The organism is Providencia sp. PROV200, from assembly GCF_049901995.1.
GTDB lineage: Bacteria > Pseudomonadota > Gammaproteobacteria > Enterobacterales > Enterobacteriaceae > Providencia > Providencia rettgeri_E.
Genome location: NZ_CP096307.1, coordinates 865071 through 922741 on the forward strand (window position 1 = coordinate 865071; position 57671 = coordinate 922741).

The window sequence follows — 57671 nt, forward strand, 5'->3', positions numbered from 1 at the left end:
TACCTGCTAGAGAGATTAAGGCGGTAATGTAAATGATTTTTTTCATAGATAGATTATCTTCGCTTAATAATTAATGAGGTTTAGCAGTTTGCTAGTTGTTAACACTTTAATTAACCTATTTGTAACTTGTGATATATTAGGCTTGAAAATTGCAATTAAGAAATATTTTACACGAACAAAGTGATCTTAATCACGATTTTTTGATGATTTTAGTTTGTTTTGTTATTTGGAACTGATTTGTAGTAAAGATCAAATTCCCTAAATAAATAAACTTTACTTAGGGAATTTCGAGGTGAATAAGTTAATGTGTTAATGTATAGAAAGGGTTATTGTTGTACTGTTTTACGGACGGCGAGGAAATCCAAACTACCACCAATAACTAAACTGATAGCACCAATGCTAATACCTGTATTAAAGATGAGGTTTTGGTAATGAGGCAAGCTCAGCCAAAATTCAATTTGTGTCGTAAATAAATAAATTCTCATATCACTAAATGAAAATACAAGTAATGAGAGTAGCCAAATAGCAAGGCAGCTTACGGCAGTAATAAGTGCATATACGGCAATACGATAGCCTCTAGTGTACAATTGACGTCGTTGAAATAGCCCTGTTGTTTGTGTGTAAATTAAGGATGTTCGGCAAGCTAATAAAAGCAAAACGCCAGGAACAGCAACCGCGATCGAAATAAGGTAGAAAAGTGGCCAGCCATAGTTACTGACAAAAATACTCGCGACTGGGCCAATGTAAACACGGCCAACAGCAGAAAGAGCTGAAAGAAGTGCAAACTGTGTTGCAGATAACGACTTGTTACATAATGTCATTAAGAGGGCGACAAACGCAGCAGTTCCCATTCCAGAGAAGATATTTTCTAGAAATATAATCGACCCCATGGTTAAGATATTAGGTGGGGTTATCGCTAAGAACCAATATCCGATATTAGAGCCGCCTTGTAGAAGCCCAAAAATAAATAGAGCTTTAAATAAGCTCATATTTTTCATTAGGTAACCACCAAGTAATGCCCCAACTATAGTTGCTGCCATACCCACAGTTTTATTGACGGTGCCTACTTCACTTAAACTAAAGCCAAGCGCATTTAATAGAAAGTTGGTGTTGAGCGCCATGACAAAGGCGTCACCGAGTTTGTAAAAAACTAATAGAAGTAAGATTAGCCATGCATTGTTCCGGCTAAAAAATTCAGCAAGTGGCTCGTAAATCGCTTTTTTTAGCGAGGTTGGCGCAGCACCGCTCTCTTCAGGTTCTTTTGCGAGCAATGTTGCGATAACACCGATAATCATCAACCCTGCCATAACTAAATAAAGTTGTTTCCACGTTAAAAACTTATCCGCTAGCCAAAGTGCAAGCCCACCAGAAACGAGCATGCTGATCCGGTACCCCATAACGGAGGTTGCCGCACCAATTCCGCGTTCTTCAGCACTGAGTAAATCAGTTTTATAAGCATCAAAAACAATATCTTGTGAGGCTGAACAAAATGCAACAGTAACGGCTAGCGCAGCCAGATACCACAAATGTTCTGAGGGGTTCATAAAGCCCATCGCGGCAATACTGATAATCAATAGAATTTGTGTAGTTAATAGCCATCCTCTTCGGCGGCCAAGAAAGGGTGGGGTGTAGCGATCCATCATTGGGGACCAAAGAAATTTCAATACATAAGCCTGCCCAACCAATGAAAAGAAACCAATGGTTTTAATATCGACATTTTCAACGGTTAGCCAAGCTTGTAATGTACCTGCAGTTAAAGCTAAAGGTAGACCGGAAACAAAGCCTAAAAGGATTAAAGTGATGTTATTTGGTAGAGTAAAACGAGGCATTATTCCCTCTAAGCCAGTGTTATATTGCGCAATACATTGCGCTGCAGAAGTATTAGCTGCGCTATGCTACCCAAGCCCTCTTAATGAGAGCTTAAGTAGCTTAATACTTAATGATAATGATTGCTCAGTTAATAGCGTGAATTTTGTCTGATAAAATCGGTGATTTCTTGGTCTGCTGCCATATCTGCAATTAAATCAGTTAATGCGCTGTTGATCGCTGTTTCTATCTTGGCATTATTAGCAGCCAATAATTCTTGTGTATTGAAATTACGGGTAAATGAACGTGTTTTTGTCGAACCATTTGGCGCCGTTGCAATAATACTCACACTGGAGTTTACAGTGATATTATGGCGTAGGCTGCCTTCATTTACTTTGGTATCGAGTTTATTCAATTGAACGACGAGATTTACATTTGCCGGTGATGTCACCATAAACCCACGAGCCGCCATTTGTTTTTCGACAGCTTCTTGCATGAGATAGCGAGGATCACGAGAAGGATTTAGTACCACTAAACTACCATTACGATTGACCTCTGCTAAGGATTTATTTGTACGATTATCTACACTGCTCACACTAATTGATGTCGCATTCAACGTCGGGTTTTTTGCCGGTAAAGTTATCTTAGGCTCTAGTGATAATGTATTGCTGCTGGTTGCACAACCAGCAAGAAGAAATAACCCTAAAAGTGGAAAACACAGTTTTCTTAACATAATTTTTTCCAGTTCATCTTTCCTAATTGAAAATGTTTCGTTATGGTGCGGGTAGCCGTCGTTCAATATAAAGCTTAGCGGCTTATTTATCCTAAACTGTTAGACAACAATTTTTGAAAAAATTCGCATCAACGTGCCGCTATCATAACATTGGCAAGTTATTATCGGATATAGAAGATAGCAATAATCAATGCGTACAATATTGCCTCTGAGCATAATTTTTAATTAAGGAGCATTTTATGGGCGCTAATGCAGCTCAAAGTATGCAATCTCTTGTGATTCAAAAATTACAAGCTGCTTTTGAACCGACACATTTGGAGGTGATTAATGAAAGTCATCAACATAATGTGTTACCCGGGTCTGAAAGCCATTTCAAAGTTATTTTAGTGAGTGATAAATTTGAAAATAAACGAATGCTTGCCCGTCATCGTGAAATTTATGCTATTTTAGCGGACGAATTATCAGGGGGGATCCATGCCCTTGCTTTGCATACATATACACAACAAGAATGGAATGAGCTTGCTGATACAGCATTAAAATCGCCGGCTTGTCGTGGTGTAGGTGGTATTAATCGATAATTCGTTGTTTCAGGTAATGCACTGAGACGATTCTTTACATAATCAGCCATGCTTAATAATGGGTTTGGTGAATGTTTTTTCTTCAATTTAGGCGAAAAAACAAAAAATTTAGTCAGAAAAGTCACAAATAAAGAGGAAAAAACGCTTCTTTTCTCAGCTTTTCTCGACTCAGGGCGCATGCATCGGTATAATGCTGCGTCTAATTTTCAGTAAGGTTTCGGGACGCTTCTGATATCAGGGATTGACCGTTACGAAAGTAACGCCCCCGGTTCTGGAAGGGAGACAGCCGTTATGATTTAATGGCATAACTCTGGAGTAGACCGATCACTAAGATTTATTTTGAGGTAAGAAGATGCAAGTTTCTGTTGAAACGACTCAAGGCCTTGGGCGTCGTGTAACAATCACCGTTCCTGCCACTGATATTGAAAAAGCAGTTAATAGCGAATTAGTTAGTGTTGCTAAAAAAGTACGTGTTGATGGTTTCCGTAAAGGAAAAGTACCAATGAACATCGTTAAACAGCGTTACGGTGCGTCTGTTATGCAAGACGTTCTGGGCGATGTAATGCAACGTAACTTCATCAACGCAATTATTGAGCAAAAAATCAATCCAGCGGGTGCACCTAGCTACAAGCCAGAGCAACTCGAAGATGGTAAAGATTTTGTTTATTCAGTTGAATTCGAAGTTTACCCAGAAATCGAATTAGCAGGTTTAGAAACTATCGAAGTTGAAAAACCAGCCGTTTCTGTAAAAGACGAAGATCTGGAAAACATGTTAGAAACTCTGCGTAAGCAACAAGCGCAGTGGAAAGAAGTTGAAGCGCCAGCAGAGTCTGACTCTCGCATCACTATCAACTTTACCGGTTCTATCGATGGTGAAGAATTCGAAGGCGGCAAAGCAGAAGATTTCGCACTCGTTATGGGCGAAGGTCGTATGATCCCAGGTTTCGAAGAAGGTGTTGTGGGTCATAAAGCGGGTGAAGAATTCGATATCGAAGTTAACTTCCCAGAAGACTACCATGCTGAAAACCTGAAAGGTAAAGCGGCGAAATTTGCTATCGTTCTGAAGAAAGTAGAACAGCGTGAACTGCCTGAGTTCACTGAAGAATTCATCAAGCGTTTTGGTATCGCTGATGGTTCTTTAGATGGCCTGCGTGCTGAAGTACGTAAAAACATGGAGCGTGAGCTGAAAAATGCAGTGCGTAACCGTGTTAAAGCCCAAGTTCTGGATGGCTTAATCAAAGCTAACGACATCGAAGTACCAGCAGCAGTTGTTGATGGCGAAATTGATGTTCTGCGTCGTCAAGCGGCACAACGCTTTGGCGGTGACGAAAAACAAGCGATGGAATTACCTCGTGAACTGTTTGAAGAACAAGCAAAACGTCGCGTAGTGATCGGTCTACTGTTAGGTGAAGTGATCAACAAAAACGAACTGAAAGCTGACGAAGATCGTGTTAAAGCGCTGATCGAAGAAATGGCTTCTGCGTATGAAGATCCATCTGAAGTTATCGAATACTACAGCAAAAACGAAGAGCTGATGAACAGTGTTCGTAACTTAGCTTTAGAAGAACAAGCGGTTGAAACAGTATTAGCTGTTGCTAAAGTGACAGAAAAAGAAACTAACTTCACTGAACTGATGAACCAAGTTCAAGCAGGTTAATTTTTTCTTGCTGTGCAAAATAATAAAACCCGTGGTGTGCTACTACGGGTTTTTTGTCAATTAAAGCCTTTAAATTATCATTTTAGCGAATTTAATTCGGGTACCCTTGAAAAGCACATTTAAACCCTAATTATATTATCTATACTTCGAGTAGTCTAAGTGGGGCTTTAATAGCGATTTAAACTATTTTGCATAGCTTAATATTGTCGAAAACGATGATATTGAGCAATTGAGTTATTTCATCATCTTTGAAAATCAAGTATGGTTTTCTAATGGTATAATTCCGTGTAACCCAATAGACTTGTGTTAAACTCTTTTAAAGAGCGTCTTGTTTACTGCAGCATACATAGCTGCATTTTCTTCTTATTTCGTCAGTAATTTGGTTAAATATTAGCTAAACTAGAAGAGTAAGAGGGTTGAAAGAGCCTGCAGACATAGGAATTTTTTAAAACCGTTGTTTGTGGCATGATCTCTGCTGAAAATAGCAGGTAGACAGCAAATTAGGCGCAAGCACCAGAACGTTTTTAATAGGAGATTTCGATGTCACATTTTGGCAGTCAGGAACAATTAGCATCTCAAATGGCCCTTGTGCCTATGGTCATAGAGCAGACTTCTCGTGGTGAGCGCTCGTATGATATTTACTCACGTCTATTAAAAGAACGTATTATCTTCCTGACAGGTCAAGTGGAAGACCATATGGCGAATTTAATCGTCGCTCAGATGCTATTTCTTGAAGCAGAAAACCCTGAAAAAGATATTCATTTGTATATTAATTCACCGGGTGGTGTAATTACCGCAGGTATGTCAATTTACGATACGATGCAGTTTATCAAGCCTGATGTAAGTACTATTTGTATGGGGCAAGCTTGTTCCATGGGGGCTTTTTTATTGACGGCGGGTACCAAAGGTAAACGTTTCTGCTTACCAAATTCACGCGTGATGATCCACCAACCGTTAGGGGGTTATCAAGGCCAAGCGTCAGATATCGAAATCCACGCCCAAGAAATTCTTAAAGTGAAATCTCGAATGAACGAGTTAATGGCTCTGCATACAGGTAAATCCATTGAAGAAATTACTCGAGACACAGAGCGTGACCGTTTCTTATCTGCAAATGAAGCAAAAGAATATGGTTTAGTCGACCAAATTTATAGTAGCCGTTAATGGGTTAACTTTTGGTATAATTAGTTCATACCATAAACTATTTTAAAGAAAATCGTTGTTTTGTTTTTAAATTAACGAAAACAAAACAATATGGATAAAAGTGAGGTCAACTGATGACAGATAAACGCAAAGAGGGGACAGGAAAACTGCTTTACTGCTCTTTCTGCGGAAAAAGTCAGCATGAAGTGCGCAAGCTGATTGCCGGTCCGTCAGTCTATATTTGTGATGAATGTGTAGATTTATGTCTCGATATCATCCGTGAAGAAATAAAAGAACTTACGCCGCATCGTGAGCGTAGTGAACTACCGACACCACATGAAATTCGACAGCATCTTGACGACTATGTTATCGGTCAGGAAAAAGCGAAGAAAGTTTTAGCTGTTGCGGTATATAACCACTATAAACGCTTACGTAATGGTGATAAAACCAGTGATGGCGTTGAATTAGGTAAAAGTAATATTTTGCTCATTGGCCCAACAGGTAGTGGTAAAACGCTTTTAGCTGAAACGTTAGCGCGTTATTTGGATGTGCCATTTACAATGGCTGATGCAACGACATTAACTGAAGCAGGTTATGTCGGTGAAGACGTTGAAAATATCATTCAAAAATTACTACAAAAATGCGATTACGATGTTGAAAAAGCTCAACGTGGTATCGTGTACATCGATGAAATTGATAAAATTTCACGTAAATCAGATAACCCATCAATTACCCGTGACGTTTCTGGGGAAGGTGTGCAACAAGCACTTCTGAAACTAATCGAGGGAACGGTTGCAGCAGTGCCGCCACAAGGGGGACGTAAACACCCTCAGCAAGAGTTCTTGCAGGTTGATACCTCAAAGATCCTCTTTATCTGTGGTGGGGCATTTGCAGGGCTCGACAAAGTGATCGGCCAGCGTTTAAATACTCGCTCGGGTATTGGTTTTGCTGCAGAAGTGAAAGGTGAGTCAGATAAAGCAACAGAAGGCGAATTGTTAACTCAGGCCGAGCCAGAAGATTTAATTAAGTTCGGTTTGATTCCTGAATTTATTGGTCGTTTACCTGTTGTAGCTACATTAACTGAATTAAGTGAAGAAGCTCTGATTCAGATTCTGCAAGAACCTAAAAATGCATTAACGAAACAATATCAAGCCTTATTTAGTCTTGAAAACACTGAGCTTGAATTCCGTGAGGAAGCGTTAAAAGCCATCGCGAAGAAAGCAATGGCACGTAAAACTGGAGCTCGTGGTTTACGTTCTATCGTTGAAGCTGCATTGTTGAATACGATGTATGATCTTCCTTCAATGAGTGATGTTGAAAAAGTCGTCGTTGATGAAAACGTCATTAATGAACAATCAGAGCCGCTTTTGATCTATAGCAAACCTGATGCTCAAGCTTCTGGCGATAACTAATCCCATATAAAACGTTCAATAGTTAATCAAACGAAATGAGGGGTTTCCCTCATTTTGTTTTTTATGTTCAACTAACCATTGAATGCTAAAATCTTGTCCCCATATAGTTTATATTCTGAGGTGTGGTTTCCTTGTTTTAGACAGCAATTTTAGAACAAGAGAGAGAAACCCTTAAACTAGCGTGAGCTAAACGAAGAGAGAGCTTTATGAATCCTGAGCGTTCCGAACGCATTGAAATACCAGTATTGCCTCTGCGTGATGTAGTGGTATACCCACATATGGTGATCCCACTGTTTGTTGGACGTGAAAAATCCATTCACAGTCTGGAAGCAGCGATGGATCATGACAAGCAGGTAATGCTGGTTGCGCAAAAAGAAGCCTCGACTGATGAGCCGGGGGTGAATGATTTATTTGCTGTCGGTACAGTCGCATCTGTTATTCAGATGTTAAAACTGCCTGATGGCACCGTTAAAGTCCTTGTTGAAGGTCTACGACGCGCACGTATTACAAGTTTGACTGATAATGGCGAATATTTTTTAGCGCAAGCGGAATATTTGGCAACAGAACAAAATAATGAGTCTGAACACGCTGCGTATGATGAAACGACAGCGGGTTCTCAATCATCAGACGCACTTGATGAAAAAGAAAACGAAGTATTGTATCGCACTATTGTTAGCCAGTTTGAAAGCTATATAAAACTGAATAAAAAGATCCCACCTGAAGTATTAACCGCATTACATGCAATAGAGCAAGATCAGCTAGATAAACTGGCGGATACCATTGCTTCTCATATGCCACTAAAATTAGCGGATAAACAACGTGTTTTAGAAATGGCGAATATCGCTGAGCGTGTTGAGTTTTTGATGGCCATGATGGAGTCAGAAACTGAGTTGCTGCAAGTCGAAAAACGCATCCGTAATCGTGTCAAAAAACAGATGGAAAAAAGCCAGCGCGAGTATTATCTGAATGAGCAAATGAAAGCCATTCAGAAAGAGCTAGGCGAAATGGATGATGCACCAGATGAATATGAATCGCTAAAACGTAAAATCGAAGAAGCGAAAATGCCAAAAGAGGCACAAGAAAAAGCAGAAGCAGAATTGCAGAAGCTGAAAATGATGTCTCCAATGTCAGCGGAAGCTACCGTAGTCCGTAGTTATATCGATTGGATGGTGCAGGTTCCATGGCATAAGCGTAGCAAAGTCAAAAAAGACTTAGTGAAAGCCCAAGAAGTGTTAGATACCGATCACTACGGTTTAGAGCGTGTGAAAGACCGTATTTTAGAGTATCTGGCAGTGCAAAGCCGTGTCAGTAAAATTAAAGGGCCAATTCTTTGTTTAGTTGGGCCTCCAGGTGTGGGAAAAACCTCTTTAGGGCAATCTATTGCTAAGGCTACGGGTCGACAATATACCCGTATGGCATTAGGTGGGGTGCGTGATGAAGCTGAAATTCGCGGTCACCGTCGTACCTATATCGGTTCAATGCCAGGTAAGCTGATTCAAAAGATGGCAAAAGTCGGGGTTAAAAACCCACTATTTTTATTGGATGAAATTGACAAAATGTCATCTGATATGCGTGGTGATCCTGCCTCTGCGCTGTTGGAAGTACTTGATCCAGAACAAAATATTGCATTTAACGATCACTACTTGGAAGTGGATTACGATTTGTCTGATGTGATGTTTGTTGCAACATCCAACTCGATGAATATTCCTGCGCCATTGTTAGATCGTATGGAAGTGATCCGTCTTTCTGGTTATACAGAAGATGAAAAACTGAATATTGCGAAAAAACATTTACTGTCTAAGCAAATTGAACGCAATGCCTTGAAAAAGAATGAGTTAACTATCGATGATAGTGCTCTGATGAGCATCATTCGTTATTACACTCGCGAGGCTGGCGTCCGTGGTTTAGAGCGTGAAATCTCTAAATTGTGCCGTAAAGCAGTTAAAGCGCTATTGATGGACAAAAAGCTTAAGCACATTGAAATCAACGCAGATAACCTGAAAGATTATCTGGGTGTTCGCCGTTTTGATTATGGTCAAGCAGACACAGAAAGCCGTGTTGGACAAGTTACAGGCCTTGCTTGGACTGAAGTTGGTGGTGACTTACTTACTATCGAAACTGCATGTGTGCCTGGTAAAGGTAAGCTGACTTATACCGGTTCTTTAGGTGAAGTCATGCAGGAGTCTATCCAAACGGCATTAACGGTTGTTAGAGCTCGAGCGGAAAAACTGGGTATCAATAGCGATTTCTATGAAAAGCGTGATATTCACGTTCACGTACCGGAAGGGGCGACGCCAAAAGATGGCCCAAGTGCGGGTATTGCGATGTCAACGGCTTTAGTTTCTTGCTTAACAGGTAACCCAGTTAGAGCTGACGTAGCAATGACAGGTGAAATTACGTTAAGAGGATTAGTTTTCCCGATAGGCGGTCTGAAAGAGAAATTATTAGCTGCACATCGTGGTGGGATTAAAACAGTATTAATTCCTAAAGAAAACGAACGTGATTTAGAAGAAATTCCTCAAAATGTGATCGCGGATCTTGAAATTCACCCTGTGAAAACGATTGAAGAAGTTCTTTCGTTGGCTTTAGTTAACCCGCCTTTTGGCGCTGAAGTAGTTAAAAAGAAAGCTAAAAGAGTGAGCTGAATCAAGAAGTTTGTATAAAATTAAGGCTGACAGCTAATTTAGAGCTTGTCAGTCTTTTTTTTCATCGCTAATTTAACGATGATTCTGATAATTGTTTGTATGCAATCTGTTCTCTTGCCATTGGTAATCAGGATTGATATAACGGCTGCATATTAATTAACTATACTAATTACTGCTATAGTTAATTAAGAGATTTATAGTCCAACTAATATGGGGATGATAAGAGTGAATAAAGCTCAACTGATTGATCAAATCGCTTCTGATGCGAATATTTCTAAAGCTGCAGCAGGTCGTGTTGTTGACGCGTTCGTTGCTACTGTAACGGGTTCTTTGAGTAAAGGGGACGATGTTGCTCTAGTTGGCTTTGGGACTTTCTCTGTTCGTGAGCGTGCAGCACGTACAGGCCGTAACCCTCAAACGGGTAAAGAAATTAAAATCGCTGCGGCGAAAGTTCCTGCTTTCCGTCCAGGCAAGGGTCTTAAAGACGCTGTAAATAGCTAATTAGGTATTTAAGTTTGTCTTTCTCGTATTTTTGCGAAAACTCAAACTGACGGAATGTCTTTAATCAGCTAATATATAAGCGCACCATTGAAATGGTGCGCTTTTTTTTCTTTCTGAGTTAAGATTAGCGTATTATCAGGAAATTGAATTCAACAAAGCGGAGTTAAGCCTTTTTATGATGGAAAATTTACGCACAAAGGCGAATAGTCCTTTGCTCAAAATAATACTGGCGCTGATTATCCTTTCATTCGTGTTGGGTGGCGTTATGATGGGTGGTCTCGGTGGTAATAGTGCAAATAATGCCGCTGAAGTTAACGGGCAATCAATAAGCCGAGAGCAGCTACAGCAGGCTTTTCAACAAGAGCGCCAATCATTACAAGAGTATCTGGGAGATAAATTTTCAGAAGTCGCTAGTAATGAAGAAAGTATGAATTTGCTGCGCCGCCAAGCTCTCGATAACTTGATTAACAATGAACTGATTAATCAGTATGCTAATGAACTACAACTTTCAGCAAGCGATCAGCAAATTGAGCAATATATTTTCTCAATGCCTGTTTTCCAAACAGATGGTCGGTTTGATAGCGAAAAATATCGAGAGATCTTAAGCCGCAACAACATTAACGCGGATAGCCTCGCAGCTCAAATTCGCCAAGACCTTACACGAGCTCAGCTAGGAAAAACCTTTACTGGAACGGATTTCGCTTTACCATCAGAAGTTAAAGCATATGCTGAGTTATTTATGCAAGAACGTGAAATTCGTACTGCAATTTTAGATTTAGCAGAGGTTCAAGCAAAACAAACAGCCTCTGAAGAAGAGTTAAAGGCGTATTATGATGCTAATCAAAATAGCTTTATCTCACCTGAGAAAGTACGAGTAAGCTATGTTGAGATGGATGCCGCATCGATGCCTCCAGCCACAGTGTCTGATGAAGAAGTCAAAGCGTATTATGAGCAAAACCTGAAAAATTATACTCAGGCAGAGCAAAAACAGTACAGTATGATTCAGGCGGATTCTGAAAAAGAAGCGAATGATATCCTGAATGAATTAAAACAAGGCGCGGACTTTGCAACATTAGCAACTGAAAAATCAACGGATAAATTCAGTGCAGCGCAAAAGGGCCTGATTGGTTGGATGGAAGCCGCATCAACGCCAATCGAAATTGTAGATGCAAAATTAACAGAGAAAGGGCAACTTTCTGCGCCTGTTAAATCACAAAATAGCTATGTTATCTTTCGTTTAGATGATATTAAACCGGAATCGATTAAACCGTTTGAGCAAGTTGAAGAAAGTATTAAAACTAGCTTACTTCAAGATAAGAATATTAAACAATTCTATGACTTACAGCAAAAAGTCAGTGAAGCTGCTACGAGTGATATGGAATCATTAGTTTCAGTTGAATCTGTATCTGGTTTGAAAGCGGTGACGACGGATTGGTTTGATAGAACAAATCCACCTGCTGCGCTTAATTTCCCTAAAGTGGTGAGTGAAGTATTTAGCGACCGTTTAGTGGATAAAAATGGCTCTAAAGGGATCAACTCTGACGTGATTAATGTGGAAGGTGACCGTGCATTTATTGTGCGCGTAACAGAGTACAAACCAGAAAACGTTGAACCTTTTGAACAGGTTAAGTCAGAAATTGAAACACTGGTTAAACGTCAAAAAGCCGATGCAGAACTGAAAGCGACGGGCGATAAGCTACTCGCAGAGTTAAAAGCAGGTAAAGGCACTGAAGCGCTAAATGCTGCTGGTGTTAAATTTTCTGATGTTCAGACCGTTTCTCGTTTAATGCCACAAACAGCGGTCATCAATGCGACGATGGAGATGCCACAACCTGTAGATGGTAAACCAAGTTATGCACTTGCGCGTGATGAGTCCGATAACTATGTGCTTATTCAACTAGATAAAGTTACGCTAGGCCAACCGACGGATGATGAGTTAAAGCAATTAACGCGTGAATACCAAGGTGCTATGAGCTCTGCGGTTAACGAAGCTCTGATGCTTAACTTGCGTGAAAATGCAAAAATTGAAGTGCTGAATATTGAATAATTGCGAGCAGCTTCGCAAGTAAAATTGCAACTTCATAAACAGGAGGCTACCTTTGGGTGGCCTTTTGTATTTTTAATATTATTGAAAAGTGTTCCGTATTTTTCTATGGCATCGTTGCATCTCAATACACACAGGAGAACAAATATGTTATGGAATTCAGTTAATCAATGCAGATTAGGTACTGTTCTGCTCCTTTCTTTATTATGCTCATTCTCTTTTTTTTCTTTGGCTAAGAAAATTGAGCCAGAAAAAGCCACTGCGGCTGTTATTCAAGAAAAACAAGTAAGTAATAACTCACCATCGACGAGCCATGGCCAGTCTGACAAAGTCAATATCAACTTAGCGGGTGAAGACGAACTTGCAGAAAAACTGACTGGTATCGGTAGGCAAAAAGCGAAAGCAATTGTGGAATATAGGCAAAAATATGGTGCTTTTAATTCCATTGAAAACATTTTAGAGGTTCAGGGGATAGGTCCCGCATTTTTAGAAAAGAATAAAGACAAGCTAACTCTATAGCTAAAATCCCCCATACAAAGTATGGGGGAAATATATAGTGTAGAGGAGATATGCAGTATGAGACTAATATATTAACAGGTTAATAATTAAGCATAAAACTAAGCTTTGTGTAAATAATTTGCGAGCTAAGTCTGATTATTGATATTCATTCAGCACATTTTCCGTACATTTGTTATTTTTATGTTATTAAAAAATAAACTGGTCGGAGTAGTTATGGCAACACATATTAAAGTTCATGGTTATCATATAGATGTTTTTCAGCATGTTAATAATGCGCGCTATTTAGAATTCTACGAAGCAGATCGCTGGGAATGGATGAATAAACGTAATTTCATTAGCTGGGCTATAAAGAATAATTTAACAATGGCTGCAGTGAACATTAATGTAAATTACATCCAAGGCGTATTACTTGGTGATGAACTGACGGTTGTGACTCGGATGGATAAAATAGGAAGTAAAAGTGCCGTGTGTTATCAACAAATTATTCGTAATAAAGCAGGTGTTCAAGAGGTTGTTTCAGATGCCTATGTGACATTTGTTTTCATCGATAATATAGAGAATAAAGCGATTGTGATTGATGAACAATTACGTGAGAAACTAGAGTCATTCAAGGTGGGTTCTGAAGATTTCATCTAAAATTAGCCTACCTAGCTTGAATAGTTGTGAATGAGCGAATGGTAGGCTGTGTATTTGATTAACTTATTAGTGCTTTTGTTTTAATGATTGCATAATGGTTTCTTTATCATTTAGATATTCAGCTAAGCCTCTGCTTCTTAAATGGCAGGCTGCGCACTCGCCGCAACCGTCCCCCTGAATACCATTATAACAAGTCAGTGTTTGTTGCCTGATAGTTTCGAGGTGACCATAACTGTCAGCAAGAGCCCATGTTTGGGCTTTATTTAGCCACATTAACGGTGTTTCAAAGCGAATATTTTTGGCAAGGCCGAGGTCTACAGCATGGTTAAGTGCTTTAACAAACTCATCACGGCAATCTGGATAACCTGAAAAATCGGTTTCACATACACCAGTTATTACCGCTTCTGCTTGGACTTGATAGGCGTATATTGCTGCGAGAGTGAGAAATAAAATATTACGCCCAGGTACGAAAGTGCTAGGCAGGCCGCTCGACTCGCTTTCTGTGAAACCAGGAACTGGGATGTTATCTCGAGTTAAGCTGCTAATTGCTAATTCATTGAGTAATGTAACATCTAAGACTTTATGCGCTGTAGCACCTAGAGATACGCTTAACTTTTGTGCGACTTCGATTTCAAAACGGTGGCGCTGGCCATAATCGAAAGTCACACAATGAACTTCATCATAGTTTTGCAAAGCTTGAATAAGACAGGTTGTTGAGTCTTGGCCTCCGCTGAAAACCACAACTGCGCGTTTCATAGGTACTCCTTGGTGATATATCATTTTCAATATGTAATAAGAAGAAAGTGAAACATGTTATCGATACTAAGATGCAATTAATAGTTCTATTTTATCAAGTTAGTTTGATTGAGGTACTATTTATGTGTCTATTTGGTTATTTGTATAAAAATATTCTATAATCTTGGCATTTGGTAACATTTTTATTGTTTTTAAATTATTCGATTTTGCATAATATGCTTATGCGGCTAATAAAATAACGGCAAAAGTATTTGCACCCAAGTCAAGAGAGCAATCATGCTAGATAAAATAGACAAAAAGCTGCTTTGTTTATTGCAAAATGACAGTAGCCTATCCCTAAACACCCTTGCTGAAGCGGTTAATTTAACATCTACGCCGTGCTGGAAAAGATTAAAAAGGCTTGAAGATGAGGGCTATATTCGAGGGCGAGTGACTTTACTCGACGGTGAGAAGCTAGGTTTAGGTTTAACGGTAATTGTGACAATTAAAACACAGCACCATAATAGTGAGTGGTATGAGCAATTTGTTTCTTTTGTCAGTCAACTCCCTGAAGTTCTGATGTTTTATCGTATGGCTGGGGAGTATGATTACCTTATGCAAGTAGAAGTGCATGACATGAAATCATATGACTTATTCTATAAAAAACTCGTCAATGGTGTTCATGGTTTAATTGATGTGACTTCAAGTTTTGCAATGGAAAAAATCAAGTATACGACAGTCTTGCCTATTCCTGATTAACTCCGTAATAACGTAGATGATTACGGCTTCTCATCCTTAGGCATCATTAAATCAATATATTCAAGGCAGTATTACGTGCGATTATTTTCACAACTAGGTTGGTATTTTTTGAGTGAATGGCGGCGCTATCTCGGTGCTGTTTGCTTTCTCATTATCATTGCTATCTTACAATTAGTCCCTCCACGTATCGTTGGTGTGGTTGTTGATGGAATAAGTAAAGGGGCAATGCCAACAACGCAGTTGATTACTTATGTTTCAGTCATGCTGTTGATTGCGCTGGTTGTGTATGGTTTGCGGTATGTTTGGCGTTTATGGTTATTTGGTGCGTCTTATAAGTTAGCCGTGCAGCTACGACAAAAATTTTATCGGCAATTAAGTCTACAAAACCAAGAGTTTTACCTTAAGTACCGAACAGGGGATTTAATTGCACGCACGACGAATGATGTTGACCGAGTTGTATTTGCAGCAGGCGAAGGCGTTTTAACATTGGTTGACTCATTGGTGATGGGGTGTGCGGTACTCATCATGATGAGTGTTGAAATTAGTTGGCAGCTGACTTTACTTGCTCTTATACCAATGCCAATTATGGCACTCGTTATTAAGCGTTATGGGGACCAGCTTCATCAGCGTTTTAAGCACGCTCAAGGAGCATTTTCGTCTTTAAATAATCATGCGCAAGAAAGTTTAACAAGTATCCGTATGATTAAAGCTTTTGGTCTTGAAGACCATCAATCAAATCAATTTGAACAGGTAGCCACTGAGGCTGGGCGTCGCAATATGCATGTTGCTAGAGTTGATGCGCGTTTTGACCCCACCATTTTTATGGCAATTGGTATGGCCAATTTACTCGCTATTGCAGGTGGCAGCTGGATGGTATTAAACGACACATTGACGTTAGGTGAATTAACGAGCTTTGTGATGTATTTAGGGTTAATGATTTGGCCGATGTTAGCGCTAGCATGGATGTTTAATATCGTTGAACGAGGTAGTGCAGCTTATAGTCGTATTTTAAGTTTACTTAATGAGCCATTAGTTATTCAGGATGGTTCGCATTCATTACAGCCTGAAAAGGGAAACTTGAATGTGAATATCATCAGTTTTAGTTATCCAGAAACGACACGAACAGCATTGCATGATATTCGGTTTGACCTAAAACCTGGGCAGTTTTTGGGAATATGTGGGCCAACAGGGGCTGGGAAATCAACATTGTTGACGTTATTGCAACGCCAATTTGATGTTACTGAAGGGGAGATCCTCTATCAAGGCTTACCGCTACCTGAGATTCGTTTAGATGAATGGCGTGGTCGTTTATCTATTGTGAATCAGTCTCCATTTTTATTTTCAGATACAGTTGCAGGCAATATCGCACTTGGGCGACCTAATGCAACTCAGGAGGAAATTGAACAGGCTGCGCACATTGCTTGTGTACATGATGATATCTTACGTTTACCGGAGGGCTATTCTACTCAGGTTGGTGAGCGTGGTGTTATGTTGTCAGGTGGGCAGAAACAACGAATTTCTATTGCAAGGGCTATCTTGCAAAATGCAGAAATTTTGGTGTTAGATGATGCACTTTCTGCCGTTGATGGGCAGACCGAGTTTACAATTTTACAAAATTTAAGTCATTGGCGACAAGGTAGGACTATGATAATTAGCGCTCATCGTCTATCTGCATTGGTTGAAGCAGATAATATTATTGTGCTATCTCAAGGGGCGGTTATTAGCCGAGGTAGACATGAAGCGCTTATTGGACAGTCGGGCTGGTATAAAGATATGTATCAGTACCAACAGATTGAAGCGGCTTTGGATGGTGAGCTATGAGCCAAAAAAAACCGCTATGGCCAGCACTTAAGCGTTTACTTGCTTACGGAAAAGCGTACCGAGGTACTATGGGTATTGCTATTGCAATGCTATGGTTGGCCGCTATTGCAGAGGTCAGTGGGCCTCTGCTAATCAGTTATTTTATTGATAACATGATTGCGAAAAAACAAATCATCATGCCACTGGCTTTATATATGGCCGTTGGTTTTATATTGCTTCAAGTTATTGCTGCATTATTACATTACTATCAAATTATTTTATTTAATAAAGCTTCTGTGGGCGTCGTGCAAACATTACGAACAGATGTGATGAATGCCGCCCTTAGGCAGCCTCTGAGTGCCTTTGATAAACAACCTGTTGGCCAATTGATTTCACGAGTGACAAATGATACTGAAGTGATTAAAGACCTCTTTGTGATGGTTGTGCCGACGGTGTTTCGCAGTTTAGCCCTAATTTGTGCCATGTTAGTTGCTATGTTTTCATTGGAATGGCGTATGGCATCAATTGCAGTGATGATTTTTCCTGCTGTATTTGTTGTGATGCTTATTTATCAGCGCTTAAGCACACCGATTGTACGTCGTGTGAGATCCTATCTTGCGGATATTAACAACGGTTTTAACGAAGTCATTAGTGGAATGACGGTTATTCAGCAATTTGTCCAACAGGCTAGGTTTGGCGAAAAAATGCAAAGTATTAGCCAAGACCATTATTTTGCAAGAATGAAAGCATTAAAACTTGATGGCTTACTATTAAGGCCATTACTAAGTTTACTTTCAGCTTCAGTATTGTGTGGCTTGCTATTGCTATTTGGATTCGAAGGAACGACTACCATTGGTGTTGGTGTCTTATATGCATTTATTAACTATTTAGGTCGCTTGAATGAACCGCTTATCGAATTAACTTCTCAGCAATCGATGCTTCAGCAAGCGGTTGTTTCAGGTGAGCGTGTTTTTGAACTCATGGATAGCCCGCAACAAGGATATGGAGAAAGCAATGAGCCATTACAAGGTGGCTCAATCTCAATTAACCATTTATCTTTCGCTTACCGTGATAACAAAATGGTACTTAAAGATATTAATTTACACGTACCCGATAATAATTTCGTTGCATTGGTTGGCCATACCGGGAGCGGTAAAAGTACCATCGCAAATTTAATCATGGGGTATTACCCGTGGCGGGAAGGGGATATTTTATTAGATGGTCGTAATTTGAGTTCACTATCTCATCAAGTTTTACGTCAGGGTATTGCAATGGTGCAACAAGACCCTGTTGTTCTTGCGGCTTCTTTTTTTGATAACGTCGCACTAGGACGAGAGGTTAGCCAAGATAAAGTTTGGGAAGTTCTTGAAACTGTTCAGCTTGCTGAGTTGGTTCGTGAGTTACCTGATGGGCTCGATACTGTACTAGGTGAACAAGGAAACACTTTGTCTGTTGGACAAAGGCAATTATTAGCGATGGCTCGAGTGCTTGTGGTCACACCGAAAATTTTAATTTTGGATGAAGCGACAGCAAATATTGACTCAGGGACAGAGCAAGCGATACAAAAAGCATTACGAATGATCCGTCAACATACTACGCTAGTCGTGATAGCTCATCGTTTATCAACAATCGTTGATGCTGACCAAGTTGTTGTGTTACATCGTGGTGCAATTGTTGAGCAAGGTAAGCATTTGCAGCTTTTACAGCAAAAAGGACGTTATTATCAAATGTACCAGTTGCAACAAGTTGGGGAATCATTGAATGCCCGTTGTGATGCTGAAATTGAGAGTATAACTAGTTAATTATTCTGCACTCTTATAATGCAAGACCTAAAGCCACTCATTCGAGTGGTTTTTTATTTTGTTATTTCCTATTGAATTATATGGATAAATATATTTTGGCACACGATTTGCTATAACGTCAGTGCTGTTCAAGATATTGAGCGGCTTATTCACCTGACTTATAGGAGTGAGCATGAAATATATCATTGCAATCATTAAGCCATTTAAATTAGATGAAGTCCGAGAAGCACTATCAGATATTGGTGTTCAAGGGCTTACTATTACTGAAGTTCGAGGGTTTGGACGACAGAAAGGACATGCCGAATTATATAGGGGAGCTGAATATACTGTCGATTTTTTACCTAAAGTACGTATGGAAATAGCAGTTTCTGATGAGTTAGTAGACCAGGTAATTGAAACAATCGAAAAAAAAGCTTATACGGGCCAAGTTGGGGATGGAAAAATATTTATTTTGTCATTAGAGCAAGCTGTACGTATTCGTACAGGTGAAAAACAAGACGAAGCACTGTAGGAGAGCAATTATGCGCAAAGGGTTCCAATACTTATGTCTATTGATATCAATGGGGGGTTTTCCAATAACGGTGCTTGCAGCAGAGGAAACCCTAGATAAAGCGGATAACGCATTTATGATGATAGCGACTGCTTTAGTTATTTTCATGATACTTCCAGGTATCGCATTATTCTATGGTGGGCTACTAAGAAGTAAAAATGTTCTTTCTTTAATGGCTCAAACCGCGGTTATTTTTGCTTTAGTGTCTGTTATTTGGATTGTTTATGGGTACAGCTTAGCTTTTAGTGAGGGAAATGATTTTATCGGTGGTTTTAGTCAGATTATGTTAAAAAATATCACTGTTGAAAGCTTATCTGGACCGATCCCCCAATTTATTCACGTTGTTTTTCAGGGGGCATTTGCATGCTTAACGGTTGCATTGGTGGTTGGTGCATTAGGGGAGCGGATTAAATTTTCTGCAATCTTAATTTTTACGGTTATTTGGACGACATTTGCTTATTTACCAATGGCACACATGATATGGGGCGGCGGTATTTTGTCGCAAGATGGCGCACTAGATTTCGCAGGGGGGACGGTTGTTCATATTAATGCGGCTGTTGCTGGTTTAGTTGGTGCTTACTTACTTGGACATCGTACTGGATTAGGAAAAGAGGCTATTAAACCACATAACTTACCTATGGTGTTTATGGGAACCTCCATACTATTCATTGGTTGGTTTGGTTTCAATGCAGGTTCTGCCGGAAGTGCTAATAGTATCGCTGCATTAGCGTTTGTGAACACTATCGCAGCTGCAGCTGGAGCTATTTTATCATGGACTTTAGCTGAGTGGCTTTTCAGGGAAAAACCTTCATTATTAGGTGCTTGCTCTGGTTGTTTAGCTGGGTTAGTTGGGGTTACACCAGCGGCAGGAACGGTTGGGGTCGGTGGGGCATTAATTATAGGGGTATTGTCTGGGGTGGCTGGTTTATGGGGTGTTGTGATTTTAAAGCGTCGATTAAAAGTTGATGATGTTTGCGATGTTTTTGGCGTTCACGGTGTCTGCGGGATTTTAGGTTGTTTACTTACGGGGGTATTTACTTCAACGACATTAGGTGGAAGTGGCTTTGCAGAAGGTATTACGATGATGAAACAAGTCGGAATTCAAGCCGTTAGCATATTAGTTTGTGTTGTTTGGACTGCAATCGTTGCTTATATCGCATTTAAAGTAGCAGCGAAAACGTCAGGTTTACGCATTAATGTTGAAAAAGAAAGGGAAGGTTTAGATATTACTTCTCATGGTGAAAGTGCTTATAATTAATCATTAGCGTAATGATAATGACAGGATAATACTGTGCTTTGTGTAAATTGATAATGGCAGCTTATTGCTGGCTGCCATTACCTTTTAAAACAGATTAATCTACCTTTCTAAGTAAGTAATCACTTACTCGAAACTCTGCTTTATTTAGGGGGTTGCCTATGACGAATTACACCTTCTTGGACTGCGGTTGCAACAAGATCACCTTGTAAATTATAGATTTGTCCTTTAACAAAACCTCTTCCACCAGATGCTGAAGGGCTTTCTACGGCATACAGTAACCAATCATCAATTTTGAATGGGCGATGGAACCACATGGAATGATCAATCGTTGCGACTTGTAGATCTCGTTCCATAAAGCCTCTACCATGCGGTTGCAATGCAGCGGGAAGGAAGTTGTAGTCAGATGCATAACCTAACAAATAGTGATGTAGCGAAGGGAGATCAGGTAGCTGCCCTTTCGCTTTGAACCAAATATAGCGAAACGGTTCTTGAGGTGCGGAATCGAATGGACTGTAAAACTCAACAGGACGAAATTCAAAGGGAGTTGGCCTAAGAGCATATTTTTTAACTGATTCAGGTAATTTATCAGCTAAACTTTGCACAATATCATCTTGAGAAATTAATGTTGTAGGAGGTGGTACATCTGGCATCAAGTTTTGATGATTATAACCTTCTTCTTGGGATTGAAATGATGCGGTCATAAAGAAGATAGGCTTGCCATTTTGAATGGCGCTCACTCGACGTGCGCTAAAACTTCCGCCATCGCGTAAAATCTCAACGTCATAAACAATAGGGCGAGAGCTATCACCTGGACGTAAAAAATAACTATGAAAAGAATTAATCGCTCGCTCTTCAGGTATGGTTTGTTTCGCTGCATACATGGCTTGCCCAACAACTTGTCCGCCAAAAACTTGAGGCAAACCAAGGTCTTCACTTTGTCCTCGAAAAATACCCTCTTCAATTTTTTCGAGTTTGATTAGGCTAATTAGATTCTGTAATTCTGGGCTCATAGTCATCTTAGTTCTGTTATATGTGAATGAGATACTCGCATTTTCCCATTATTTATCCTGAATAGGTAGGTTAATTGTTATCGAATAAATTCAGGTTACGCATTGTTACATTTGGAAATATAAATGTATTATTCTACCAATATTAGTTATACTTTTTGTTACTTAACAATCAGAAAATGATTTGTCTATTCCGATTATTTAAAAATGTTTTAGTAAACATTGTATTATAGGTAATAACTATGAAGTTTTTTCGCTACATTGTTAGCTTATTAGTACTTTTAATGTTGGTTGGCTGTGAAGGGAATAGCACAAAGCCCAACGAGAAAGCACTTAATGCTAAAAATAGTAATAATAACCAGACGGTAGATTCAGGGAAAATCGAGGGCCGTGTGGTAATTTTACAGAATACGGCTTTACCCGAAGGTGCGGTGGTTACAATCACTCTGGCAGATACAACGGTAGCGGACTTACCAGCGCTAATATTATCTCAAAAATATTATAATTCAGTGAATAATCGCCCAACAATTCCTTTTGAGCTTACTTACCAAAAAAATGAAGTTCGGCAGGAAGGTAGACTCGTTGTTAATGCAACCGTGAATGCAAATGGAAAACTATTATACATCAGTGATGGTGTTGCTGAGGTTATCAATAACGACATCACAACAAATGTTGAATTATTGATGGTGTCTGCAAATTAGCGATTTTTTCGTTGAGTTGCTATTTCTATTGGTTCTTTGTGTAATAAATCGTCACTTAATCATGGGTTTCTTGCTATTTAAACGACTATCAAGCATAATGCCCCTGCTTTGAAAGAAGCAATCAATGGGGGCTCTGTTGGTTCTCCCGCAACGCTAACTTGTTAACTTGGTCAGGTCCGGAAGGAAGCAGCCATAGCAGGGGTCGTGTGTGCCGGGATGTCGCTGGCAGGGCTCCCACCCAATTCTAGGCGCTCTTTTCTGTATATCAATTCATATATTCTAATCTGTTATAAATATAATCTTTAATTGTTTTTCTTTTTCTTTTTCTTTATTTTTATAAATGTAAATTAATTTCATTAACTTAAATAATTTCAAAAGTTAAAAAGGAAAATTTAAGAATACAACATTAGTTGTTGATTATTATCATAAGAAAAAAGTGGTTAAAATGAAAAGCAATAAAAGTTCTATTAGCATAATTATAATGCTAAGAATAAAGTAACAATTACACCACATCCAGCCGATAAGTGTATTTACCGGCTATAACCATTCACTATCTGTGCGTGTTAATGAGGTATTATCTAACAAACTTCCAAACAGAAGCAGGGATTTTATCATAAAGCTTATTCATTGTGAGTTCAGCTAAGCGGTGATCCGCAGCCGAATAGAATAGCTCTAGCTCATCATCAGATAATTCATACTTATTTTTTTCAATGACACGCTCAAGAGTTTCAATTGTGGTGCATTTTCTTAAACGCATCAGATAATCAAATTTGGTCATAATAGCCTTTCTTTTGTGCAATATTACTTATTAACATATGGTTTTAGAGTTTGAACTAAAGATAAATAATATCTTTAGGTTTTGCTGGCTAGACACTTTAGGTCATCATCCAGCACAGTAACAAGGCTCTGATTCATTGCTTCCCAGTCTATAATTTCACTGAGGGTGATGACCGGGCTGCCGAATAAATCATAGGTCTCATCGAGGTACTCTTCGATAAGAGATATAACAAGGTTTTCTTTTGGATATTTGATTTTAAACCGCCATACAAATGCAGCGATATGTTCAATAAGTTCATTCAAGGCCGCGCTTTGAGGGGAGCTTAAATCATTAACCCAGTGTGTATTTGTTTTTTGTAAGCTTAAAATAGCTTCTCTATTGAGACTATTACATAAATATTTTAGTTCTGCGATATCGTGTTTTTTGGGTGAGTATTCATCCATAATCACCTCCGTAGGCGAATCTGACTTTTGCTGTGTGTATTTTTTATCAATAATAATATCATGTTAACTAATTAAAGCACCTATGTTCAATATAAAAGTTCATGTTAATATATTGAAAAATATAAGATTATTGCTAGTTCGTTAAACTTTTCGAAGATTATTAATATAATACATAAGCGATATTCGAATACGGACTGGCAGCTCGGACTAAACTAGCCGCGATATAATAATAGCATTATTATCACACATGTCACCACCAATAAACTACTTTTTTCTAATTTATTAGCGAGCGGTTGAAACTGGAGTTGTGTACGTTCTACTTGAATCAATTTTATGAAGTATTTAAATTATAGTTTAACCATCGGTTATTTTAGTACAGAGAATATGAAGTGTTTACACAAAAGATGTTATAAAAATTATTATCCCATTTAATTCATTCAAATAATTTATTTTTACTAATAACATAATTAAAAATAAAAAAGCTTCTGTCTAAAATAGACAAAAGCTTTTTTTGTTGAAAATAACTTAAAGGTAGAGGTTTAAGGTTACCCCTGGTTTTAGGTCGGCCATTTTAACACCTGAATTCCACGTCATGAGGTCATTGAGCTTTATGCCATGACGTTTTGCAATGCTATAGTAGGAATCGCCTTTTCTTACCTTATAAGTTTTTGTTTTACGATTGCCCACCGTAGACGCTGTATTGGCAACTTTTAATATTTGCCCTGGTTTGATGACACTCGCAGTTTTTAACCCATTTAACTTTTGAATATTTTTCGCGGTAGTGTTGAATTTTTTGGCGATACTTGCAACGGACTCACCTTTGCGCACTTTATATGTGGCTATTTTAGCCCTATTTTGGCGCGCACTAGAAATTGCGGTGGATTGCCCTGTTTTTATTTGCTGGTTTTGTTGCGCGGCTAAACGGATCGTGTTTAAAACATCTTGGTCTGACAGTGATACTTTGAATTGTTCAGCCTTTGCAGTAGGTAACATAATATAATGGGGGCCATTTGGCGATGTTATACCTCGTGTATAACCAGAATTATACGTTTTTACCGATTCAACAGTTAGCCCAGCCAACTCTGCAGCTTGAGATAAGGTGATTTGCTGGCCGACATCAATTTGAGTGAGTGCTCTATTTTTATTACTGGTTGGTAAATTAACTTGGTACTTTTCAGGATTTTTTAATACTTGGCTAAGAGCTAAGATTTTAGGCACATATTGTTTGGTTTCTTTTGGTAAAGAGAGTGACCAAAAATCAGTCGGTAACCCGGCTGCTTCATTTTTCTTAATGGCGTTTTGTACACAACCTTCCCCACAATTATAGGCAGCAAGCGTGAGTTCCCAGTCATGACCGAACATGACATTTAAGTTTTCGAGAAGATCAAAGGCTGCTTTAGTTGAAGAAACTACATCTCTGCGTTCATCAACCCATTGAGTTTGCTTTAGGCCATAAGAACGCGCAGTAATGGGGACGATTTGCCATAGGCCAGCAGCTTGTGCTGGAGAGGTCGCTTTAGGATTAAATGAACTTTCAACAATAGGAATTAATGCTAATTCCATCGGTAAATTTCGCTCATTGATTTCGTCTACGATGAGGTACATGTATGGCTCAGCTCTTAATGCCACATCGTAGACAAAACGTTGTTTATTTAAATAACTGTTTGCGAGCTCCCTAATTTGAGGTTTATCAGGGATATCCATTTTTAGCTCATCGCTAACATAACCCCATAAGTCATAATCGACCTTAGGTAATTGCCGACTGGCAGCTTGGTTATGTGGTGCAACAGTTTCAATTGTATGGTTAGTTGGAGTTTTGTTCTGCTTAATTTTTTTTGGGGCAGTTTGGCATCCGGCCAACAGAACAATGGCGATAAGCGTCGCGATTATCTTCATTCTTTTCTATTGTTCTTCATTCTGATGTTTAAAAGTCGAACAATAATACTTATCCCGCTCCGATATGACAATCATTAAACTTTAATATTGGTCTTTTAATTGACGCAATAGGGTGAAAACAGCCCTTAAAGGTGGATTTTGCACATTAATATTGAGTTTTTTCTGTAATTGAATATTATCGCATTGCAGAAAGATATTGATTTTTCTCTCTGTTTTCAATGAAGTAGGTACTGTTGGTTGATGTTTGTCACGTATTTGCGTTATTTTTTGTAAATATTGAGTGATGGCTTCATTTTCAGGCCATACATGGTGTGAAAATTTGAGATTAGATAAAGTATATTCATGAGCACAGCAAATTAAGGTTTCATCAGGAAGCCCGGCAATTTTTTGGATTGATTCGAACATTTGCTCAGGGGTTCCTTCAAATATTCGTCCGCAACCTGCAGAGAATAGGGTATCACCACAGAATAGATAAGGTGCTTGGTAAAAACCGATATGCTCAGCGGTATGGCCCGATAATGAAATAACCTGTAGATTGAACTCGTTAATGATAACCTTATCACCGTTTTCGACTATTTCTGTTGCCCCTTTAGGTTGGGTTTCTTTTGGGCCAAAAACAGGAAGTGTTGTAAATTTGCTTAAAATCCCTTTTACACCGCCAGTATGGTCATTATGGTGGTGAGTTAACAAGATAGCGACAGGCGTTAGTTGCTTGGCTGTCATTATTTCAAGCACGGGTTCTGCCTCTGCAGGGTCAACGATGATACACTGTTGGTGGCTATCGACTAAAACCCAAATGTAGTTATCGTTTAAAGCGGGTACTCGAATTAACTCCATAATGACCTCGATACTTGCTAATAGTTAATAGGGGAATTTCATGAAGCCTGCACGTATTGATAAAAAAATTCAAATGCCTGTTAGTTGGTCTGATATTCCTTTTGGAGAACAATACCGTCAAGCTATAGAAAATCAACTTAGCCCTTGGTGGCCGAAGATATTCGGCTTTCATCTGCTTAAGTTAGGCCATTTAAGTACTGAAATCCATACCGAAGACTGCCTAATTTCCCATCAGTTTAATGTTGGCACTGGTGATCCCCGTTTTAATCTTATCGCCAAGCCCGAAGCATTACCATTAACCCAGAAATCTATAGATGCCTGCCTAATGACTCATTGTTTAGCCTATAGCCATGACCCTCATTGGCTTTTACGGGAAGTTGACCGGGTACTAATTGATGATGGTTGGTTAATTATTTCAGGTTTTAACCCTTTTAGTCTTGCTGGAATGGCGAAACTCGTACCTATCTTGCGTAAACGGCAGCCTTATTGTAGCCGTTTTTTTCCGTCTGTCAGGGTGTTTGATTGGCTAAGTTTATTAAACTACGAAGTTTTATATCATCGTAACTGCCAAATATTCCCTTGGTTGAGTGCGCATAGGCGAATGAATAAAAGCTGTGGGGGAATTGGGGCTTTAAGTGTTATTGTGGCGCGGAAACGGACGTATCCATTAACTCCGACACCACTAAAATTCAAACAACCAAAGGTTAAGATTGGAACGGCGCTTGGTGCTGCGAAGGAGATCAGTAAATCAATGAAGATAAACGACCCTTCTTAATTTTGAGCGGGTTGGTAACCTGTATCTTCCTTGGTTGGTGCTAAAGCCGCAGCGCGAGCCAGCTCATCACATTTTTCATTTTCAGGGTGACCTGCATGGCCTTTGACCCAGCGCCAATCAATAGTATGTCTTTGAATTGCTTCATCAAGGCGCTTCCATAAATCCACATTGACCACGGGGGATTTATCGGCTTTGCGCCATTGTTTGCGTTTCCAACTGTGGATCCATTGGGTGATCCCTTGGCGTACATATTGGCTATCTGTGGTTAGTATAATATCACAAGGTCGCTTTAGGGATTCAAGAGCGACAATGGCTGCAAGTAGTTCCATACGATTATTTGTGGTCATAAAATAACCATCACTTAAGGTTTTTTCGTGTTGTTGATAACGAAGAACCACCCCGTATCCTCCAGGGCCTGGATTGCCCAAACAGGAACCATCCGTGAAAATTTCTACCTGCTTTGTCATTTCTGGTACACTCTATATTATTCATTCACCTCTAGTTTGACACAAAAAAACATGATGAGCACGGTGATAACCAGACAAATTGTCCTTGATACTGAAACCACGGGTATGAATAAGCTTGGGGTTCATTATGAAGGACACAATATTATTGAGATTGGTGCGGTTGAAGTTATTAACCGCCGTTTAACTGGGCGTAACTTTCACGTCTATATTAAGCCAGACCGTTTAGTTGACCCTGAAGCATTTGAAGTTCATGGGATCAGTGACGAATTTTTACAGGATAAGCCTGTTTTTGCAGAAATTGCGGACGAATTTCTTGAATTTATTCGTGGTGCAGAACTTGTTATTCATAATGCCCCCTTTGATATCGGGTTCATGGATTATGAATTCCGTAAACTCAATAAAGGTATTCCGCCTACGCAAGAGTTTTGTACTATCACTGATAGCTTAGTATTGGCTCGCAAACTTTTTCCTGGTAAACGGAATAACTTGGATGCGCTATGTGACCGTTATTTAATTGATAACGCTAAACGAACATTGCACGGGGCGTTACTCGATGCTGAGATCCTGTCAGATGTCTATTTGGCAATGACGGGCGGGCAAACTTCATTATCATTTTCGATGGATTCAGAATCTGCTAATAATGAGCAAGAGTATGAAATTCAAAGAATTGAGCGACCACAGAGTGGTCTTAGAGTCATTTTTGCTTCTGATGAAGAACTCATTGCTCATGAAGCCCGATTGGATATTGTTGATAAAAAGGGCGGGAAACCTTGTCTTTGGCGGCAACCTTCTGATGAAGTTGAAAATCTACATTAATAATTCAATACATTATTAATGTATGTGTATGAATTTATATGACTGAGCTTCCTTAAGGCTAAAAACTGCTCAACTGCGCGATTTTACAAGAAAAAGTGTTGACGAGTTCTTCAAGTCTTCGTAATATGCATGGCGTTCCCAACAGGGAACATCAGGAGCGGTAGTTCAGTTGGTTAGAATACCTGCCTGTCACGCAGGGGGTCGCGGGTTCGAGTCCCGTCCGTTCCGCCAAATTATAACGCCACGCTAATTTATTAGCGTGGCGTTTTTTTTAGGTTTTCATCCCGTATAAAATGCTTGCGTAACTTATCTTAAATTAGCTGCATTCAGGTGGTTAAGGTTAGTAAATATGCAGTCCTTCAATTAGATATTTCTTCAGTCTATTCGTCACTTGATGTTAACAGAGACACTTTTTTCAATTCATGTTACTTCTATCTATTAATAGTCATTAGAAAGGCTAGGTCTTTTACTCAACTCAAACAAAAATATTCGGGCATATTGCGCTTTTTTTTGTCTAAAACTTTGCCAATTATCACTAATGTGGCAGCTAAATGTGCTAGAAGCATAAATCACCTTGATCCCAGACACTGAACTCAGGTTTAATAAGGTTAGTCACTTGCGCAAAAATATAAGTCTTAAGGGATATTTTGCGCAATGGAATGGATTCAGCTTTGCGGCAGTTCAATTTATTAGCGATCTGCTGCCATGAACATAGCAAATATTGCGGTATGGGTAGAATTGGGTTACTTTCAATCGCTCTATTCGTGAAATGCTCAGTTTGTTGGCGATGTGTTGTGGTTTCTTCGGGAAGGCAACATGTGGCGATACATTGGTAAATTGGCGTTTTCACATGTTACAGCGAAATTAAAGTAGCACTATCTGTATTGCGTTGAAAAAATTGGTTTAAGTACGTTTTTATCCTACCTGGAGTATACTGATGACGACTCGTAAAACCCTTGCTAATGCTATCCGCTTTCTAAGTATGGATGCGGTTCAAAAAGCAAAATCAGGGCATCCTGGCGCGCCAATGGGCATGGCTGATATTGCTGAGGTCCTGTGGCGTGACCATATGAATCATAACCCAGCAAACCCACACTGGGCAGATCGTGACCGTTTTGTTTTATCAAATGGCCATGGTTCTATGTTGATCTATAGCTTGCTGCATCTTGCAGGTTATGACTTACCTATCGAAGAGTTAAAAAACTTCCGCCAATTACACTCTAAAACACCGGGCCACCCAGAATATGGCTATACTCCAGGCGTTGAAACAACAACCGGTCCTTTAGGTCAAGGTATTGCAAACGCAGTGGGCTTTGCGGTTGCAGAACGCACATTAGCAGCGCAGTTCAACCGCCCTGGTCATGATGTTGTAGACCACCACACTTATGTGTTTATGGGTGATGGTTGTATGATGGAAGGTATCTCGCATGAAGCGTGTTCTTTAGCGGGTACACTGAAATTAAATAAACTGATCGCATTTTATGATGACAACGGCATCTCTATTGATGGTGAAGTTGAAGGTTGGTTTACTGACGACACAGCTGCACGCTTTGAGTCTTATGGCTGGCATGTTATCCGTGATATCGACGGACATGATGCATCGCAGATCAACGCAGCAATCAATGAAGCGAAGAAACAAGCTGATAAACCAACACTGATTATATGCAAAACGGTCATTGGTTTTGGTTCACCAAACAAAGCCGGTTCTGAATCTGTTCACGGTGCACCTTTAGGTGATGCTGAAATCGCAGCAACTCGTGAAGCACTTGGTTGGAACTACGGTCCATTCGAAATTCCTAAAGATATTTATGAAGCTTGGGATGCTCGCACAGCAGGTAAAGAAAAAGAAAACGCGTGGGATAAAAAATTCGCCGCGTATGCAGCGCAATTCCCTGAATTAGCTGCAGAGTTCACTCGTCGTATGAATGGTGAATTACCGGCTAACTTTGACGCAGATGCGAAACAATTCGTTGAAAATCTTCAGCAAAACCCAGCGAATATCGCAAGCCGTAAAGCATCACAAAACGCATTAGAAGCATTCGGTAAAGTATTACCTGAGTTTATGGGCGGTTCTGCTGACTTAGCGCCAAGTAACTTAACCATGTGGTCAGGTTCGAAAGCGCTGAATGTTGACCCTGCGGGTAACTATATTCACTACGGTGTTCGCGAATTTGGTATGTCAGCTATCATGAACGGTATTGCGTTACATGGTGGCTTCATTCCTTATGGCGCGACATTCTTGATGTTCGTTGAATACGCACGTAATGCGGTTCGTATGGCAGCACTGATGAAAGTGCGTAGCATCTTTGTTTATACTCACGATTCTATTGGTCTGGGTGAAGATGGCCCGACTCACCAACCAGTTGAGCAACTGGCGAGCCTGCGTGTGACACCAAATCTCAGCACATGGCGCCCTTGTGACCAAGTTGAATCTGCGGTGGCATGGAAATATGCTATTGAACGTAAAGATGGCCCAAGCGCATTAATTTTCTCTCGTCAAAACTTAGAGCAACAACCTCGTACCGCTGAGCAATTAGCCAATATTGAGAAAGGGGCTTATATCCTGAAAGATTGTGCAGGTACGCCTGAATTAATCTTTATTGCGACAGGTTCTGAAGTGGAGCTGGCTGTTAAAGCTGCAGACCAATTAACGTCAGAAGGCCGTAAAGTTCGCGTTGTATCAATGCCTTCAACTGATGCATTTGATAAACAAGATGCGGCATACCGCGAAGCTGTTTTACCTGCTAACGTGACAGCGCGTGTTGCTATCGAAGCGGGTATTGCAGATTACTGGTTCAAGTACACTGGCTTAAACGGTGCCATCATCGGTATGCATACCTTTGGTGAATCTGCTCCAGCGGAAGAGCTGTATAAAGAGTTCGGCATCACTGCAGAAAAAGCGGTTGAAGCAGCGAAATCTCTTCTGAAATAAGTGATTGCCTTTTTGGGGGATTCAAGAGCTGAATATCCCTCGTAATCATATTTTGCTGAACAACGCCGAGTGATAAAGCTAGGCGTTGTTTTTTTGTGCACCAATATATGATTTTCTATTGCGTTCTGTAAATATATCCCTTACTCTAACCTTAGATAAGCTGAACCGTTTCAGTTGCGTGTTACTGAATGAAAATATTTTTTAAAAATGTCGGTTGAAGCACACTTTTGATGTTTTACAGCTAAAATGAGCAGTAGAGTGAGTGCGAGTCAGTTATCCTTAGCAACCGTGTGATTTTGCTTAGATACAAGGTGTAGAATGGCAATCAGGGTAGCAATAAACGGCTTTGGCCGCATTGGTCGAAGTGTTTTAAGAGCGTTGTATGAATCAGGCCGTCGGGCAGAGATTGTCGTGGTAGCGATTAATGAACTGGCTGAACCTGAAGGTATTGCGCATTTGCTTAAGTATGATTCCAGTCATGGGCGTTTTGCTTGGGATGTACGGCTTAATGGCACACTTTTGCAAGTTGGTGATGACAATATTCGCTTATTTCATCAACCGGCTATTCATGAATTACCTTGGAAAGAGTTAGGCATTGATGTTGTGTTGGATTGCAGTGGAGCCTATGGCACAAGGGATGATGGTTTACAACATTTAGCCGCAGGTGCTAAAAAAGTACTATTCTCTCACCCCGGAACCGATGACCTTGATGCAACGATTGTTTATGGGGTTAACCATGAGACTTTAACCGCCCAAGACAAGATTGTTTCCAATGCTTCTTGCACCACCAATTGTATTATTCCAATTATTAAATTACTTGATGAGGCATTTTCGATTGAATCGGGAACGGTGACGACGATCCATGCGTCAATGAATGACCAGCCTGTTATCGATGCCTATCATAAAGATTTACGCAGGACTCGCGCAGCGAGCCAGTCTATCATTCCTGTTGATACCAAGTTAGCGGCAGGAATTACGCGAATTTTTCCGAAATTTAAAGACCATTTTGAAGCCATTTCTGTTCGTGTACCGACGACGAATGTGACAGCGATTGATTTGAGTGTTACCGTACACGACGATGTCTGTGTTGAAAAAGTCAATCAGCTACTGCGAGGCGCTGCACAAGGGCATTTTCGTGGTATAGTGGACTACACAGAATTACCACTGGTCTCGATGGATTTCAATCATGATCCACACAGTGCTATTATTGATGGTACACAAACGCGAGTTAGTGGTAAGCATTTAATTAAAACCCTAGTTTGGTGTGATAACGAATGGGGGTTTGCTAACCGGATGCTAGATACAACATTAGCAATGGCAGCGACAGGTTTAAACTAATTGGCGACTGACAGACAGCAGGGCATGATAATGTTATTGCTTTGCACAGCCGCTAATGGAAACTTTATAGAGAATCAACGAGAGGATTCACCATGTCTGTAATTAAGATGACCGATTTAGACTTAGCGGGTAAACGCGTATTCATCCGTTCTGACTTAAACGTTCCTGTAAAAGATGGCAAAGTTACTTCTGATGCACGTATCCGTGCTTCATTACCAACAATTGAAGCTGCTCTGAAACAAGGCGCTAAAGTCATGGTCACTTCTCACCTTGGTCGTCCGACCGAAGGCGAGTACAACGAAGAGTTTTCACTGCAACCTGTTGTTGACTATCTAGCCGACAAAATAGATTACCCAGTTCGTTTAGTTAAAGACTACCTTGACGGTGTTGAAATCGAAGCAGGCGAGTTAGTTGTGCTGGAAAACGTTCGCTTTAATAAAGGCGAGAAGAAAGACGATGAAACTCTGTCAAAACAATACGCTGCATTGTGTGACGTTTATGTGATGGATGCATTTGGTACGGCTCACCGTGCGCAAGCATCGACTCATGGCGTTGCTAAATTCTCTCCAGTGGCTTGTGCCGGCCCACTACTGAGTGGTGAGTTAGAAGCATTAGGTAAAGCATTAGATAACCCTGCTCGCCCAATGGTTGCGATTGTTGGTGGTTCTAAAGTATCAACTAAACTGACAGTATTAGATTCTCTATCTAAAATTGCAGACCAGCTGATTGTTGGTGGTGGTATTGCAAACACCTTTATCGCAGCAGAAGGCAATAATGTTGGCCGTTCATTATATGAAGCGGACTTAATCCCTGAAGCGAAAAAATTACTGGCTAACTGCCAAATCCCAGTACCAACGGATGTGCGTGTTGCTACCGAGTTCTCTGAAACTGCGCCAGCAACCTTGAAAGCAAGTACTGAAATTAAAGACGACGAACAAATTCTGGATTTAGGTGACGAATCTGCACAGCGCTTGGCTGAGATCCTGAAAAATGCCAAAACTATTCTTTGGAATGGACCTGTTGGCGTATTTGAGTTCCCTAATTTCCGTAAAGGTACAGAGATCGTAGCAAAAGCAATCGCAGATAGCGATGCATTCTCTATTGCGGGTGGTGGTGACACACTAGCGGCTATCGACTTATTCGATATTGCTGACAAAATTTCATATATCTCTACTGGTGGTGGCGCTTTCCTTGAGTTCGTTGAAGGTAAAAAGCTCCCTGCCGTTGTGATGCTAGAAGAACGTGCTAAAGCGTAATTAATTGTTCATACACAACAGGTAGCACAGGCTGCCTGTTTACCACAGGACCTTTTCACATGTCTAAAATTTTTGATTTTGTTAAACCGGGTGTTCTTACGGGTGATGATGTACAGAAAGTTTTCGCAGTTGCTAAAGAAAATAACTTTGCATTGCCAGCGGTGAACTGTGTTGGTACGGATTCAATTAACGCCGTACTTGAAGCGGCTGCTAAAGTGCGTGCTCCAGTTATTGTTCAGTTTTCTAATGGCGGTGCCGCATTTATCGCAGGTAAAGGCCTGAAAGCTGAAGGCCAACAAGCTGCAATTTTAGGTGCCATCTCTGGGGCTTATCATGTACACCAAATGGCTGAGCACTATGGTGTTCCTGTTATTCTGCATACCGACCACTGTGCGAAGAAATTACTGCCATGGATCGACGGTCTGTTAGATGCGGGTGAAAAGCACTACGCGAAAACCGGTAAACCACTGTTCTCTTCTCACATGATTGACCTGTCTGAAGAATCACTGGAAGAAAATATCGAAATCTGTGCTAAATATTTAGCGCGTATGGCTAAAATCGATATGACACTGGAAATCGAATTAGGCTGTACTGGTGGTGAAGAAGACGGTGTTGATAACACGGGTATGGATAGCTCTGAGCTGTACACTCAACCAGAAGACGTTGCATATGCATACGAAAAACTGAGTGCAGTAAGCCCTCGTTTTACTATCGCAGCTTCTTTCGGTAACGTTCACGGTGTTTATAAACCAGGTAACGTCCAGTTAACGCCAAAAATTCTGCGTAATTCACAAGACTACGTTTCAGAAAAATATAACTTGCCACACAACAGCTTAGACTTCGTATTCCACGGTGGTTCTGGCTCAAGTGCTGCTGAAATCAAAGAAGCAGTAAGCTACGGTGTTATTAAAATGAACATCGACACTGATACTCAGTGGGCAACTTGGGATGGTATTTTACAGTACTACAAAAAGAACGAAGGCTACCTGCAAGGTCAGTTAGGTAATCCAGAAGGTGCGGATAAACCTAACAAAAAATACTATGACCCACGCGTATGGCTGCGTAAAGCACAAGAGTCAATGGTTGTTCGTTTAGAACAAGCATTCAAAGAACTGAACTGTGTTGATGTACTGTAATTAACATCAGTTAAGTTTTTATTTTTAAAATCCCCCGGTGAGGTGACTTGCTGGGGGATTTTTCGATCATGCAGATACGGGGCACTTAGTTATGAGAGTAATTTTAAAAAGAGAGTTTCACTTTGTGTTAGTGGTTTACTCGCCTCGGTGATGGCACATATGCGGTTATGAAAAACAGGAGAATCGTTCATTTCTACCAGTGAGTGGCGAAAATTAATATGAGAAGCATAGTTCTCGGGCAGAATTCCAACATAGTGGCCTGAAGCGATAAAGGTAGCAACGGCCTCAAGGCCAGCGGCTTCAGGACCTCGGCTAAATTCACCCGATGCTAAAATACTTTCAGTGAATGGGTGTGGCCGATAAACCAATGCTAGATTATGTTTGTTGTTGGCCGTATTCGCAGAAACATAAAGCTTATGGTTTTCTATAAATAAGAATTGATAATTATAACGGCTGTTTTCGTGATACTGTCCCCGAATACCAATTTGAATGGTTCTGTCGCTGAGCGCTCGGTTTAATTGGTTATGATTGAGTATACTCAGCTCTAATTTAACATTAGGTGCCGCTTGGGTAAATTGAGCGATAGTGGCAGATAGATGGCAGAGTGGATCCGTTAAAATATGCTCAATAACACCAATCACTAATGTACCTGATAAAATCCCATGACGCTCATCGACTTCAGTTTTGATGTTATCTAATGCTTTCAAAGCAGTTTTTGCTTTTTCGATAACAAATAAACCTGATTCAGTGAGTTTAAAACCAGAAGGCCCCCTTTCACACAACTGGACTCCGAGTTTTTCTTCAATGTCACGAATATGGCGACTTATCGACGCTTTTGACATATTTAATTTTTTTTCTGCAATGGAAAAACCACCGACTTCAGCGACGGAAGTAAAAACACGTAATGATTTTAAGTCTTTTTCAGTTAATTTTTTATTATGCATATTTATACCTATTACGTGAAATAAATCACTAAATACTAATCTATCTTACTTTTTATTGAGATACAAACTGCATAAATAATGTTTGTTTATTTTAATTATTAAAATTATTTTTGTTTTTCATAAAAGGTTTCATTTTATGAAACCATAGGATCAAAAATATCACTTTTATTATTATTAGATACGTATATCTTAAAGTTGTAGTTGTTAATAGATTATTACCAAAGTGGCGCCACAAAATAATAATTAATCCAAATATATATAAATACAAAAGGATTCTCATTTATGGTCACAGATGAATTGTTAACAATAAAATTAGATATGATTACATTTACAGCATTAGGGGCTTTATTATTAATGACTAGTAATGTAATTATAAAGAAATTTCCATTTTTTATGAAATATTCAATTCCTAGTCCGGTGATCGGCGGGTTTATATTTTCTATTGCAATGTGGTTAGCTTATCAGTTTAATATTGTTGAACTTAATTTTGATAATACATTATATGACTTATCGATGTATATATTCTTTGTCACAATTGGTTTAATGACAGGTGTTAAACTCTTAGTGAGCGGTGGGAAAATATTACTGATTTATATGGTAATTTGCTGGGGACTGGCATTTATGCAAAATGGTGTCAGTATTGGTTTATCATATGTTTTAGATATTGAGCCATTAGTTGCCATGATGGCAGGCCAAGCCTCGATGCAAGGTGGTCATGGTATGGCGGCATCTTTAGCGCCGCTGATTGAATCTTTTGGCTACGATCAAGCATTGAATGTTGGGTTAGCGGCTTCGACGTTTGGTTTAATTGCAGGATCAATTCTAGGTGGGCCTGTTGGGAACTGGTTAATTCAAAGAAATAAATTAAAAATTGAAACTGATCATGTTGACTTAGAAAATTTAGCAGAAAGTAACAACACTGAAGATAAAGTTACGGCTCAAAAATGCATTATTACTGGGGCGGTCATTTTAAGCATACTTGCTATCGGAATGCCGACAGCAAAATGGATAAGTACAGCGACAGGGTTTACCATTCCTGGACATATTTTTAGTTTATTTATTGGTGTCATATTTCACTCAATTAATGAAAGAAAACCAATAATTAAAATATCTCGTAATACAGTAATATTAATTTCTACTTTATCGCTAGAGATGTTTTTAGTGATGGCAATGATGAAATTAAAACTGTGGGAATTATATGAGTTAGCACTACCACTAACTATCATCTTAATATCTCAAGTCATTACAACAATATTAGTTGCTATATTTATTGTTTATCGTGCTTTAGGTAAAAACTATGACGCTGCTGTTATGTCAGCAGGTTTTATTGGTCATGGTTTAGGTGCGACACCGAACGGCTTAGTGGTGATGGATGCTATTTGTAATAAGTACGGTTTATTCTCACGAAAGGCATTCATTATTATTCCAATCGCTGGAACGGTATTAACAGATATTGTTGGTGTCCCTCTATTTGTATTCTTAGCTAACACATTTGGTGGTTAAGAAATAAAAAACAAAAGAAAGAAAACTAAATCTAAGAAGGAATAGTTTGTATGAAAAAATTAACGACTCCTCCACATGTTGGTCATAAAACATTTTTATATTCAGAGTTAGTGACTGAATTAACCAACATTGAAGCGGATATTGCCATACTAGGGATGCCATTTAGTTCAGCTTATAGTGCTCACGCCTTTACCAATGACCAATCTCGTGCCCCACAATATTTACGTGATATGAGCGATCGAATTGTTAGGCATCCAGATCATTATGACTTTGATATTGATGGGCCACTATTACAAGGTCGTGAAGATATTAAATTCGTGGATTGTGGGGATGTTATTCCTGATTTATCAAAGCCTTTGGGAGAGCATCATCAGCGCGCAGCTGAGGCGATCCGGCAATTATTAAGAGCTAAAGCACTTCCCATTGTTTTGGGGGGCGACCATGGGATCACCACGCCTATTTTGCAAGGGTTTGATGAAGTCGGTCCTGTTACTTTAGTGCATATTGATGCACATTTAGATTGGCGTGAAGAGGTCAATGGGGTGGATACCGGCCTTTCAAGCCCGATCCGCCGCGCTTCTGAAATGAAGCATATAGGTGAAATTTTCCAAATTGGTTTACGTGCACAAGGCAGTGGGCGCCCAGCAGATTACCAAGCGGCTAAAGACCATGGTGCGCATGTTATTCCGGCCTATGAACTACATGAGGTTGGGATGCAAGCCATTTTAGATCGGATCCCTGATAATTCGAACTACTATATTAGTATTGATGCAGATGGTATTGACCCGAGTATTATGCCTGGGGTTGATGGCCCAGCTCCCGGTGGAGTGACTTATTTGCAAGCTCGTAGCCTAATTCACGGTTTAGTGAAAAAGGGCCGCGTTGTTGGTATGGATATCGTTGAAATTACTCCAGCCAAAGATATTCCTTCTAAGCTAACTGGGGTGACCGCAGGGCGCTTTGTTGTGAATTTAATTGGAGCATCCATTCGCGCAGGGTATTTTGATAAGAAATAACGCAGCCAATTAGCCAATTAATGTTGTGCTAACAATAAAGTGGGTGATTTATTTCCACTTTATTGTTAATTTGAGGGTGTCCCTTGATGAAACCTTAATTGCCATTGGTTTGCTGAATTTTTTAGCCAAATAGATGAGCGGTTAGTTAGTTTGGTTTTACCCCCATCTTGTTGTTCAAAACTGATATAAGTCATTAACACCGTATTATCACTTAATTGCGAGCAGTGGAAGTTTTCGGCGTAAATCGTTTTAGCTGTTTCATTAGCCAATGACGCTAAGGTATCGAGTTTATCGGTTGAAAAGCCAGAACGACCAAATTCAAAAAAATCCTCATGTAATATCTCGCGAAGAAAATTGCTATTCTGTCGGTTAGTACTGTTATGTAATTTTTTCTCTAATTCAATTAGTTTATTCATCACTCGCGCTCTCCCAATTGTTGTGCCAGTTTTTCGGCGAGTTGAGTCACCGTATCCGAAGTATTTGCTTGGAAATGCATGGCAATTTCCATTTTTTGTGCGGCAGGGAAACCTTCATCTTCTGTTAAAATACGGTGTTGTGGTAGCTTAGCTCGCAGTGGTAGCAAGCTGATCCCTAAGCCATCCGTAATCGCGCTTTGAATACCCGCAAGACTTGAGCAGGTATAAGTAATGTGCCAAGGGCGGTGCTCGTTATCTAATAACTTAAACATATCATTGCGGTATAACCCATTCTCAGGGAAAACAATGAGCGGAACAGAGTCACTATTGAGTAATTGTCGCTGATTGCTGGTTAGCCAGCACAGTGGCTCAGGCCAACAGTAGTCACTCTTGAATTCCCCCTTTTTCTGCTTCACGATGATTAAATCCAATTCCCCATGTTGATAACGTTGGTGGAGCTGGCGGCTTAAACCGCTCGTAACTTCTAGCCGTACATTGGGGTTCGCTTGCATAAATGCCGCGAGTGTTGGGGTGACTTGCCCAGAAGCGAGGTCTTCAGGGAAGCCGAGGCGAATCGTTTGAATGACGGCATTGCCCGTGATTTTCATAAAGAAGGTATCATTTAGCGCCAAAATATTTTTTGCATAACTTAACAAAATCTCTCCAGTTTCGGTTAAGGTGAGTATGCGGTGTCCTCGGATAAATAAAGACTGGCCGACTAAAGTTTCTAGTCGTTGGATCTGCTGGCTCAATGTTGATTGTGTTGAATTTAAATGCTGTGAAGCCACAGTGAAATTCCCCGTTTCAGCGACGGTGACGAAGGTTTTCAATAAAACCAGATTGAGCAACGGATTCATTTTATAAATACCTATCATTTGGTTATTTAATTTTTAAATAGCATACTTTTTCAGTAGATTAAAGAGTCATAAGGGAGATTAATCATGAAAACATTCTTTTTACGTGCCAAATGGTTGGTTCACTTAGCTAACATTCTTATGATTTCATTGATATTTATGGGGAAAGGCATGGCAAATCCACAAGCTAACTCTTTGGTATCATTGGCCGAACAAGGTAATCTACAAGCAGTTAAATCCTTGGTTGAGCAAGGCGCGAATATTGAACAGCGCGATTTACGTCAACGCACTGCGTTGATGGCGGCAACCCATGAAAACCGTGTGGATGTGGCGCGCTATTTAATTGAGCGCGGTGCAGATGTGAATGCGAAGGATAACATGCAAGATTCACCGTACCTTTATTCCGGGGCGCGTGGGCTGCAAGATATTTTACTACTAACCCTGAAAAATGGGGCTGATTTAAAAAGTACTAACCGCTACGGGGGAACTGCGTTGATCCCTGCGGCAGAACGCGGACATGTAACGACAGTCAAAACCTTGATTGATGCGGGTGTTGATGTGGATCACGTTAATCGGTTGGGTTGGACTGCACTGATTGAGGCAATTATTTTAGGTGATGGTAGCGATAAGTACGCACAAATTGTCACTGAATTAATTAAAGGTGGCGCAGATGTCAATTTAGCGGATGGTTCAGGGATATCACCGTTGACGCTGGCGAAAAGTAAAGGTTACCGTAATTTAATCGAAATTCTTGAGCGTTCAGGAGCGAAATAATGTCGGATACGCAATTTTTACAACAAGCTATCAACTTAGCGATGGACAATGTGCAAGCTGGCGGACGGCCTTTTGGTGCAATAGTTGTCTGTGATGGGCAAGTGGTTGCAAGTGGCGTCAACCAAATGCTTGAGCTTAATGACCCAACCGCCCATGCGGAGCTGATGGCATTGCGTCAAGCAGGGCAAAAATTGAGCCGCGTGAAATTGGATGACTGTGTGGTTTATGCAAGTGGGCAACCTTGCCCGATGTGCTTAGCCGCGATGCGAATGGCGGGTATTTCGCGGGTCGTCTACGCTTATTCAAATGATGATGCCGCACCTTTTGGGCTTTCTACAGATGCCATTGCAAAAGCGCTGAGGGTCGCTCCTGAGCAGCAATCAGGTTTACGGTTTGAGCAATTAAAACCCAAAGATGAAACGCGCAGTATCCTGTACCAACAGTGGTGGGAACGGCAATCTCAATGAGTAAAACAGCATCATCTTCACTGGCGTTGATACTGACCATTGTCCTAGTCGGGTTGAACTTACGCCCCTTTATGACAGGGCCTGGGCCTGTCATTGACAATATCATTCAAACGACAGGGATGAGTTATCAAAGTATTTCGCTTTTAACGTTGTTACCCATGTTATTGATGGGGGTGGGGGCATTGGTTGTACCAATGCTAAACCAGCGTATAGGTGAACGAGCAGGTATCAGTGCCGCTATGCTGTTATTGCTAGTCGGCTCATTTGCTCGTTACTTTGTTGTTGATGGTGCCGCTTTATTATTAACCGCTTTTTTATGTGGTGTGGGGGCGGCTTATATTCAGTCGGTCTTTCCTGAGCTGATCAAAGCAAATTTCCCCAAAAAAATGGCGATGATGACTGGGCTATATTCAGCCACATTAATGGCAGGAGGCGCTATTGGTGCACAGCTTACGCCTTTGGTTGAAGAAATGACAGGTCATTGGCAGAGTGCCTTAGCGTGGCTTGCTTTCCCTGCTTTGTTGGCGCTGTTGGCTATTTGGGCGAATATACATACGGATCGGCGTTCGAAAGCGGATCGGGTCTCAGTGTTGACGTTCTTACGCAAGCCGAGAGCATGGTTGTTGATGGCTGGTTTTGGTCTGATTAATGCAGGGTATGGTACCGTGGTGACGTGGCTGGCACCTTTTTTCCAAGAACAGGGAATGAGTGCTGCACAAAGTGGTTCGTTTGTTGCCATATTAACGGTATTTCAGGCGTTATCTGCACTCATGATCCCCGTATTTGCTTCGCATAATATTGACCGTCGCTTTTGGTTGATTGTCACACTCAGTTGCCAAGCTCTTGGCTTTTCTGGGCTGATGTTATTTGCCAGCGATGCGCCACTTTTATGGGTTGCGTTATTAGGCATGGGGCTAGGCGGCTGCTTTGCATTAAGTATTATTACCGCTTTGGACCATCTACCTCACCCGATTAGTGCAGGGGCATTGACTTCGTTGATGCAGGCAGGGGGATTCATTATTGCCGCTTTTGGGCCACTATGTGCTGCGTGGATACAACAATTGAGCCAGAGCTTTACATGGGTGTGGGCAATGCATGTGGCCTTTGTATTAGTAACATTGATTCTTTATTTGCGTTTGAACCCTAAAAGCTACAGTCAAATCTTCAATTTAAACTGATTAATCTCCCCTTTATTTGTTGCGAATGATAATTATTGTTATCTTGGCGTTTTTTTGTCACTATACTGTTTATTTATTTGTCTAGGTAAGAGCCTTTATGCAGCAGCGTATCGAAGATAAATTCACTCAAGCGCATTCAGCCCGAGAAGAGCACTCTGTTGGGAGGTTTATTCGGATCCGTCGCGGTGAGTTTCTGATTAACCGTGATTTAGGTATTGAAGAAGAGCAAGCCGCTGGGCTAAAAATTGTGGCTATCCATCAAGGGGCTATGGGGTGCCGTAGTAGTGCTGGACAAAATGTTGAAGTGAATTCGCCTTCTTTGATTTTATCGGGTAGCCAGAAAAATTATCTATTGAATAATCAATTTTATGGCCAACAAACCATGAAATACACCATGATAGATATTTCTCCTGAATGGTTGGATGCGCAGCAATTAAGTTTACCAGATACGTGTTATCACCCAAATTCCCCAAAACTATTACAGTTGGTTATTCCTCCCAATATATTAGCAATCACGCATCAATTATTTGCTTGCCCAACTCATTCGTCATTACGTCAGCTCTATTTAAGCGCTAAAGTGTCTGAAATTACGGCATTATGCTTACATCATTCGTTATCTAGTGCGAATTCGGCGGTTATGGGTACACTACGGCAGAGAGATATTGATAGCCTGCATATGGCAAAAACTATATTGATTCAGGAAATAGAATCTCCGCCCAGTTTAGATGAACTGGCTAAGCGGTTAGGGATCAATACCCGTAAACTTACACAAGGTTTCCGTCAATTATTCGGTAACAGCATTTATGGTTGGCTGCAGGAGTACCGCTTAGAAACGGCTTTTCAACTGCTGAGTATGAATGATGCGAATATCTCAACTGTAGCTTACCAAGTCGGTTATACCCCCGCTCATTTCTCTGTTGCATTTCGCAAACGCTTTGGTATCTCCCCGAATCAACTCAAAAAATAATCATCGACGAGCCGGATAACGATAGACAAATTCCGGCAGTCGAAAGTAACCCATTACATTAATTGCTAAATTGATAACAATTATCATTTAACTTTTTAGGGTGGGAAATGCTGTCCGTTTATAACATTAAGTCACGCGGAATATTCCGCTTAACACCTTGCGCCCTTTTGTGTGCAACAGTGAGTTGGTCTGTACAAGCAAACACTGAGTTAGTACAACCGAAACAGGATGTTATACAAGTGACAGCATCCTCAGAGATTGATGATGACTATGTTGCACCCGGTGTAACAACGCTTGGGAAAATTGCTCTTAAGCCGCGAGAAGTAGCACAGTCTGTTAGCGTGATCGATAGAGAGCAAATTGAAAAGCAAAACCTACAAACCCTTGATGATGTCATGCAACGTGCAACAGGGGTCACCAGTGCACCTTATGTGAAATTAACAACCGCTTATTATGTGCGTGGCTTCCAGATTGACTCATTCGAAATTGATGGAGTGCCTGCGTTATTAGGGAATATGGCGAGTTCCCCTCAAGATATGGCGGTATACGAGCGGGTTGAAATTCTGCGGGGCTCGAATGGCTTATTGCATGGTATGGGAAACCCAGCGGCAACTGTCAATATGGTGCGAAAACATGCACCAAAAGAAAATATGGCCAAGTTGAGTTTAAGTGCCGGAAGTTGGGATCGTTATCGCGGAGAAGTGGATGTTGGCGGGCTGCTGAATCAATCTGGTTCGGTGCGTGGGCGGTTTGTCATGGCGTGGGAAGATAAAGATTATTTTTACGATGTGTCTGACCAACAAACCCGTTTGATGTACGGTACGGTCGATATCGATATTACCCCTGACACCTTGCTACGTATGGGCGCACAATTCCAAACCATTGATTCTGTTACCAATATGGCGGGCGTGCCTTTTGGTAAAGATGGCAGTGATTTACATCTGCCACGTAAAACCTATTTAGATGTGGATTGGGATCGTTTCAAGTGGGACACCTCTCGTTCATTTGCGGGTATTGAACATAAAATCAATGATGATTGGCAATATAAGCTTAACGCAGAATATCAACATGTGAATGCCCGATTACTGTATGCAGGTGCATGGGGAAATATCGACCCAGTCACGGGGGATGGGGCGATGCTAATGGGCGGCGCCTATAAATTCCGTAATGAACAAACCAGTGTAGATACCAGTTTAAACGGCAAAGTGGACGCGTGGGGGTTAACTCATGATGTAGTTGTCGGTGCAAGTTACTCACATGCCAGTGAAAAGCAATATAGCGCAGATTTAGACCCCGCCTTAAATGTGCCTGTGAATGTGTATCGTTGGGATCCTCATAGTGTACCAAAGCCGAATATTGGTGCATATAGCTCTGCTGGCGCGACCAAGACAACACAAAAAGGCGTATATGGTATGGGCCGAATTAAAGTCATTGAACCTGTGACTGTGATTGTTGGGGCTCGTGATAGCTGGTGGGATGTGAAAACGCCATCGGCAAAATTCACAGAAAATGGCCGTATTACGCCTTATGGTGGTGTGATTTGGGATTTCTCACCAGAATGGTCTTGGTATAACAGCTACTCTACCGTTTATCAGCCACAAACGGGTAAAACATGGAGTGGCAAAATGCTCAAACCCGTTGAAGGGCAAACGCTGGAAACGGGGATCAAAGGATCACTACTCAATGGTGGGTTAAATCTGTCTGGAGCCGTCTACCAAATCGATATTAAAAATAACCCTCAAATCGACCCAGAACATCCGACCGGCGGCTTTAATAATTACTTTATCAGCGGCGGTAAAGTACGTAGCCAAGGCTTTGAATTGGAAGGGATTGGTTATCTAACACCTTTCTGGGATCTGTCTGTGGGTTATACCTATACCGATACTAAATACCGTGATGACAGCCAGAACAAGGGAGAGTCCTATAACACATTGACGCCTAGACATATGCTGCGTGTTTGGTCGAATTATGATTTACCTTGGGATGAGCGCAAATGGAGCCTTGGTGGTGGCATGCAAGCACAGAGTGCCTATAGTACCAGCAATGGCAAAGTGACCTTACGCCAAGGTGGTTACGCGATTTTCAATGCGCGTTTAGGTTACCAAATCGATGAAACATGGACAGCAGCGGTTAACGTCAATAACTTATTCGACCGTCGTTATTACTCAGGGTTGTTCTCTCCTCAATGGAATAACCGCTATGGTGACCCACGTAATGTGATGTTTACGTTGAAGGCTGATTTCTAATGAAATTAGTGAGTTGCCTAGCCGTTATTGGCACTCTGTTTAGTGGGATCGTGCTATCGATGTTGATAGCACGTTTTTATCCATCAGCAGATCCGCTCGAACGCTTATATGGTGCGATATTTTTAAGTGTTATCACCACGATGGGGTTATTGGTTTATAGCCTCAGTGCATCAGATTGGCGGCAAATATTAGTACGAAGTTATAGCTGGTGGCCATTGCCATTATTTTTAATGATGGGTGGGTGGATATGAAGCATAAGCATCCGCCTTCTCTAGTTCGTCGTTTAGACCAATTACATCGCAGCGCAGGGGCGCTATTTGGCGTTTTTCTGTTTGTGATCTTTTTCACCGGGTGCTGGAGCTTAGGCAGTGACGCACTGAGGCTATGGTGGAACCAAGTGCCACTTTCAGGTGAGTTATTACCACTCGAACAGCTCCTTGCGTTGCAACCAAGTGCAACCATGATCCAATTGCCAGAACAGCACAACCCAGTGATCACTTTCTGCCAAAGTATGGGGAGATGCGAACTTAGCTATAGCGCGATTAACGGTGAATTGGTTGTATTAGACAGCCCGACAATGTGGTTAGTCACATTACATAAAAACGTGTTTATGAGTTTTCCAGGGCGAATTTTTATCAGTTTATTTGGTTTTGCATTAGTTGTCTTATTAATTACAGGGCTAGTGATACAACGCCGTCGAATAGCCACAATGTTGCACTTGCCACGCACCACACACTTGAAAGTGTGGCTCCATGATTTACATAGCTGGCTTGGACTATGGTGTTATCCGTGGTTAGTTTTATTTGCGTTTACCGGAGCATTATCGGGGCTAGGCGCACTCGGAACCGTTTCCCTTGGTGAAAGGGCGGCACCGGATAATTCACACATTATCATGAAAGCCCTGATGGGGGAGTTTGAGCCACTAACAACACCCGTACCCGTGGCTGAAAGCTCAATCATCGCAGCAGTCAGCACACTACAGCAAACAGTCCCTAGTTTTCTACCTCAAACCTTGTTCAAACAAGGTGATACGTGGGTAATTGGCGGTGTGCGTAATGGGCAGTTATCGACCTCTAACTTCGAGCAATATCAATTTGATAGTAAACATCGCCAGTTAGTTGCCGTGCGGGATTCTGCACAGCAAGGGATTTGGACACGTGCCTTTATTGCTATCCAACCTTTGCATTATGGGCAATACCAATGGCTACCTAAAATTAGTAACACATTGAGTTACCTTCATTTTATCGCAGGAATGAGTGGGCTGATATTGGTTTCTGTTGGCCTCGCCATGTGGTGCTGGAAAAGAATGCATAGCCTAGCCGCAAGGTTCATTGTGGGCTGTTGCGGTGGGTTGCTGCTGTCCACATGTGTGCTGTTAGCCGTAATGCCATGGTTCACTGCTTTACTGCCAATACACTTTTTTATGGTTTGGGGGATTGCATGTATCGCGAGCTTACTGTGTAAAAATGCCCAGCTTAGCTTAATGGTATCCCTTTTTCTCTCTGCCATTTTGTTGCTATTCGCATTTATCGCCTCTTATTTGTTTGGCTCGTTACCTTTTTCTCGTATCAATCTCGTTTTGTTATGTGGCGGGTTAGGGCTCCTATTTATTTTATTCGGTTGTCGAAAATTGTCATGCACAGCAAAGCGTGCACGGAGTGAGTATGAAAGATCTATTACAAAATAAACAGTTAGTGGTGACGTTGGGGTTACTTTATCTTGCGCAAGGGATACCGATGGGGATAGCAATGGATGCATTGCCTACCTTTTTACGCCATGACGGAGGAGAACTGAAAGCATTAGCTTTTTTACCATTGGTTGGCTTGCCATGGGTGGTGAAATTTTTATGGGCTTCGTTTGTTGATAACCATTGGGGAAAACGTTTAGGTCGCCGTAAAAGTTGGATTATCCCAATGCAAATTATTGTTACGGTAACGATGTTTGCGTTAAGTACCATCGGGTTGTCAGTTGCAAATGCTTTACCCTGCATAGTCTTGTTGTTTGTCGCTTCACTTGCCAGTGCTACCCAAGATATTGCAACAGATGGCATGGCTGCGGAGCAGGTCAGTGGCACAATGTTATCAAAAATTAATGCGGTCCAGATAGCTGGGGTGATGGCAGGCTTTTTTGTTGGTGGTGCAGGATTGATGATCATGAGTGAAAGTTTGGGTCAGCACCTTGCCTTGGGGGTTTTAGCTTGTGTGCCTTTACTCAGTTTAGTGTTTGTGAGTGTGTGCCCATTGAAAACGCCATCAATAACGCAGGAAATGAACGAGAAAGCGAGCCTATTAAAAACGGTTAAACGCCGCGGTGCTCCTCGTTTACTGTTATTAACCTTACTTTCTGCGGTGACGGCGGTTTCCGGTTTTGGTTTAGCCAAATTATTCCTAAATGATGCGGGTTGGTCATTAGCGCAGATTGGTAAAATGGGTATGGCTGGAGGAATGGTAACGTTGATCCTTGGTTGCGGTGGTGGGGCGTGGTTAATCGGTAAAATCGGTGTGTGGCGTGCTTTCTCATTTGGTCTATTATTTGCTTTGTTATCTTCACTGTTATGGTTGTTGCAATCCGTTAATGGTGTTTCTATTTCTTTAGTTGCACTGTGTATTACATTTGGCTCGTTATCTGCGGGGGTCACCTCAGTCGCGATAATGACAGCGGGGATGCAATTTGCATCGCGCTATCAGCAAGCGGGAACGGACATGACCGCGGTACAAAGCACACGGGACATTGGAGAGTTAGTCAGTTCAATGATGCTTGTTGGTTTAACTGCAGCGGTAGGCTATTCAGGCGGGTTTATATTAGGGGCGTTAATTGCCTTTATTGCGTTGCTAGTGACATTTTCACATTACCGCTATATGCAGCGATTAGAAACAGAGCGAGTTTAATATAAATAGATCCGGTGCTATTTTTTACGTTTCTTATTTTGTTTTTTTATTTCTTTATTCGCTTTCTTTTCAATGGAATTGAAGTAGATATCTAAATAATGTCGGTTGCTTAAAAATACAATTAGGCAACTGGCAACAATGACAACCCAGACAAGTTGCAGCTTAATCGAATTTTCAATACTGAAAAGGAGCAATAGTGGGATCATGACCATCATGCTTATGAAAATGGAGCACAATAACGCGCCAGCAATATAGAGCGAGTACTTTTTTAACCCGACTATATTGAGGATGGTAAGCACAACAAAAGTTAACAGTAGCGTACCAAATGTTGCAAACATAATAATCAGCCCAGCCTCTTGCTCAATGAGCCAATCCGTGAAACCAAACCAAGAAAAAGGGATACTTATCATTGTAAGCGCTCCTGTTTACTAAATAGTAGGGGGATATCTTTAAAACGAAATAATCTGGCAAAAATAAGATTGGGGAAAACATGAATATCCGTATTGTAGAGTGTGACGGTTTGGTTGAAAAACTCACGCCGGTCTGCAATTTGGTCTTCAATATGTTTTACTTGGGTTTGTAATTCCATTAACACCGCTTTACTGATTAGTGTTGGATATTTTTCAGCGACAGCAATCAGTGGCTTTATTTTTGATGGGTACTGGTTTGCGGTATCGACTTTGGTTTCAATCGCGGTGCTCGATAAATAGCGCTGGCGGCTTGCCATTAATTCACTAAATAGCTGCTTTTCATGTGCCATCGCTTTATCTGCAACTTGGGTTAATACAGGAACTAATTCAACTTGCTTCTTTAATAACACATCAATATTCGCAAATGCCTTATGGCAATTATTTTTCAAGAATATAATATTATTATAAATATTAATAAAATAGCGTATAAAAACATAGCCAATAACAGCGATAATGATGAAAAAAATAAGCTTTTCCATGTTAGTCATCACCAAATAATGCAATTTGGTCGAAATGCATATTGAGCTGACCATTTTGGTAATCCATTGGGGTCACTAGAATGACACCAATCAGTAAAAGCGCAATCATGGCAGTAATGGCGATGTTTCGACGTAATGGACCCGTTTTGTTCCAACGAACAACATAGTCTGAGGGGGAGACACCTAATAGCATATGAGGTGCTTTACGTATAATAATCGACTCGCCTTTTTCGTTAGCGTCTGCTGTACCAATTAATAAATAACTGCGATTTGGTTCAAGTAAATACTCTTTGTAACGGCGGTTACCGCTTTCAACATCCATATGAGGCTCTAAGCCCGGGTAAACGAAATAATCAGGGTCACATTCTACTTTAACAGAGCCTGTATCATCCGTTAGAGTAAAGCTGTGCATGTTGCATTGACTATTTTGTAAGGTATAGCTTTTTTTACCATCTTTATCTTTTGATATTGAATATTCAAAATAAAACGAGCCATAGCAGGTTTTATTCCCTAGTTGGCTTTTAATGACAGTGCCTGCCGTGATTTTTCCTTCAACTTCCACAAGCCCCATTGCCATTGAACGTATTTTGGAAGTGGCTAGGTTTTTCTGGAATTTTAAGAAGCGCCTGGTTGGTGTATTTTCAATTGCTTTAAATACGAAGGCTAAGACAAATGCGATAAAAAATACCCGCATGTCGATAAAGAACCCAGCAAATAGGCAAGTGGCGATCAGCATTCCTACAAGGACTTTCAGAAATGCACTAAACTTTGATGAGCCTTCATTTTGTAAGCGTTGATAACGTTGATAACCAACTTTGCTCGCTTTGACAACATTACGGGTAATAAAAAAGGTGATGACGAGTACAATGACGTAATAAATAATTCTGGCATAGTCACCTATAGCAGGAGATAGTGAGTACCACATACCGCAAGCAACACTAATAAACGGGATGATGCCCCAATTTATTTTTTTATTTATCGAAAATTTGTTATCGATAAATAAAATTAAAGCGCCAATGACGGCTCCGAGTAAAAAATACATATTCACGTATTCGTACCTTTACACTGACATCATTTAAATTGGACACCTTGATATTTTTTATCATCTTCAGAAATATCAAGTAATGGCAGAGCTGTAAAACGAAAGGCATTCGCAATCAGGCTATCTGGAAACATTTGTATCGCGGTATTGTACTCTGTTGTTGCATCATTAAAGCTTTCACGTCGTTGAGCAATTTTATTTTCAACTTCACTTAAGGCGATTTGTAGTTGTGTGAATTGCTCTCCAGAGATCAACGTAGGGTAGTTTTCTGCAATGGCAACAAGATTGCTGAGTGCACGGTTCATTTCATTTGATGCCGCAATTTTTTCATTCATATTTTGGGCATTAAAATAGCGTTGGCGTGCATCACTTAATGAGGTAAATAATGCTTTCTCATGTTCCATTGCTTTTTCTGTAATGGTAACGAGTTGTGGGATTTGGTCTGCACGCTGCTTTAAAATAACATCAATATTAGCAAATTGGTTGCTGACTTGATTACGGGCGTTGATTAGGCGGTTATAAATAGAGACCCCCCAGCCTACGGCCAATAATAGCAAAATAAATACAACAATAAGTGTGATGGTCATTTGGGTGCCTTTTAACTCCATGATATGTAGCTTGAATTAAAAATATAAGAGCCTTGTGGCTTATGCAATCAGAAAAGAATGAAAGTTAGGTTAGAATAAAGAAAATCTGATCTTGTTTAATGGCAAGATCAGATCATACTCTTGAATAGTGCTTAAAGATTTATATCTGCAAACGATTGGTTACCATAGACATTTTGTTCGAGAAAATAATCTAGGTCACACTGCAATACATTGGCAAATATACAGAGTCGATGGATCGTAAAATTCTGCGTGCCACGTTCATAACGGGAGATTTGTTGTTGGCTTAACCCTGATTTTTGGCCTAGCGTATGAGCGGTCCATCCCATTTGTAGGCGACGTTTGCGAAGTTGAAAACCAATGTAGCTATTTGAAATTTCAGTTTGATATATTCTCATGATTTTGTCCTGATATATATGCACTAGGTTAGTGCTAATAATTTTTATATGGTTCTATCTTTACTTTTTTAACTAAAATAGTAAGGTTAGATATTTTAGTTATTAAGTTTTGTTAATGTTAGTTTTAATAGAAAGGTTTTTCTCCATTAAATAAAAATAGTCCAATGATGAAAATACCCGCTCCAAAAATAAATGTAATTAGGCTTAAAATAGATGATAGTTGCTTGTTAATATAAAGTATTTTTTGGTTTTCTAATGCAAATGCAGCATCAGAAAAAGATAAGAATAAAATAATAATTCCCCAATGTAATACTGACAGTAAAAAAGGGTATTCAAGATTACTATAAATAATTACTGGTGTTATTGATAATATTAGTGCTAGAGGATAACCATTACCATTTGTTTTATATTTTATAAAAGATTGAAATATGACATAAATCCCCCCTGTTAATAATAAAGACATAAATAATAAGTTGATATATCCGCCACTCATTACCCAGAGTAAAATGTCATTGTGAGGGTGTGGGACAATATACATTTTAGGGCTTAGAAATGGAATTGCTGTCCTTGTATCGTTATCTTCAAATAAAAATGATTGTTCCCATGCGTCATAAGGTTTTTCTAAAAATAGGGTTATAGAAAAACGTAGCATTTGTTTTAAATGAAATTGGTTAATCACATCAATAGCTATATATTGAGGGCATAGTTTTATTAAGTAAATTCCAATAAATACCGCAATGGCTATAATAAAGTAACTGGCACTAGTTCTGAGTTGATTTTTTTTATAAAAAAGACAGATAAAAATAAATGCACATACGGCAAAGCTTAGCCATGCAATGATAGACTGTAATACCACTAAAACCAGTGTAAACAGCAGAATACAGACTCCAAGTAAAACGGCTCTTATTTTCTCATGCTTTTCAGATGATAAAGAAAATTGAGACAAAACCAGTGTCATCAAAGATAACAAACACGCAGTGGCCATATTGACTGATAATATATTGACTTGTTGTGATAGCCCATTTGACCGCATACCAGAGGCAAGATAAAAAATATCTGCTTCAAATATATATTGATACGCAGTCAGAAATACTTGAACTACACTAATTATTATATAGCAGTAGATACAAGATGATTGAATAAACCATTTTTTTCTCACTTGTAATCCTGAGATATATAATAATACCCCGATTGTTATTCCAGACCAGTACCAAAAATCAATGTCACTATTTTTCCCTTTCTGTGTGGTGAGTTCAATTATTAAAATAATCAGTGATAAACAATAACAAATAGCCGGTAATGTAATGAGGATTTTTATTTTATGATAAAAAACGGTAAGTGCAATAATGGATATTATTAAGCTGATAACTAACCAGCTAATAATATTCTGAGGCAGCGATTGTCTCAAACTACCTAAACTATCGATATAAATAAGGCTGGCAAGGAGCCAAATAATAAATATAGCGATAAAAATTGCACGGGAGAGCATTATCATGTTTATATCATTAATTAAACTATAAGTAGTTTGCTATTAACCAAGCACTTCCTATATATTTACCAGGTTCAGCATTGGTACCTGAAAGGTGACTCTCAATTTGAATGTGTTTAATTTTCTCAATTGTTGTTTCAATCTTTTTTCCTCTCTGATTACTTTGTGGGTCATACAGAGAGAGTTCTGAATAAATTGTATTTTTACCTGATTTTAGAGGGACTCTTTTTTGTGGGTCATTATCAGTAACATAATCCAAGCTAAATCTGACTTTTACAGATTGTGTGCGCTCACATTGATATGTGGCAGTACTGGTTACTTTACTATCAAATTCCTGAGAATCTAATTGATGATGATTGATGTTCAAATTATCGATGTTCGCTTTACAGTTTGATGAATAAAAAATTGTTGCAGGGGCGAGATTTAACCTTATGCTCGCTAAATCTGCAGGAACATTTACGTCAGGAACTCCAGGGTCTTGGAACATACGGGTATAGCCAGCGAACATCCCCGATGGAATAACAATTTTGCCATTTAATGGTAGCTCCTTTACATAAATGCGTAACTCAAAAGGAAATTGAGTCGTAAACAATGAAGTTGCATGAGTATCACTACTGTGTTTACCAGAGCATGCAAGAGCTTCAATGTTTTGCCAACCTCGGGTAAGACCTTTTTCGGAGTGGAGAGTAAAAAAGGTGCTATTATTGATACGATATGCAGTTAGACCTTTTATGGTAAACCCAGCTTCTGGTTTATAAGGAAAAATACGATGAAAAGCATACTCAGCAGCAATACCGGAGCTCCACCAACCTTGTAAATAATTCACTCTACACTCTAATGAACCTGATGGTTGAGCGCTGTTTCTATCAACGATAATGCCTTCTTGATTAGGGGGCGCGATTAAATATAGTTTCTCACCCGTACTACTTATTATGGGCTCATCTGCGACTACTGGGTTAGCTGGTATTATATCTATCGTATAGGTACCTCCATATGGAGCATAGCGACTTGGACCTAAGAAGGCGTGTGAGCTTACGCTATAACTTAATAGCGACAGGAACAGTACGATTAGCAACAAGAATAGTACTATTAAAGATCTTTTAGATATTTTTTTCATGTAAATGACCTATTATTAATAATAATCAACCATGATTGATAATGACGCATTAAATGGGCCAGCTTTGAGTGTTTCAATTGCTTGGCTTGTGACTAACTGAGAATGTAATTGTAATAGAGCTATTCTTCCTCGAATGGTTGGGAAAATAGGCTCCCACATTTGTAAATTAATTGCGGCATCATTATTTTCTTGAGTGAAACGTATTCCTAGCCCTCTAGTTGATGTTTCAAGAACGGTCTCGTTATTAACTGTTAAAATGGAGCCTTCTTTAGGGGATAAATAAATCCCTAAGTTCTTTTTTAAATCACAACTATCAATTGCAATTTCAAAAGATTTTTTTCCTTCACTTAAGAGTTCTCTTTCTACATCAAAAAAATTAATGTTTAGAGCATTGCTACCATTTCCAACAGACACGGAACAAGCTGGACGAATTAAATTTGCTTCTAAAGTTAAAAGGACATCTGCTTTTAGGTGGTTTGAAGTGATAAATAATAAAATAATCACCAATTTTAATATTTTCATTGCACTTTCCTTATTGGTAATCTAGGTTGAAAGTTACCAATGATGAAAAACCTCCGGCGATAAGTGGGGAATTAAATGGTTTTTGTGCATATATCCCAAATAACATAGTATTAATTGAGCCTTCACCGGATTCTGTAATTGTGCCTATATCTATAGGTGTATTAAATGTCAGAGGTTGGTGAGTCTTACCATTAATTAAAGCTAATAATACGGTCGATTCACCTGTTGGTTTTAAATATGTGATGCCATTATAAGTTTCTATATTTTTGGCATTTAAAGTGATTCTTACCGTTTTATTCAGGTGCATTTCTGCACAATTTACAATATCAAGTTTAAAAGGATAAACATCGGACTGCCCGTGCTTTTCTAGCTCAGAGAATCGTAGCTGCGATAACAAAATAGTTTTTTTAACATCGTTGCTGGATAAATGGCAACGAAGTGGCAGCAAGTTTCCTTCAAAATAGATTGATAACGAACTTGCTAAGCTATTTGAGTTAACAAACAATACAAAAATGATGCTGAGCATTAGCGTCAATGCATTAGTCATAAATCATCTCCAAACGGTGTGTAGAGCGTCCAGTAGGAAGAGAAAACATCATATTTTTACTTGTATTCAGAGTTGATGCTAAATACCGTTGACCTGCAAACTTCAATGTGAAGGGGGACCAAGTTTGGTTATAAGCTGTAGGTAAGCAATGTATCAAGCTGACATTGAGTTGATAAACAGTTGAATTCACATGACTTACATCACGCTGTATTGTTACTTTTGGCTGGCAAGGTGCTGTCACCAGACGTGCGTGGACATACAGGGTACCCGTCGTTTGTAATGGTAGTTCTGCAGAAAATGCTGGCATTGCTAGTATCCATAACGCTAAGTGATGTAATTTCATATTGATAGTCCTGCTCATTTGGTGTGAATCATTCAGTCACGCTACATTGTGATGCTTGGCACTTGAATGCTAATGATGGTTTTCCACCATAATCATTGATATAAGTTAGATAAGGTGTCGCAAATTTGGCTGATTTGAAGTTATACGTCGATTGTGGTGCAACCATAACGGCTTCAAAATCACTTTGTTCAGCTTGTTTTTGGCTGTTACCTAAACCAATGACAGTAAGATAAAAGCCTGTCGGGTTATGGAGCTGATAACCATTAGATGTTGCTGTTAATGAGATTTTTTTTGTCCATTCTTTCTTACTTTCGGCGACGATACTTTCTGGGCGATAAAATAGCTTTACACGACTCTGTAGCGCAATTTGCAGCACTCCAGCCTCTGTCGACTTTGGTGGGATTTCGCGTAAGTTATAGTAAAATAACGATTCTCTATCTTGAGGTAGCTGACTAATCTCAGGAGAAGTACTTAATCGCACTAGGCTGGTGGATTTTGGCTCCATACGCTGAATTGGTGGCGTAGCAATAATAGGGCCAGTTTCCAATTTTTTTTCAGCATCATTTTCTAACCATGATTGCGCTAAATAAGGCAATTCAGGATTATCATTACGTATTGTGATATTAATGGATTGCTGGGTTCCATCAAAAATAATACGGGTACGATCCAGCGTGACAGCAGCTTGAGCGGATGTGCTAAACCACAAGGCGATAGCTAATACGGTGGTTCGAATATCAAATAGGGTGCTTAATTTCATCTTAGTTCTCTTATTAACGACAAATTAATGTTGGATAGATATCTTGTATATGAATGACATCTGGAATTTGTGTAGTACATCTCTGTTTATTTCCCCAATAAATATTGAGTAACTCTTCAGGCATTACACCAATTATCCAAGCAATGCCTTGTTCTCCAACTATCCCAAGCTCAATGTTATTTTTATTACGCACGCTGGCACCAAAAGGAGGGTAAGAACCATCAGCGAGTTTTAATCGAGCAAATGTTTTTTGTCCTTGGATGACATTCAAGCGGCGATAACCGATTGCACCGCGAGTTAACGTGGCGTCCGTTACCGTTTCCAGAGCTTCAATATTGTTGGGCAATTGGCTGGTATTAATCGATGCGGTTGTTTTCCTGTAGCTACTCACATTCGGTAGAGTAGCTAACCCAAAGCGGTTAGTTTTATATACACCACCAGTTAATGGCACATTACTGACCCCAGGTGTTTCCACAACTAGACGAGTTCCTCCATATGCTGCTTGATGCATGGTGATACCTTCTTTTATTAGGGTAACCCCACCATTAATTGACCCTCCAACACTGTGATATTGGTTTGGTACATAGCTGGCATTGGCAGATAATGAAGCTGATGGAAAATTTTGATTTAGGTAGCCACTAAAGTTCATCTGGTCATTTTGGTATTGTCCAGTTTGGTAACCTATATTTAGATTATAGTTACGTTGTTCACTGTAGTTGCTATAGCCCACATTATGAGTTGCAGAACGATTTCCACTTCTATCTCGAGAATAACCTTCAGAAAAACTTAAACTACTACCAAACGTCAAGGGAACCGAAATATATAAATTAATTGCATCATCTCGATATTCTGCTCGCTGAGATCGTGTTATTGATGCTGTTACGTTTAAGTTTTTGAACCCAATTGATGGTAAGTTTAATGCTGTATTTAAATAAGCACCGTATTGCTCTTCAGCTTGGCTATTCCAATAGGTGTTGTAGTGGTAGTTTCCACCAAGAGAAAAATCATCAAAATATTTATTAATATTGACCTGATAGCTCTCTTTATGGGCTTGAGAGGCTAAGCCGGTGCGACGCTCATCGAGTGTTTGTTGCAAAGTACGGTAAGTTTCATCAGAGAACCGATAGCCAGCAAAGGTAATATCAGTTCTTGCCTCATCAAAAGATTTTGAATAACTTAGGCGATAACTGCGTCCTGTTAGAGTGTTATTTAATAAATTAGCATGGGATTGCGTGACATCAAATGATAGGCTCCCAAAAGTAAATAGGTCACGACCAAAACCTGCAGAGAGTGCTTGGTAGTTTTTGGATAAAATAGAACCACCATAAATAGACCAAATATTATTTAGCCCATATGAAAACTCACCAGAGGCGGTGAGATCTCCCTCAAGTTGGCGGCCATTGTAACGCGGTTTACCTGCTGCAAATTTGTAACGGATTTGCCCTGGGCGTGTTAAGTAAGGCAAAGCCGCAGTGGTTATACTGAATTTCTGTTCTTCACCGGTTTCTTCGCGTACAGTGACATCGAGGACTCCACGAATAGAGCTGTCCAATGTTTGGATTTGGAACGGACCTGCGGGAACCGTAGTTTCTAATACGATACGATCACGGCTTTTGACAATTACGGTTGCATTGGTTTGTGCAATACCAATAATTTCAGGTGCATACCCTGTTAATTTAGGGGGCATCATAT

57 protein-coding genes, 1 tRNA gene and 1 other RNA gene (2 of these 59 cut by a window edge) are annotated in these 57671 nt (G+C 40.1%); 33 read left to right on the forward strand and 26 right to left on the reverse strand.

Features of this window, described 5'->3' with window-relative positions; all coding sequences use genetic code 11:
- The 3 genes from M1E86_RS03690 to M1E86_RS03700 all read right to left on the reverse strand — a co-directional run.
- On the reverse strand, positions 1 to 46 hold the 5' portion of the coding sequence (locus M1E86_RS03690) for an outer membrane protein OmpK (RefSeq protein WP_125891979.1). Its footprint begins 725 nt before the window's first position; only the first 46 of its 771 coding nucleotides appear in the window; the start codon lies at positions 44 to 46; its stop codon lies off the left edge, out of view.
- 280 nt (positions 47 to 326) lie between these two features.
- Positions 327 to 1829, reverse strand: coding sequence for a muropeptide MFS transporter AmpG (ampG, locus tag M1E86_RS03695; RefSeq protein WP_125891980.1), 1503 nt, complete (start codon positions 1827 to 1829; stop codon positions 327 to 329).
- A gap of 128 nt (positions 1830 to 1957) precedes the next feature.
- Positions 1958 to 2539 carry a YajG family lipoprotein gene (locus tag M1E86_RS03700; protein ID WP_125891981.1) on the reverse strand — a complete coding sequence of 194 codons (582 nt, stop codon included), beginning with the start codon at positions 2537 to 2539 and terminating at the stop codon, positions 1958 to 1960.
- Between the two features lie 239 nt (positions 2540 to 2778).
- Here M1E86_RS03700 and bolA point away from each other — a divergent pair, with 239 nt between their 5' ends.
- From bolA to M1E86_RS03745, 9 genes are all read left to right on the forward strand, one after another.
- Positions 2779 to 3117: a transcriptional regulator BolA gene (gene bolA, locus M1E86_RS03705; RefSeq protein WP_125891982.1), complete on the forward strand. Its 339-nt coding sequence runs from the start codon at positions 2779 to 2781 to the stop codon at positions 3115 to 3117.
- Between the two features lie 352 nt (positions 3118 to 3469).
- Positions 3470 to 4774, forward strand: coding sequence for a trigger factor (gene tig, locus M1E86_RS03710; RefSeq protein ID WP_213912935.1), 1305 nt, complete (start codon positions 3470 to 3472; stop codon positions 4772 to 4774).
- Positions 4775 to 5314: 540 nt separating this feature from the next.
- Entirely contained in the window at positions 5315 to 5935 is a 621-nt protein-coding gene (gene clpP / locus M1E86_RS03715; RefSeq protein WP_004905443.1) for an ATP-dependent Clp endopeptidase proteolytic subunit ClpP, read from the forward strand.
- Positions 5936 to 6048: 113 nt separating this feature from the next.
- On the forward strand, positions 6049 to 7326 hold the full coding sequence (clpX, locus tag M1E86_RS03720) for an ATP-dependent protease ATP-binding subunit ClpX (protein WP_094962144.1): 1278 nt from the start codon (positions 6049 to 6051) through the stop codon (positions 7324 to 7326).
- A gap of 206 nt (positions 7327 to 7532) precedes the next feature.
- Entirely contained in the window at positions 7533 to 9971 is a 2439-nt protein-coding gene (lon, locus tag M1E86_RS03725; protein WP_125891984.1) for an endopeptidase La, read from the forward strand.
- Between the two features lie 225 nt (positions 9972 to 10196).
- Positions 10197 to 10472 carry a nucleoid-associated protein HU-beta gene (gene hupB, locus M1E86_RS03730; protein WP_004914513.1) on the forward strand — a complete coding sequence of 92 codons (276 nt, stop codon included), beginning with the start codon at positions 10197 to 10199 and terminating at the stop codon, positions 10470 to 10472.
- 175 nt (positions 10473 to 10647) lie between these two features.
- Positions 10648 to 12519, forward strand: coding sequence for a peptidylprolyl isomerase (gene ppiD, locus M1E86_RS03735; RefSeq protein ID WP_125891985.1), 1872 nt, complete (start codon positions 10648 to 10650; stop codon positions 12517 to 12519).
- A gap of 144 nt (positions 12520 to 12663) precedes the next feature.
- A complete protein-coding gene (locus M1E86_RS03740; protein ID WP_125891986.1) occupies positions 12664 to 13035 on the forward strand; it encodes a ComEA family DNA-binding protein in 372 nt (123 codons plus the stop codon).
- 213 nt (positions 13036 to 13248) lie between these two features.
- Positions 13249 to 13671 carry an acyl-CoA thioesterase gene (locus M1E86_RS03745; RefSeq protein ID WP_426099252.1) on the forward strand — a complete coding sequence of 141 codons (423 nt, stop codon included), beginning with the start codon at positions 13249 to 13251 and terminating at the stop codon, positions 13669 to 13671.
- 66 nt (positions 13672 to 13737) lie between these two features.
- On the opposite strand, the gene queC is transcribed toward M1E86_RS03745, so the two are convergent.
- Positions 13738 to 14427 carry a 7-cyano-7-deazaguanine synthase QueC gene (gene queC, locus M1E86_RS03750; RefSeq protein WP_125891988.1) on the reverse strand — a complete coding sequence of 230 codons (690 nt, stop codon included), beginning with the start codon at positions 14425 to 14427 and terminating at the stop codon, positions 13738 to 13740.
- 276 nt (positions 14428 to 14703) lie between these two features.
- Between queC and M1E86_RS03755 the strand changes: the two genes are divergently transcribed.
- The 5 genes from M1E86_RS03755 (at position 14704) to amtB (ending at position 20575) form a co-directional block, all read left to right on the forward strand.
- Entirely contained in the window at positions 14704 to 15165 is a 462-nt protein-coding gene (locus M1E86_RS03755) for an Lrp/AsnC family transcriptional regulator (RefSeq protein ID WP_004905429.1), read from the forward strand.
- 75 nt (positions 15166 to 15240) lie between these two features.
- On the forward strand, positions 15241 to 16986 hold the full coding sequence (locus tag M1E86_RS03760) for a SmdA family multidrug ABC transporter permease/ATP-binding protein (RefSeq protein ID WP_213912934.1): 1746 nt from the start codon (positions 15241 to 15243) through the stop codon (positions 16984 to 16986).
- Positions 16983 to 18767 carry a SmdB family multidrug efflux ABC transporter permease/ATP-binding protein gene (locus tag M1E86_RS03765; protein WP_125891990.1) on the forward strand — a complete coding sequence of 595 codons (1785 nt, stop codon included), beginning with the start codon at positions 16983 to 16985 and terminating at the stop codon, positions 18765 to 18767. Before M1E86_RS03760 ends, M1E86_RS03765 begins: the two co-directional genes overlap by 4 nt.
- A 172-nt stretch (positions 18768 to 18939) precedes the next feature.
- On the forward strand, positions 18940 to 19278 hold the full coding sequence (gene glnK / locus M1E86_RS03770; protein ID WP_125891991.1) for a P-II family nitrogen regulator: 339 nt from the start codon (positions 18940 to 18942) through the stop codon (positions 19276 to 19278).
- A gap of 10 nt (positions 19279 to 19288) precedes the next feature.
- Positions 19289 to 20575, forward strand: a complete 1287-nt coding sequence (amtB, locus tag M1E86_RS03775; RefSeq protein WP_426099253.1) for an ammonium transporter AmtB — start codon at positions 19289 to 19291, stop codon at positions 20573 to 20575.
- Between the two features lie 140 nt (positions 20576 to 20715).
- Here the strand turns inward: amtB and tesB are convergent, their stop codons facing one another.
- Positions 20716 to 21585: an acyl-CoA thioesterase II gene (tesB, locus tag M1E86_RS03780; RefSeq protein ID WP_213912933.1), complete on the reverse strand. Its 870-nt coding sequence runs from the start codon at positions 21583 to 21585 to the stop codon at positions 20716 to 20718.
- Positions 21586 to 21824: 239 nt separating this feature from the next.
- On the opposite strand from tesB, the gene M1E86_RS03785 reads away from it, so the two are divergent.
- Both M1E86_RS03785 and ffs read left to right on the forward strand, forming a co-directional pair.
- The gene (locus M1E86_RS03785; RefSeq protein ID WP_426099254.1) at positions 21825 to 22283 is read left to right on the forward strand and encodes a YbaY family lipoprotein; all 459 of its coding nucleotides are present in this window, start codon (positions 21825 to 21827) and stop codon (positions 22281 to 22283) included.
- A gap of 134 nt (positions 22284 to 22417) precedes the next feature.
- An RNA gene (gene ffs, locus M1E86_RS03790) (signal recognition particle sRNA small type) lies at positions 22418 to 22514 on the forward strand.
- Between the two features lie 343 nt (positions 22515 to 22857).
- Here the strand turns inward: ffs and M1E86_RS03795 are convergent.
- From M1E86_RS03795 to gloB, 4 genes are all read right to left on the reverse strand, one after another.
- Entirely contained in the window at positions 22858 to 23061 is a 204-nt protein-coding gene (locus M1E86_RS03795) for an HHA domain-containing protein (protein WP_102139052.1), read from the reverse strand.
- 74 nt (positions 23062 to 23135) lie between these two features.
- Positions 23136 to 23504, reverse strand: coding sequence for an Hha toxicity modulator TomB (gene tomB / locus M1E86_RS03800; protein WP_125891994.1), 369 nt, complete (start codon positions 23502 to 23504; stop codon positions 23136 to 23138).
- Positions 23505 to 24029: 525 nt separating this feature from the next.
- Positions 24030 to 25400 (reverse strand): murein transglycosylase D, encoded by a 1371-nt coding sequence (mltD, locus tag M1E86_RS03805; protein WP_125891995.1) that lies wholly within the window; start codon positions 25398 to 25400, stop codon positions 24030 to 24032.
- An 81-nt stretch (positions 25401 to 25481) separates the two neighbouring features.
- The gene (gloB, locus tag M1E86_RS03810; RefSeq protein WP_426099255.1) at positions 25482 to 26237 is read right to left on the reverse strand and encodes a hydroxyacylglutathione hydrolase; all 756 of its coding nucleotides are present in this window, start codon (positions 26235 to 26237) and stop codon (positions 25482 to 25484) included.
- Between the two features lie 40 nt (positions 26238 to 26277).
- On the opposite strand from gloB, the gene M1E86_RS03815 reads away from it, so the two are divergent.
- Positions 26278 to 27012 (forward strand): class I SAM-dependent methyltransferase, encoded by a 735-nt coding sequence (locus M1E86_RS03815; RefSeq protein ID WP_125891997.1) that lies wholly within the window; start codon positions 26278 to 26280, stop codon positions 27010 to 27012.
- Here the strand turns inward: M1E86_RS03815 and rnhA are convergent.
- Positions 27009 to 27479: a ribonuclease HI gene (rnhA, locus tag M1E86_RS03820; protein WP_125891999.1), complete on the reverse strand. Its 471-nt coding sequence runs from the start codon at positions 27477 to 27479 to the stop codon at positions 27009 to 27011. The two genes, M1E86_RS03815 and rnhA, sit on opposite strands and share 4 nt — an antisense overlap.
- A 54-nt stretch (positions 27480 to 27533) precedes the next feature.
- Here rnhA and dnaQ point away from each other — a divergent pair, with 54 nt between their 5' ends.
- Together dnaQ and M1E86_RS03830 are read left to right on the forward strand one after the other, a co-directional pair.
- On the forward strand, positions 27534 to 28295 hold the full coding sequence (dnaQ, locus tag M1E86_RS03825) for a DNA polymerase III subunit epsilon (protein ID WP_125892002.1): 762 nt from the start codon (positions 27534 to 27536) through the stop codon (positions 28293 to 28295).
- 154 nt (positions 28296 to 28449) lie between these two features.
- Positions 28450 to 28526 (forward strand) — tRNA-Asp (locus M1E86_RS03830).
- Between the two features lie 325 nt (positions 28527 to 28851).
- Here the strand turns inward: M1E86_RS03830 and M1E86_RS03835 are convergent.
- A complete protein-coding gene (locus M1E86_RS03835) occupies positions 28852 to 29145 on the reverse strand; it encodes a hypothetical protein (RefSeq protein ID WP_213912932.1) in 294 nt (97 codons plus the stop codon).
- An 87-nt stretch (positions 29146 to 29232) separates the two neighbouring features.
- Here M1E86_RS03835 and tkt point away from each other — a divergent pair, with 87 nt between their 5' ends.
- The 4 genes from tkt to fbaA all read left to right on the forward strand — a co-directional run bounded on the left by tkt (position 29233) and on the right by fbaA (position 34957).
- Positions 29233 to 31227, forward strand: coding sequence for a transketolase (gene tkt, locus M1E86_RS03840; RefSeq protein ID WP_213912931.1), 1995 nt, complete (start codon positions 29233 to 29235; stop codon positions 31225 to 31227).
- A 318-nt stretch (positions 31228 to 31545) separates the two neighbouring features.
- Positions 31546 to 32565 carry an erythrose-4-phosphate dehydrogenase gene (gene epd / locus M1E86_RS03845; RefSeq protein WP_213912930.1) on the forward strand — a complete coding sequence of 340 codons (1020 nt, stop codon included), beginning with the start codon at positions 31546 to 31548 and terminating at the stop codon, positions 32563 to 32565.
- Between the two features lie 92 nt (positions 32566 to 32657).
- The gene (gene pgk / locus M1E86_RS03850) at positions 32658 to 33821 is read left to right on the forward strand and encodes a phosphoglycerate kinase (protein WP_125892010.1); all 1164 of its coding nucleotides are present in this window, start codon (positions 32658 to 32660) and stop codon (positions 33819 to 33821) included.
- A 59-nt stretch (positions 33822 to 33880) separates the two neighbouring features.
- Complete coding sequence (gene fbaA, locus M1E86_RS03855; protein WP_125892012.1) at positions 33881 to 34957, forward strand: class II fructose-bisphosphate aldolase; 1077 nt, start codon at positions 33881 to 33883, stop codon at positions 34955 to 34957.
- 89 nt (positions 34958 to 35046) lie between these two features.
- On the opposite strand, the gene M1E86_RS03860 is transcribed toward fbaA, so the two are convergent.
- Complete coding sequence (locus M1E86_RS03860; RefSeq protein WP_125892014.1) at positions 35047 to 35901, reverse strand: LysR family transcriptional regulator; 855 nt, start codon at positions 35899 to 35901, stop codon at positions 35047 to 35049.
- Between the two features lie 318 nt (positions 35902 to 36219).
- Here M1E86_RS03860 and M1E86_RS03865 point away from each other — a divergent pair, with 318 nt between their 5' ends.
- Both M1E86_RS03865 and M1E86_RS03870 read left to right on the forward strand, forming a co-directional pair.
- A complete protein-coding gene (locus tag M1E86_RS03865; protein ID WP_272679563.1) occupies positions 36220 to 37404 on the forward strand; it encodes a sodium/glutamate symporter in 1185 nt (394 codons plus the stop codon).
- A 50-nt stretch (positions 37405 to 37454) separates the two neighbouring features.
- Positions 37455 to 38420, forward strand: a complete 966-nt coding sequence (locus M1E86_RS03870; protein ID WP_213912929.1) for an agmatinase — start codon at positions 37455 to 37457, stop codon at positions 38418 to 38420.
- A 65-nt stretch (positions 38421 to 38485) separates the two neighbouring features.
- Here the strand turns inward: M1E86_RS03870 and M1E86_RS03875 are convergent, their stop codons facing one another.
- Together M1E86_RS03875 and M1E86_RS03880 are read right to left on the reverse strand one after the other, a co-directional pair.
- Positions 38486 to 38836 (reverse strand): DUF4440 domain-containing protein, encoded by a 351-nt coding sequence (locus M1E86_RS03875; RefSeq protein WP_248467688.1) that lies wholly within the window; start codon positions 38834 to 38836, stop codon positions 38486 to 38488.
- Positions 38836 to 39693 (reverse strand): LysR substrate-binding domain-containing protein, encoded by an 858-nt coding sequence (locus M1E86_RS03880; RefSeq protein ID WP_254879800.1) that lies wholly within the window; start codon positions 39691 to 39693, stop codon positions 38836 to 38838. The genes M1E86_RS03875 and M1E86_RS03880 overlap by 1 nt, the downstream gene beginning before the upstream one ends.
- 84 nt (positions 39694 to 39777) lie before the next feature.
- On the opposite strand from M1E86_RS03880, the gene M1E86_RS03885 reads away from it, so the two are divergent.
- From M1E86_RS03885 to M1E86_RS03920, 8 genes are all read left to right on the forward strand, one after another.
- On the forward strand, positions 39778 to 40464 hold the full coding sequence (locus tag M1E86_RS03885; protein WP_213912927.1) for an ankyrin repeat domain-containing protein: 687 nt from the start codon (positions 39778 to 39780) through the stop codon (positions 40462 to 40464).
- Positions 40464 to 40931, forward strand: a complete 468-nt coding sequence (locus M1E86_RS03890) for a nucleoside deaminase (protein WP_125892024.1) — start codon at positions 40464 to 40466, stop codon at positions 40929 to 40931. The genes M1E86_RS03885 and M1E86_RS03890 overlap by 1 nt, the downstream gene beginning before the upstream one ends.
- Positions 40928 to 42109, forward strand: a complete 1182-nt coding sequence (locus M1E86_RS03895; RefSeq protein ID WP_426099256.1) for a cyanate transporter — start codon at positions 40928 to 40930, stop codon at positions 42107 to 42109. Before M1E86_RS03890 ends, M1E86_RS03895 begins: the two co-directional genes overlap by 4 nt.
- Positions 42110 to 42206: 97 nt before the next feature.
- Positions 42207 to 43076 (forward strand): helix-turn-helix transcriptional regulator, encoded by an 870-nt coding sequence (locus M1E86_RS03900; protein ID WP_213912925.1) that lies wholly within the window; start codon positions 42207 to 42209, stop codon positions 43074 to 43076.
- Positions 43077 to 43183: 107 nt separating this feature from the next.
- On the forward strand, positions 43184 to 45322 hold the full coding sequence (locus tag M1E86_RS03905) for a TonB-dependent siderophore receptor (protein ID WP_213912924.1): 2139 nt from the start codon (positions 43184 to 43186) through the stop codon (positions 45320 to 45322).
- Positions 45322 to 45573, forward strand: a complete 252-nt coding sequence (locus M1E86_RS03910; RefSeq protein WP_125892030.1) for a hypothetical protein — start codon at positions 45322 to 45324, stop codon at positions 45571 to 45573. The genes M1E86_RS03905 and M1E86_RS03910 overlap by 1 nt, the downstream gene beginning before the upstream one ends.
- On the forward strand, positions 45570 to 47009 hold the full coding sequence (locus M1E86_RS03915; protein WP_213912923.1) for a PepSY-associated TM helix domain-containing protein: 1440 nt from the start codon (positions 45570 to 45572) through the stop codon (positions 47007 to 47009). Before M1E86_RS03910 ends, M1E86_RS03915 begins: the two co-directional genes overlap by 4 nt.
- Positions 46987 to 48210, forward strand: coding sequence for a RhtX/FptX family siderophore transporter (locus tag M1E86_RS03920; protein ID WP_213912922.1), 1224 nt, complete (start codon positions 46987 to 46989; stop codon positions 48208 to 48210). Before M1E86_RS03915 ends, M1E86_RS03920 begins: the two co-directional genes overlap by 23 nt.
- 17 nt (positions 48211 to 48227) lie before the next feature.
- On the opposite strand, the gene M1E86_RS03925 is transcribed toward M1E86_RS03920, so the two are convergent.
- The 12 genes from M1E86_RS03925 to M1E86_RS03980 all read right to left on the reverse strand — a co-directional run.
- Positions 48228 to 48620 (reverse strand): hypothetical protein, encoded by a 393-nt coding sequence (locus M1E86_RS03925; protein WP_213912921.1) that lies wholly within the window; start codon positions 48618 to 48620, stop codon positions 48228 to 48230.
- The gene (locus M1E86_RS03930; protein WP_213912920.1) at positions 48617 to 49159 is read right to left on the reverse strand and encodes a LemA family protein; all 543 of its coding nucleotides are present in this window, start codon (positions 49157 to 49159) and stop codon (positions 48617 to 48619) included. The genes M1E86_RS03925 and M1E86_RS03930 overlap by 4 nt, the downstream gene beginning before the upstream one ends.
- A gap of 1 nt (position 49160) precedes the next feature.
- Positions 49161 to 50201, reverse strand: a complete 1041-nt coding sequence (locus M1E86_RS03935) for a hypothetical protein (protein ID WP_213913014.1) — start codon at positions 50199 to 50201, stop codon at positions 49161 to 49163.
- A gap of 29 nt (positions 50202 to 50230) precedes the next feature.
- A complete protein-coding gene (locus M1E86_RS03940; protein ID WP_213912919.1) occupies positions 50231 to 50788 on the reverse strand; it encodes a LemA family protein in 558 nt (185 codons plus the stop codon).
- A gap of 152 nt (positions 50789 to 50940) precedes the next feature.
- Positions 50941 to 51204 (reverse strand): helix-turn-helix domain-containing protein, encoded by a 264-nt coding sequence (locus tag M1E86_RS03945; protein WP_125892043.1) that lies wholly within the window; start codon positions 51202 to 51204, stop codon positions 50941 to 50943.
- 124 nt (positions 51205 to 51328) lie between these two features.
- Positions 51329 to 52699 (reverse strand): O-antigen ligase domain-containing protein, encoded by a 1371-nt coding sequence (locus M1E86_RS03950; protein WP_213912918.1) that lies wholly within the window; start codon positions 52697 to 52699, stop codon positions 51329 to 51331.
- A gap of 19 nt (positions 52700 to 52718) precedes the next feature.
- On the reverse strand, positions 52719 to 53810 hold the full coding sequence (locus tag M1E86_RS03955; RefSeq protein WP_213912917.1) for an adhesin: 1092 nt from the start codon (positions 53808 to 53810) through the stop codon (positions 52719 to 52721).
- A 15-nt stretch (positions 53811 to 53825) separates the two neighbouring features.
- Entirely contained in the window at positions 53826 to 54332 is a 507-nt protein-coding gene (locus M1E86_RS03960; RefSeq protein ID WP_125892049.1) for a fimbrial protein, read from the reverse strand.
- A gap of 10 nt (positions 54333 to 54342) precedes the next feature.
- A complete protein-coding gene (locus M1E86_RS03965) occupies positions 54343 to 54879 on the reverse strand; it encodes a fimbrial protein (protein ID WP_125892051.1) in 537 nt (178 codons plus the stop codon).
- Positions 54872 to 55222, reverse strand: coding sequence for a hypothetical protein (locus M1E86_RS03970; RefSeq protein WP_213912916.1), 351 nt, complete (start codon positions 55220 to 55222; stop codon positions 54872 to 54874). Before M1E86_RS03970 ends, M1E86_RS03965 begins: the two co-directional genes overlap by 8 nt.
- Before the next feature lie 28 nt (positions 55223 to 55250).
- On the reverse strand, positions 55251 to 55979 hold the full coding sequence (locus M1E86_RS03975; protein ID WP_125892054.1) for a fimbrial biogenesis chaperone: 729 nt from the start codon (positions 55977 to 55979) through the stop codon (positions 55251 to 55253).
- Between the two features lie 13 nt (positions 55980 to 55992).
- Positions 55993 to 57671, reverse strand: the 3' portion of a protein-coding gene (locus M1E86_RS03980) for a fimbria/pilus outer membrane usher protein (RefSeq protein WP_213912915.1). The gene runs 811 nt beyond the window's last position; only the last 1679 of its 2490 coding nucleotides appear in the window; the start codon falls outside the window, past its right edge — the gene reads right to left on this strand; it ends in the stop codon at positions 55993 to 55995.

What these genes read in the sequence shown, in the direction of transcription:
- gloB (WP_426099255.1), bottom strand. Translation starts at nt 26,237, where the DNA reads ATGGAGTTAATTCGAGTACCCGCTTTAAACGATAACTACATTTGGGTT.
- bolA (WP_125891982.1), top strand. Translation starts at nt 2,779, where the DNA reads ATGGGCGCTAATGCAGCTCAAAGTATGCAATCTCTTGTGATTCAAAAA.
- tig (WP_213912935.1), top strand. Translation starts at nt 3,470, where the DNA reads ATGCAAGTTTCTGTTGAAACGACTCAAGGCCTTGGGCGTCGTGTAACA.
- M1E86_RS03935 (WP_213913014.1), bottom strand. Translation starts at nt 50,201, where the DNA reads ATGTATTTTTTACTCGGAGCCGTCATTGGCGCTTTAATTTTATTTATC.
- M1E86_RS03890 (WP_125892024.1), top strand. Translation starts at nt 40,464, where the DNA reads ATGTCGGATACGCAATTTTTACAACAAGCTATCAACTTAGCGATGGAC.
- fbaA (WP_125892012.1), top strand. Translation starts at nt 33,881, where the DNA reads ATGTCTAAAATTTTTGATTTTGTTAAACCGGGTGTTCTTACGGGTGAT.
- M1E86_RS03910 (WP_125892030.1), top strand. Translation starts at nt 45,322, where the DNA reads ATGAAATTAGTGAGTTGCCTAGCCGTTATTGGCACTCTGTTTAGTGGG.
- M1E86_RS03925 (WP_213912921.1), bottom strand. Translation starts at nt 48,620, where the DNA reads ATGATAAGTATCCCTTTTTCTTGGTTTGGTTTCACGGATTGGCTCATT.
- amtB (WP_426099253.1), top strand. Translation starts at nt 19,289, where the DNA reads ATGCGCAAAGGGTTCCAATACTTATGTCTATTGATATCAATGGGGGGT.
- mltD (WP_125891995.1), bottom strand. Translation starts at nt 25,400, where the DNA reads ATGAAGATAATCGCGACGCTTATCGCCATTGTTCTGTTGGCCGGATGC.
- M1E86_RS03875 (WP_248467688.1), bottom strand. Translation starts at nt 38,836, where the DNA reads ATGAATAAACTAATTGAATTAGAGAAAAAATTACATAACAGTACTAAC.
- lon (WP_125891984.1), top strand. Translation starts at nt 7,533, where the DNA reads ATGAATCCTGAGCGTTCCGAACGCATTGAAATACCAGTATTGCCTCTG.
- clpP (WP_004905443.1), top strand. Translation starts at nt 5,315, where the DNA reads ATGTCACATTTTGGCAGTCAGGAACAATTAGCATCTCAAATGGCCCTT.
- M1E86_RS03920 (WP_213912922.1), top strand. Translation starts at nt 46,987, where the DNA reads ATGAAAGATCTATTACAAAATAAACAGTTAGTGGTGACGTTGGGGTTA.
- queC (WP_125891988.1), bottom strand. Translation starts at nt 14,427, where the DNA reads ATGAAACGCGCAGTTGTGGTTTTCAGCGGAGGCCAAGACTCAACAACC.
- ampG (WP_125891980.1), bottom strand. Translation starts at nt 1,829, where the DNA reads ATGCCTCGTTTTACTCTACCAAATAACATCACTTTAATCCTTTTAGGC.
- M1E86_RS03765 (WP_125891990.1), top strand. Translation starts at nt 16,983, where the DNA reads ATGAGCCAAAAAAAACCGCTATGGCCAGCACTTAAGCGTTTACTTGCT.
- ppiD (WP_125891985.1), top strand. Translation starts at nt 10,648, where the DNA reads ATGATGGAAAATTTACGCACAAAGGCGAATAGTCCTTTGCTCAAAATA.
- M1E86_RS03700 (WP_125891981.1), bottom strand. Translation starts at nt 2,539, where the DNA reads ATGTTAAGAAAACTGTGTTTTCCACTTTTAGGGTTATTTCTTCTTGCT.
- clpX (WP_094962144.1), top strand. Translation starts at nt 6,049, where the DNA reads ATGACAGATAAACGCAAAGAGGGGACAGGAAAACTGCTTTACTGCTCT.
- tkt (WP_213912931.1), top strand. Translation starts at nt 29,233, where the DNA reads ATGACGACTCGTAAAACCCTTGCTAATGCTATCCGCTTTCTAAGTATG.
- M1E86_RS03930 (WP_213912920.1), bottom strand. Translation starts at nt 49,159, where the DNA reads ATGGAAAAGCTTATTTTTTTCATCATTATCGCTGTTATTGGCTATGTT.
- M1E86_RS03795 (WP_102139052.1), bottom strand. Translation starts at nt 23,061, where the DNA reads ATGACCAAATTTGATTATCTGATGCGTTTAAGAAAATGCACCACAATT.
- M1E86_RS03895 (WP_426099256.1), top strand. Translation starts at nt 40,928, where the DNA reads ATGAGTAAAACAGCATCATCTTCACTGGCGTTGATACTGACCATTGTC.
- M1E86_RS03915 (WP_213912923.1), top strand. Translation starts at nt 45,570, where the DNA reads ATGAAGCATAAGCATCCGCCTTCTCTAGTTCGTCGTTTAGACCAATTA.
- M1E86_RS03860 (WP_125892014.1), bottom strand. Translation starts at nt 35,901, where the DNA reads ATGCATAATAAAAAATTAACTGAAAAAGACTTAAAATCATTACGTGTT.
- M1E86_RS03870 (WP_213912929.1), top strand. Translation starts at nt 37,455, where the DNA reads ATGAAAAAATTAACGACTCCTCCACATGTTGGTCATAAAACATTTTTA.
- M1E86_RS03970 (WP_213912916.1), bottom strand. Translation starts at nt 55,222, where the DNA reads ATGAAATTACATCACTTAGCGTTATGGATACTAGCAATGCCAGCATTT.
- tesB (WP_213912933.1), bottom strand. Translation starts at nt 21,585, where the DNA reads ATGAGCCCAGAATTACAGAATCTAATTAGCCTAATCAAACTCGAAAAA.
- glnK (WP_125891991.1), top strand. Translation starts at nt 18,940, where the DNA reads ATGAAATATATCATTGCAATCATTAAGCCATTTAAATTAGATGAAGTC.
- M1E86_RS03900 (WP_213912925.1), top strand. Translation starts at nt 42,207, where the DNA reads ATGCAGCAGCGTATCGAAGATAAATTCACTCAAGCGCATTCAGCCCGA.
- M1E86_RS03865 (WP_272679563.1), top strand. Translation starts at nt 36,220, where the DNA reads ATGATTACATTTACAGCATTAGGGGCTTTATTATTAATGACTAGTAAT.
- dnaQ (WP_125892002.1), top strand. Translation starts at nt 27,534, where the DNA reads ATGAGCACGGTGATAACCAGACAAATTGTCCTTGATACTGAAACCACG.
- M1E86_RS03815 (WP_125891997.1), top strand. Translation starts at nt 26,278, where the DNA reads ATGAAGCCTGCACGTATTGATAAAAAAATTCAAATGCCTGTTAGTTGG.
- M1E86_RS03785 (WP_426099254.1), top strand. Translation starts at nt 21,825, where the DNA reads ATGAAGTTTTTTCGCTACATTGTTAGCTTATTAGTACTTTTAATGTTG.
- M1E86_RS03955 (WP_213912917.1), bottom strand. Translation starts at nt 53,810, where the DNA reads ATGAAAAAAATATCTAAAAGATCTTTAATAGTACTATTCTTGTTGCTA.
- M1E86_RS03740 (WP_125891986.1), top strand. Translation starts at nt 12,664, where the DNA reads ATGTTATGGAATTCAGTTAATCAATGCAGATTAGGTACTGTTCTGCTC.
- M1E86_RS03945 (WP_125892043.1), bottom strand. Translation starts at nt 51,204, where the DNA reads ATGAGAATATATCAAACTGAAATTTCAAATAGCTACATTGGTTTTCAA.
- M1E86_RS03885 (WP_213912927.1), top strand. Translation starts at nt 39,778, where the DNA reads ATGAAAACATTCTTTTTACGTGCCAAATGGTTGGTTCACTTAGCTAAC.
- M1E86_RS03745 (WP_426099252.1), top strand. Translation starts at nt 13,249, where the DNA reads ATGGCAACACATATTAAAGTTCATGGTTATCATATAGATGTTTTTCAG.
- M1E86_RS03960 (WP_125892049.1), bottom strand. Translation starts at nt 54,332, where the DNA reads ATGAAAATATTAAAATTGGTGATTATTTTATTATTTATCACTTCAAAC.
- M1E86_RS03905 (WP_213912924.1), top strand. Translation starts at nt 43,184, where the DNA reads ATGCTGTCCGTTTATAACATTAAGTCACGCGGAATATTCCGCTTAACA.
- M1E86_RS03950 (WP_213912918.1), bottom strand. Translation starts at nt 52,699, where the DNA reads ATGATAATGCTCTCCCGTGCAATTTTTATCGCTATATTTATTATTTGG.
- rnhA (WP_125891999.1), bottom strand. Translation starts at nt 27,479, where the DNA reads ATGACAAAGCAGGTAGAAATTTTCACGGATGGTTCCTGTTTGGGCAAT.
- epd (WP_213912930.1), top strand. Translation starts at nt 31,546, where the DNA reads ATGGCAATCAGGGTAGCAATAAACGGCTTTGGCCGCATTGGTCGAAGT.
- M1E86_RS03975 (WP_125892054.1), bottom strand. Translation starts at nt 55,979, where the DNA reads ATGAAATTAAGCACCCTATTTGATATTCGAACCACCGTATTAGCTATC.
- pgk (WP_125892010.1), top strand. Translation starts at nt 32,658, where the DNA reads ATGTCTGTAATTAAGATGACCGATTTAGACTTAGCGGGTAAACGCGTA.
- M1E86_RS03940 (WP_213912919.1), bottom strand. Translation starts at nt 50,788, where the DNA reads ATGACCATCACACTTATTGTTGTATTTATTTTGCTATTATTGGCCGTA.
- M1E86_RS03880 (WP_254879800.1), bottom strand. Translation starts at nt 39,693, where the DNA reads ATGAATCCGTTGCTCAATCTGGTTTTATTGAAAACCTTCGTCACCGTC.
- M1E86_RS03755 (WP_004905429.1), top strand. Translation starts at nt 14,704, where the DNA reads ATGCTAGATAAAATAGACAAAAAGCTGCTTTGTTTATTGCAAAATGAC.
- tomB (WP_125891994.1), bottom strand. Translation starts at nt 23,504, where the DNA reads ATGGATGAATACTCACCCAAAAAACACGATATCGCAGAACTAAAATAT.
- M1E86_RS03965 (WP_125892051.1), bottom strand. Translation starts at nt 54,879, where the DNA reads ATGACTAATGCATTGACGCTAATGCTCAGCATCATTTTTGTATTGTTT.